General features: G+C 74.0%; 42 protein-coding genes and 2 pseudogenes (1 of these 44 running past the window's edge). 28 read left to right on the top strand and 16 right to left on the bottom strand.

Going from position 1 to position 57,671, the window contains the following annotated elements:
* Positions 1-216 carry the end of a bifunctional DNA primase/polymerase gene (locus tag WA762_RS23890; protein ID WP_335938214.1) on the top strand. The gene continues 246 nt to the left of window position 1, outside the view, so only the last 216 of its 462 coding nucleotides appear in the window; its start codon lies beyond the left edge, outside the window; the stop codon is at positions 214-216.
* Between the two features lie 125 nt (positions 217-341).
* Positions 342-2,162, top strand: a complete 1,821-nt coding sequence (locus WA762_RS23885) for a chitinase (protein ID WP_335938212.1) — start codon at positions 342-344, stop codon at positions 2,160-2,162.
* On the opposite strand, the gene WA762_RS23880 is transcribed toward WA762_RS23885, so the two are convergent.
* Together WA762_RS23880 and gabT are read right to left on the bottom strand one after the other, a co-directional pair.
* Positions 2,147-2,707: a phosphatase PAP2 family protein gene (locus WA762_RS23880; RefSeq protein ID WP_335938211.1), complete on the bottom strand. Its 561-nt coding sequence runs from the start codon at positions 2,705-2,707 to the stop codon at positions 2,147-2,149. The two genes, WA762_RS23885 and WA762_RS23880, sit on opposite strands and share 16 nt — an antisense overlap.
* A 411-nt stretch (positions 2,708-3,118) precedes the next feature.
* Positions 3,119-4,459, bottom strand: coding sequence for a 4-aminobutyrate--2-oxoglutarate transaminase (gabT, locus tag WA762_RS23875; protein WP_335938209.1), 1,341 nt, complete (start codon positions 4,457-4,459; stop codon positions 3,119-3,121).
* Between the two features lie 397 nt (positions 4,460-4,856).
* On the opposite strand from gabT, the gene WA762_RS23870 reads away from it, so the two are divergent.
* From WA762_RS23870 to WA762_RS23825, 10 genes are all read left to right on the top strand, one after another.
* Entirely contained in the window at positions 4,857-7,307 is a 2,451-nt protein-coding gene (locus WA762_RS23870; protein ID WP_335938207.1) for a type IV secretory system conjugative DNA transfer family protein, read from the top strand.
* Between the two features lie 216 nt (positions 7,308-7,523).
* Positions 7,524-9,116 (top strand): PucR family transcriptional regulator, encoded by a 1,593-nt coding sequence (locus WA762_RS23865; RefSeq protein ID WP_335938205.1) that lies wholly within the window; start codon positions 7,524-7,526, stop codon positions 9,114-9,116.
* A 131-nt stretch (positions 9,117-9,247) separates the two neighbouring features.
* Positions 9,248-10,693 carry an aldehyde dehydrogenase family protein gene (locus tag WA762_RS23860; protein ID WP_335938204.1) on the top strand — a complete coding sequence of 482 codons (1,446 nt, stop codon included), beginning with the start codon at positions 9,248-9,250 and terminating at the stop codon, positions 10,691-10,693.
* A 417-nt stretch (positions 10,694-11,110) separates the two neighbouring features.
* Positions 11,111-13,057 (top strand): acyl-CoA dehydrogenase family protein, encoded by a 1,947-nt coding sequence (locus tag WA762_RS23855; RefSeq protein ID WP_335938203.1) that lies wholly within the window; start codon positions 11,111-11,113, stop codon positions 13,055-13,057.
* A gap of 124 nt (positions 13,058-13,181) precedes the next feature.
* Positions 13,182-14,444 (top strand): 1-deoxy-D-xylulose-5-phosphate reductoisomerase, encoded by a 1,263-nt coding sequence (gene dxr, locus WA762_RS23850; RefSeq protein WP_335938202.1) that lies wholly within the window; start codon positions 13,182-13,184, stop codon positions 14,442-14,444.
* A complete protein-coding gene (locus WA762_RS23845) occupies positions 14,441-15,751 on the top strand; it encodes a M50 family metallopeptidase (RefSeq protein WP_335938201.1) in 1,311 nt (436 codons plus the stop codon). Before dxr ends, WA762_RS23845 begins: the two co-directional genes overlap by 4 nt.
* Before the next feature lie 189 nt (positions 15,752-15,940).
* Positions 15,941-17,095: a flavodoxin-dependent (E)-4-hydroxy-3-methylbut-2-enyl-diphosphate synthase gene (gene ispG, locus WA762_RS23840; RefSeq protein ID WP_335938200.1), complete on the top strand. Its 1,155-nt coding sequence runs from the start codon at positions 15,941-15,943 to the stop codon at positions 17,093-17,095.
* A 267-nt stretch (positions 17,096-17,362) separates the two neighbouring features.
* Positions 17,363-18,208 carry a GNAT family N-acetyltransferase gene (locus WA762_RS23835; RefSeq protein ID WP_335938199.1) on the top strand — a complete coding sequence of 282 codons (846 nt, stop codon included), beginning with the start codon at positions 17,363-17,365 and terminating at the stop codon, positions 18,206-18,208.
* Between the two features lie 101 nt (positions 18,209-18,309).
* Positions 18,310-18,936 (top strand): GNAT family N-acetyltransferase, encoded by a 627-nt coding sequence (locus WA762_RS23830; RefSeq protein ID WP_335938198.1) that lies wholly within the window; start codon positions 18,310-18,312, stop codon positions 18,934-18,936.
* Between the two features lie 37 nt (positions 18,937-18,973).
* Positions 18,974-20,674 (top strand): proline--tRNA ligase, encoded by a 1,701-nt coding sequence (locus WA762_RS23825; protein WP_335938197.1) that lies wholly within the window; start codon positions 18,974-18,976, stop codon positions 20,672-20,674.
* A gap of 235 nt (positions 20,675-20,909) precedes the next feature.
* Here the strand turns inward: WA762_RS23825 and WA762_RS23820 are convergent, their stop codons facing one another.
* From WA762_RS23820 to WA762_RS23810, 3 genes are read right to left on the bottom strand one after another with little or no spacing between them, the layout of a single operon-like run.
* Positions 20,910-21,812 (bottom strand): aminoglycoside phosphotransferase family protein, encoded by a 903-nt coding sequence (locus WA762_RS23820; protein ID WP_335938196.1) that lies wholly within the window; start codon positions 21,810-21,812, stop codon positions 20,910-20,912.
* Between the two features lie 29 nt (positions 21,813-21,841).
* On the bottom strand, positions 21,842-22,321 hold the full coding sequence (locus tag WA762_RS23815) for a ferritin-like domain-containing protein (protein WP_335938195.1): 480 nt from the start codon (positions 22,319-22,321) through the stop codon (positions 21,842-21,844).
* The gene (locus tag WA762_RS23810) at positions 22,318-22,842 is read right to left on the bottom strand and encodes a hypothetical protein (protein ID WP_335938194.1); all 525 of its coding nucleotides are present in this window, start codon (positions 22,840-22,842) and stop codon (positions 22,318-22,320) included. The genes WA762_RS23815 and WA762_RS23810 overlap by 4 nt, the downstream gene beginning before the upstream one ends.
* A 175-nt stretch (positions 22,843-23,017) precedes the next feature.
* Between WA762_RS23810 and rimP the strand changes: the two genes are divergently transcribed.
* The 9 genes and pseudogenes from rimP to WA762_RS35745 all read left to right on the top strand — a co-directional run.
* A complete protein-coding gene (rimP, locus tag WA762_RS23805) occupies positions 23,018-23,515 on the top strand; it encodes a ribosome maturation factor RimP (protein ID WP_335938193.1) in 498 nt (165 codons plus the stop codon).
* 2 nt (positions 23,516-23,517) lie between these two features.
* Positions 23,518-24,543, top strand: coding sequence for a transcription termination factor NusA (gene nusA / locus WA762_RS23800; protein ID WP_335938192.1), 1,026 nt, complete (start codon positions 23,518-23,520; stop codon positions 24,541-24,543).
* Positions 24,544-24,744: 201 nt separating this feature from the next.
* The gene (locus tag WA762_RS23795) at positions 24,745-25,023 is read left to right on the top strand and encodes a YlxR family protein (protein ID WP_335938255.1); all 279 of its coding nucleotides are present in this window, start codon (positions 24,745-24,747) and stop codon (positions 25,021-25,023) included.
* Between the two features lie 147 nt (positions 25,024-25,170).
* A complete protein-coding gene (infB, locus tag WA762_RS23790) occupies positions 25,171-28,197 on the top strand; it encodes a translation initiation factor IF-2 (protein ID WP_335938191.1) in 3,027 nt (1,008 codons plus the stop codon).
* A gap of 169 nt (positions 28,198-28,366) precedes the next feature.
* A complete protein-coding gene (locus WA762_RS23785) occupies positions 28,367-28,663 on the top strand; it encodes a DUF503 domain-containing protein (RefSeq protein ID WP_335938190.1) in 297 nt (98 codons plus the stop codon).
* A gap of 79 nt (positions 28,664-28,742) precedes the next feature.
* The gene (rbfA, locus tag WA762_RS23780) at positions 28,743-29,201 is read left to right on the top strand and encodes a 30S ribosome-binding factor RbfA (RefSeq protein ID WP_335938188.1); all 459 of its coding nucleotides are present in this window, start codon (positions 28,743-28,745) and stop codon (positions 29,199-29,201) included.
* Positions 29,198-30,154 carry a tRNA pseudouridine(55) synthase TruB gene (gene truB, locus WA762_RS23775; RefSeq protein WP_335938187.1) on the top strand — a complete coding sequence of 319 codons (957 nt, stop codon included), beginning with the start codon at positions 29,198-29,200 and terminating at the stop codon, positions 30,152-30,154. The genes rbfA and truB overlap by 4 nt, the downstream gene beginning before the upstream one ends.
* 325 nt (positions 30,155-30,479) lie before the next feature.
* Positions 30,480-32,356 (top strand): annotated as a pseudogene (locus WA762_RS23770) (DUF4158 domain-containing protein); the annotation flags it as partial.
* A gap of 1 nt (position 32,357) precedes the next feature.
* Positions 32,358-32,792: pseudogene (locus tag WA762_RS35745) on the top strand (Tn3 family transposase); the annotation flags it as partial.
* A 126-nt stretch (positions 32,793-32,918) separates the two neighbouring features.
* On the opposite strand, the gene WA762_RS23765 reads toward WA762_RS35745, so the two are convergent.
* Positions 32,919-33,821, bottom strand: a complete 903-nt coding sequence (locus WA762_RS23765) for an aminoglycoside phosphotransferase family protein (RefSeq protein ID WP_335938185.1) — start codon at positions 33,819-33,821, stop codon at positions 32,919-32,921.
* 55 nt (positions 33,822-33,876) lie between these two features.
* Positions 33,877-34,617 carry a class I SAM-dependent methyltransferase gene (locus tag WA762_RS23760; RefSeq protein WP_335938184.1) on the bottom strand — a complete coding sequence of 247 codons (741 nt, stop codon included), beginning with the start codon at positions 34,615-34,617 and terminating at the stop codon, positions 33,877-33,879.
* 247 nt (positions 34,618-34,864) lie between these two features.
* On the opposite strand from WA762_RS23760, the gene WA762_RS23755 reads away from it, so the two are divergent.
* The 3 genes from WA762_RS23755 to WA762_RS23745 all read left to right on the top strand — a co-directional run bounded on the left by WA762_RS23755 (position 34,865) and on the right by WA762_RS23745 (position 40,841).
* Positions 34,865-35,536, top strand: coding sequence for a recombinase family protein (locus tag WA762_RS23755; RefSeq protein WP_335938183.1), 672 nt, complete (start codon positions 34,865-34,867; stop codon positions 35,534-35,536).
* A 216-nt stretch (positions 35,537-35,752) separates the two neighbouring features.
* Positions 35,753-39,844 carry a serine protease gene (locus tag WA762_RS23750; protein WP_335938182.1) on the top strand — a complete coding sequence of 1,364 codons (4,092 nt, stop codon included), beginning with the start codon at positions 35,753-35,755 and terminating at the stop codon, positions 39,842-39,844.
* A gap of 43 nt (positions 39,845-39,887) precedes the next feature.
* Positions 39,888-40,841 (top strand): bifunctional riboflavin kinase/FAD synthetase, encoded by a 954-nt coding sequence (locus WA762_RS23745; RefSeq protein WP_335938181.1) that lies wholly within the window; start codon positions 39,888-39,890, stop codon positions 40,839-40,841.
* A gap of 280 nt (positions 40,842-41,121) precedes the next feature.
* Here the strand turns inward: WA762_RS23745 and WA762_RS23740 are convergent, their stop codons facing one another.
* The 8 genes from WA762_RS23740 to eccE form a co-directional block, all read right to left on the bottom strand.
* On the bottom strand, positions 41,122-42,150 hold the full coding sequence (locus WA762_RS23740) for an ABC transporter ATP-binding protein (RefSeq protein ID WP_335938180.1): 1,029 nt from the start codon (positions 42,148-42,150) through the stop codon (positions 41,122-41,124).
* Positions 42,147-43,181 (bottom strand): ABC transporter ATP-binding protein, encoded by a 1,035-nt coding sequence (locus WA762_RS23735; protein ID WP_335938179.1) that lies wholly within the window; start codon positions 43,179-43,181, stop codon positions 42,147-42,149. The genes WA762_RS23740 and WA762_RS23735 overlap by 4 nt, the downstream gene beginning before the upstream one ends.
* Positions 43,178-44,113 carry an ABC transporter permease gene (locus WA762_RS23730; protein WP_335938178.1) on the bottom strand — a complete coding sequence of 312 codons (936 nt, stop codon included), beginning with the start codon at positions 44,111-44,113 and terminating at the stop codon, positions 43,178-43,180. Before WA762_RS23730 ends, WA762_RS23735 begins: the two co-directional genes overlap by 4 nt.
* The gene (locus tag WA762_RS23725) at positions 44,110-45,192 is read right to left on the bottom strand and encodes an ABC transporter permease (RefSeq protein ID WP_335938176.1); all 1,083 of its coding nucleotides are present in this window, start codon (positions 45,190-45,192) and stop codon (positions 44,110-44,112) included. The genes WA762_RS23730 and WA762_RS23725 overlap by 4 nt, the downstream gene beginning before the upstream one ends.
* A gap of 105 nt (positions 45,193-45,297) precedes the next feature.
* Complete coding sequence (locus WA762_RS23720; protein WP_335938174.1) at positions 45,298-47,184, bottom strand: ABC transporter substrate-binding protein; 1,887 nt, start codon at positions 47,182-47,184, stop codon at positions 45,298-45,300.
* 218 nt (positions 47,185-47,402) lie between these two features.
* Complete coding sequence (locus tag WA762_RS23715; protein WP_335938172.1) at positions 47,403-50,444, bottom strand: SCO5717 family growth-regulating ATPase; 3,042 nt, start codon at positions 50,442-50,444, stop codon at positions 47,403-47,405.
* Between the two features lie 550 nt (positions 50,445-50,994).
* Positions 50,995-51,717 carry a hypothetical protein gene (locus tag WA762_RS23710; RefSeq protein WP_335938170.1) on the bottom strand — a complete coding sequence of 241 codons (723 nt, stop codon included), beginning with the start codon at positions 51,715-51,717 and terminating at the stop codon, positions 50,995-50,997.
* The gene (gene eccE, locus WA762_RS23705) at positions 51,717-53,045 is read right to left on the bottom strand and encodes a type VII secretion protein EccE (protein ID WP_335938169.1); all 1,329 of its coding nucleotides are present in this window, start codon (positions 53,043-53,045) and stop codon (positions 51,717-51,719) included. Before eccE ends, WA762_RS23710 begins: the two co-directional genes overlap by 1 nt.
* Before the next feature lie 224 nt (positions 53,046-53,269).
* Here eccE and eccB point away from each other — a divergent pair, with 224 nt between their 5' ends.
* From eccB to WA762_RS23685, 4 genes are all read left to right on the top strand, one after another.
* Positions 53,270-54,811, top strand: a complete 1,542-nt coding sequence (eccB, locus tag WA762_RS23700; protein ID WP_335938167.1) for a type VII secretion protein EccB — start codon at positions 53,270-53,272, stop codon at positions 54,809-54,811.
* 47 nt (positions 54,812-54,858) lie between these two features.
* On the top strand, positions 54,859-56,091 hold the full coding sequence (gene mycP / locus WA762_RS23695; protein ID WP_335938166.1) for a type VII secretion-associated serine protease mycosin: 1,233 nt from the start codon (positions 54,859-54,861) through the stop codon (positions 56,089-56,091).
* A gap of 285 nt (positions 56,092-56,376) precedes the next feature.
* Complete coding sequence (locus WA762_RS23690) at positions 56,377-56,730, top strand: hypothetical protein (protein WP_335938165.1); 354 nt, start codon at positions 56,377-56,379, stop codon at positions 56,728-56,730.
* A gap of 50 nt (positions 56,731-56,780) precedes the next feature.
* The gene (locus tag WA762_RS23685; RefSeq protein WP_335938163.1) at positions 56,781-57,086 is read left to right on the top strand and encodes a WXG100 family type VII secretion target; all 306 of its coding nucleotides are present in this window, start codon (positions 56,781-56,783) and stop codon (positions 57,084-57,086) included.
* Between the two features lie 142 nt (positions 57,087-57,228).
* Here the strand turns inward: WA762_RS23685 and WA762_RS23680 are convergent, their stop codons facing one another.
* Positions 57,229-57,462, bottom strand: coding sequence for a DUF397 domain-containing protein (locus tag WA762_RS23680; RefSeq protein WP_335938161.1), 234 nt, complete (start codon positions 57,460-57,462; stop codon positions 57,229-57,231).
* Positions 57,463-57,671: the final 209 nt, after the last annotated feature.

Here is a 57,671-nt window from a genome sequence, read left to right as displayed (position 1 = left end):
GTGCCGCCGGGCACCGCCGACCGCTGGATCGGCACCGGAGTGCGCGGCGCCGGCCGCGGCACCTGGATCGTCGTGCCGTACCCGGGCGGGGAGCCCGCCGACGGGGTGCGCTGGCTGGTCCCGCCGGACGGCTCGGGAACGCTCAACGACCCGTCCCTGCTGGAACTAGCCCTGCACGAGGCGGCCGCGCTGCGGGCCGAACGGGGCGGGAACTGACGGGCCGGACGCCCTCACGGCGGCGCCCCGGCACGGCCGGGGCGCCGCCAGAGGTCTTGACAACCTGATTGGTCTGGACCATGTTGTGGCGGCCGCACTCAATTCCCCCCAGTACGGAGGCCGTTGTGGAACGCACGGGACCCCCTGCCCGATTCGCCGGACTGCTCGCCGCCTGTTCGGCCGCGCTGCTCGCCGCCGGCTCCCTCGCCGCCGTCGCGCCCCAAGCCGCCGCCGCCGACGCGGAGCTGGCGCGCAACGGCGGCTTCGAGGCGGGCCTGGACGGCTGGAGCTGCACCGGCGGCAGCGGGACAGTCGTCAACGCGCCGGTTCACAGCGGAACTTCGGCGCTGAAGGCGACCCCGGCCGGCAGCGACAACGCCAACTGCTCGCAGACCGTGACGGTCCAGCCGGACTCCACGTACACCCTGAGCGCCTGGGTCCAGGGCGGCTACGTCTACCTCGGCGCGTCCGGCACCGGCACCACCGACGTGTCCACCTGGACCCAGTCGGCGGCGGACTGGAAGCAGCTCACCACCACCTTCAGGACGGGCCCGTCCACCACCTCGGTGACCGTCTACACCCACGGCTGGTACGGCACTCCCGCCTACTACGCCGACGACCTCAGCCTGACCGGCCCCGGCGGCGCCCCCGTCGAACTCCCCGCCGCGCCCACCGGCCTGAAGGCCGGCACGGTCACCTCGTCCTCGGTCGGCCTGTCCTGGACCGCGTCCCCCGGCGCCACCGGCTACAACGTCTACCGGGGCGGCGCCAAGGTCCTCTCGGTCACCGGCCCCTCCGCCACCGTGACCGGGCTGACCGCGTCGACCGCGTACAGCTTCCAGGTCACCGCGACCAACTCCGCGGGCGAGTCCGCCAAGTCCGCCGCCGTCCAGGCGACCACCGCGGCGGGCGGCGGAGGCGGCGGCCGGCTGCCCGCCCACGCGCTCGTCGGCTATCTGCACGCCAGCTTCGCCAACGGCTCCGGCTACACGCGGATGGCGGACGTGCCCGACTCCTGGGACGTCATCGACCTGGCCTTCGGCGAGCCGACCTCGGTCACCTCCGGCGACATCCGCTTCTCGCTCTGCCCGGTCGCCGAGTGCCCGAACGTCGAGTCCGCGGCGGACTTCAAGGCCGCCATCAAGGCCAAGCAGGCCGCGGGCAAGAAGGTGCTGATCTCCATCGGCGGCCAGAACGGCCAGGTGCAGCTCACCACCGCCGCCGCCCGCGACACCTTCGTCTCCTCGGTCAGCAGGATCATCGACGAGTACGGGCTCGACGGCCTCGACATCGACTTCGAGGGCCACTCCCTCTCGCTGAACACCGGCGACACCGACTTCCGGAACCCCACCACCCCGGTCGTCGTCAACCTGATCTCCGCCCTGAAGACCCTCAAGGCCAAGTACGGCGAGAAGTTCGTCCTCACCATGGCCCCCGAGACCTTCTTCGTCCAGCTCGGCTACCAGTACTACGGCTCCGGCCCCTGGGGCGGCCAGGACCCGAGGGCCGGTGCCTACCTCCCGGTCATCCACGCCCTGCGCGACGACCTGACGCTGCTGCACGTCCAGGACTACAACTCCGGCTCCATCATGGGCCTGGACAACCAGTACCACTCGATGGGCGGCGCCGACTTCCACATCGCCATGACCGACATGCTCCTCACCGGGTTCCCGGTGGCCGGGGACCGGACCAAGGTCTTCCCCCCGCTCCGCCCCGACCAGGTCGCCATCGGCCTGCCCGCCTCGACCCAGGCCGGCAACGGCCACACCTCGCCCGCCGAGGTCACCAAGGCGCTCAACTGCCTGACCAGGAAGACCGACTGCGGCTCCTACGCCACCCACGGCACCTGGCCGGACCTGCGCGGGCTGATGACCTGGTCGATCAACTGGGACCGGTTCAACAAGGGGGAGTTCTCGAAGAACTTCGACGCCTACTTCGGCCGCTGACCCGCCCGGCGTCCGGTCCGCCGGACGCCGGGACACAACGGCAGGAGCAGCAGCGCGCACAGCGACCAGGAGCCGAGCACGTCCAGCGGCCAGTGGTAACCGCGCAACACCAGACCGATGCCCGTCCCCGCCGTCAGCGACACGGCGGCGACGGGCATCACCCATGTCCACCGCGCACCCCGCGCGCACCGCACGGCCAGCAGCGCGGCCGCGCCGTACGCCACCGCGGCCGTCGCCGCGTGACCGGAGGGGTAGTAGCCGGTGGCCTCCGTCAACGGGCCCGGGCGGGCGACCGCGTGCTTCAACGGCGCCACCAGCAGCGGCACCGCGGCCATGGCGAGCGCCGCGTACGCCGCCGCGCGCCGCTCCCCGCGCACCAGCGCCCATACGACCGCGCAGCCCAGCACCGGAAGCGCGACCTGCGTGTTGCCCAGATCCGCGAGGAGTTCGGTCAGCGGGGCGGGCCCGTGCCCGACGACGGCCCGGGCGGCCTGTTCGTCCGCCCCGCGCAGCGGACCGCCGGCCGCGACCTGCCAGGTGACCAACGCGAAGAGGGCCAGGAGGCCGGACGCCAGGAGAACGAGAAGAGCCGGCCGTCCGGGAACAGGGGGGGAGGTTCCGGGACGGCCGGCCGGACCGGTGACCCGCGCGCCCCGGGGGGTGTGGGGCGGGCGGTCGTCCGATCGGTGAGGAGTTCCGGAGCCGGAGGCTCCAGTGGTGTGCGCGAAGGCACGACCGGGGCGGTGCTGGGGAAGCAACGGCCCGGCGTCGCCGGCAGTCCCCTGCGGGCGGGGTGTTTCTCTCATCTGGTCAGAACCGTACGGCACGGCCGCGGGGGACCGACAGGCCAAGACGCATCCCGCCATCGGCCCCGCACACGTTCTTCACAGCCCTCACGCGGGCCTCGGACCATCCCCGCGAACGGGGCCCCGGGACCGCTCGCGCGTTCGCATGGATCAGAGGGCGCCGAAACCCTGCTCGATGACGTCGAGCGCCTCGTTCAGCAGGTCCTCGCCGATGACCAGCGGCGGCAGGAAGCGCAGCACGTTGCCGTAGGTGCCGCAGGTGAGCACCAGCACGCCCTCCGCGTGGCACGCCTTGGCGAGCTTCGCGGCGGCCTCCGGGTTCGGGTCCTTGGAACCGGACTTCACCAGCTCGATCGCGATCATCGCGCCGCGGCCGCGGATGTCGCCGATGACGTCGCCGTTCGGGAGCTTCGCCTGCATCTCGGCGAGGCGGCCCTTCATGATCTCCTCGATGCGCTTCGCCCTGCCGTTCAGGTCGAGCTCGCGCATCGTCTCGATGGCGCCGATCGCACCGGCGCAGGCCACCGGGTTGCCGCCGTAGGTGCCGCCGAGGCCGCCGGCGTGCGCGGCGTCCATGATCTCGGCGCGGCCGGTCACGGCGGACAGCGGCAGACCGCCCGCGATGCCCTTGGCGGTGGTGATCAGGTCCGGGACGATGCCCTCGTCCTCGCAGGCGAACCACTGGCCGGTGCGGCAGAAGCCGGACTGGATCTCGTCCGCGACGAAGACGATGCCGTTGTCCTTGGCGAACTGGGCGATCGCCGGGAGGAAGCCCTTGGCCGGCTCGATGAAGCCGCCCTCGCCGAGCACCGGCTCGATGATGATCGCGGCGACGTTCTGGGCGCCGATCTGCTTGTTGATCTGGTCGATGGCCTGCGCGGACGCCTCGGCCCCGGCGTTCTCCGCACCGGTCGGCCAGCGGTAGCCGTACGCCACCGGCACCCGGTGGACCTCGGGCGCGAACGGGCCGAAGCCCTGCTTGTACGGCATGTTCTTGGCGGTCAGCGCCATCGTGAGGTTGGTGCGGCCGTGGTAGCCGTGGTCGAAGACGACGACCGCGGAGCGCTTGGTGTACGCGCGGGCGATCTTGACGGCGTTCTCGACGGCCTCGGCGCCCGAGTTGAACAGCGCGGACTTCTTGGCGTGGTCGCCCGGCGTCAGCTCGGCGAGCCGCTCGCAGACCTCGACGTACCCCTCGTACGGCGTGACCATGAAACAGGTGTGGGTGAAGTCGGCGAGCTGCGCGGACGCGCGGCGCACGACGGCCTCGGCGGAGGCGCCCACCGTGGTGACGGCGATGCCGGAACCGAGGTCGATCAGACGGTTGCCGTCCACGTCCTCGATGATCCCGCCGTCGGCGCGGGCCGCGAACACCGGCAGGGTGGAGCCCACGCCGGCGGCCACCGTCGCGGTGCGACGGGCCTGGAGCTCCACCGACTTGGGGCCGGGGATGGCGGTGACGAGGCGGCGCTCCTGCGGAAGAGAGGTCATGCGGGGCTCCTGTGGGGTGTTTCGGACGCTTCTCTGACTTGCAGGCTAGGCGCGGCGCCAGGGGTCCGGCATGTTCCGTTCGGGAGTGGTGGCCGCGCCCGGTTGTCCGCCGCGGACATAGCAGGGGCGGGGCCGCGCGCCGCACGACGGGCGGAAGGGGCCCTCCCCGCCGCGGTTCCGGGCGGGCGCACGCCCCCGGGCGGACGGGGCGGCGCCCGGGCGCGCGGCCCGCCGGGGAACACCCGCATGGCCGCGGCCCGGGCGCCCCGCCGGGCTCCCCGGCCCCCCGCGCGCCGCGAGCACGCGCCGGACGGCGGGACGGGGGCGAACCCCGCAGGGAGGGCACTAGATTGACCCGGGGCAGCGACGGACCCGGCCGGTCAGGGGGCAACGGTTCATGAGGAACGACGACGTGCACGGTGCGCGGGGCGCGAGCGGTACGGAGCACGGTGACGGCCGCCCCGACGCGTCCCGGCATCCGGTGCCGCGCCCGGCCGGCCCCCCGCCCGCCGCCCCGTCCCCGCCCGCCGGACCGCCCCCGGCCGCCCCGCCGATGCCCGCCGGCCCGCCCGGGACCGGTCCGTCGACCGCCGAGTGGCTGAACACCATCCGCCCGGCCGCCGCGCCGGGCGTCTGGCGCTACGGATACGTGCCGCGCCCCGCCGAGAAGCCGCCCCGGCCCTCCCTGCTCGGCCCCCTCGTCACCCTGGGGCTCTGGCTGCTGGTCTGGGCGCTGCTCGCGGACTTCCGCATCCCGTACGTGAAGGTGCCCCTGGTGGCGATCACGCCGGGGGACTGGTGGGTGTTCCAGACCCTGCGCCCGGACTACGCCCCGGCCGCCGCGTACAGCATGGAGACGCTCTACTACCAGGTGCTGGTGCTGCTCGCCGGGCTGTGGGCCGCCCGGATCGGGCACTGGGCCGGAGTCTTCCGCCACTGGGCGGGACCGGACCCGGAACGGGCCCGGCTGGCGCTCTCGGGGCTCGGCGCCGCGCTCGCGGTGTGGCTGGTCTGGAGCGGCCGGGTGCCGCTGCTGGAGGTCGTCCTGTACCTGGTGCCCCGCGGCTGGCTCCAGGGCGGCGGCAACGCCTACCTGGCGGCCCTGGTCGCCTACGGGATCTACGGCCTGGTGCTCGCCGCCGTCGTATGGCCCATCGCCCGCGCCGGACGCTGGCGGGCCGCGCTCCGCGCCGGGGCGGCCCGCCGCGCGGCCGCGGCGCGGCCCGCGCCCGCGGCGCCGGCGGGCGCCCCCGGGACGGCCCCGGCCGCGGTCACCGCGACCGACGCCGCGCGGTGGCCCGCGCTGCGCGCCGCCGGGCTCACCGACGCGGCGGAGGCGCTCACCGCGGCCGTCCGGGCCGGACGCGTCAACGACGTGGACTGCGCCCGTCTGGACCGCGCCTGGACCCGCGCCCGGTCCCGGCCGGACGGCCCGGCGTCCTTCGGGGAGACGGTGCTGCGCCGGGGCGCCGACGCCTTCCTGCACCCCTCGGGCCGCCGCGACCTCCCGCTCCGCACCGCCCGCCACGACCTGATGACCGGTCAGGTCCGGATCGGCGGCTGCGCCGAGGACGAGCGCAACCCCCGCGCGCGCCGGGGCTCCGGCGTCGCCCTGGACCCCGCCGTGCTGGGCACCTCCCTGCTGGCGGTCGGCCCGCCCGGCGCGGGCAAGACGGCCCGGCTGGTGCGCCCGGTCGTCGAGACCCTGGCCCTCCAGGCGCTGACCGGCCGCGCCGCCGTGCTCGTCGTCGGCGCCGCGGGGACGGACCTGGGCCCCGACGACGCGTACGACGTCGTGGTGAAGATCGGCGACCCCTCGTCCGTCCACGACTTCGACCTGTACGGCGGGTCGACCGACCCCGACGAGGCCGCGGCCACCCTCGCGGAGGGCCTGGCCGGGGACGTGCCCGGCCTGGACAGCCGGCGGGCGGCCCTCGTCCTGGGGCAGCTGCTCGGTCCCCACCGGGCCGCCCACGGGCGCTTCCCGTCCGTGCCGGAACTCCGGGAGCTCCTCGCGGGGGACGAGTCGGCCCTCGGCGAGCTGCGCCGCGCCCTGGAGGCGGGCGGCCACGCCGCCATGCTCCGCGAGCTGGACGCCCGGACCCGGCAGGCGGGCGCCGCGGGCGACCCCGCGCCGGTCCTCGCGGACCGGGTCGCCCTCCTCGACCGGCCCGCGTTCGCCGGGTTCTTCGCCACCGACGCGGACGCCCGGCCCTTCTCCCTCCGCTCCCTCGAACAGCACCCGCTCCGGGCCCGGATCGACCTCCCGGAACGCGCCCACGCCGGGGCGTCCCGGGTGCTGACCCGGCTCGTCCTCGCGCAGTTCGGGGCGATCGCCGCGACCCGCGCCGACCGGTCGCTCTTCGCCTGCCTGGTGCTGGACGACGCGACCCAGGCGGTCACCGCCCAGACCGTGCAGGGGCTGCGGCGGCTCCGCTCGGTCAACGCCGGCGCGGTGCTGGCCCTGCGCACCCTCGACGACGTCCCCGAGGAACTGCACGCGCCGCTGCTGGGCGCGGCCGGCTGCGCAATGATCTTCCCGGGCGTCACCACCTGGGACGGCAAGCGGTTCTCGGAGACCTGGGGCAAGGAATGGGTCTCCGTCCGCGAGGTGGCCCAGCACGGGGTCTTCGCCGACCAGCCGTTCACCCGGGCCATGCACGCGCTGCGCAAGCTCGCCACCGGCAAGGCGGTCACCGTCGACGCCGTCACCGTGCGGCAGGTGGAGCGCGAGCGCTGGTCCGCCTCCGCGCTGGCCTACGAGCTGCCCGCCGGGCACGCGGTCCTCTCCCTGACGACGGTCGGCGGCGAGCACGCGCCACCGCTGCTGGTGCGCCTGGGCGACTGACCGCCCGCGGAACCCCGGAAGGGGCCGCGGGCCAGTCGCCCCGGGGCCCGGACGGCGGCAACCGGTCACCGGTGCGCGGAGCCGCCGCGCCGGGAGCCGTCCCGGGCCCGGAGGGCGGGCGCAGCCGTCGCCGCGGACCCTGCCGCCCTGGCAGAATCGAGGGGAGCCGTTCATACGGGACGGCGAAAAACGACTCCCCGAGGTCCCACGCACCCCATGCCCCCCACCCTCGCCTCGCTCGTCCAGCACTCGGCGCTCAGACTCCGGGTGCGCGCCGGGGCGGACCGGCTCGACCGGCCCGTCCGCTGGGCGCACGCCAGCGAGCTGACCGACCCGGTCCCCTACATGGAGGGCGGCGAGTTCCTGCTCGTCACCGCCACCAACCTGGACGCCGAGAACCCCGAGGCGATGCGGCGGTACGTCCGGCGGCTGGCCGGGGCCGGGGTCGTCGGTCTGGGCTTCGCCGTCGGCGTCCACTACGACGAGGTGCCCCGGGCCCTGGTCGACGCCGCCGAGGAGGCGGGGCTGCCGCTCCTGGAGGTGCCGCGCCCCACCCCGTTCATCGCCATCGCCAAGGCCGTGTCGTCGGCGATCGCCGCCGACCAGTACCAGGCCGTGACGGCCGGGTTCGCGGCCCAGCGCGAGCTGACCAGGGCCGCGCTGTCCGGAGACGGCCCCGGCGAGCTCCTCGGCCGGCTCGCCGCGCACGTCGACGGCTGGGCGGCGCTCTACGACGCCTCCGGCGCGGTCGTCGCCGCGGCCCCCGACTGGGCCGCCCGCCGGGCCGCCCGCCTCACCCCCGACGTGGAGCGGCTGCGGGAGCGCCCCGCCCCCGCCAGCGTGGTCGTCGGCGGCACCGACGACCGGGTCGAGCTCCAGTCCCTGGGCACCGGCCGCCGGGTCCGGGGCGCCCTGGCCGTCGGCACCGGCGCGGCCCTCGGCACCGCCGAGCGGTACGCGGTGCACTCCGCGGTCGCCCTGCTGACCCTGACCACCGCCCGCTCCCGCGCTCTCCAGGGCGCCGAGCAGCGGCTGGGCGCGGCGGTGCTGCGGATGCTGCTGGCCGGGGAGCCCGACCACGCCAGGGCCGTCGCCGGGGAACTGTACGGAGGACTGCTCGACGCCCCGTTCCGGCTGCTCATCGCCGAGGCGGACGCCCCCGGCACCACGGCGGCGCTGGGCGAGGCGATGGAGGCGGCGGCCTTCCGCACCGGCGAGTCGCTGCTGGCCGTCCCGGAGGGCGGCCGGCTCGTCGTCCTCGCCGCGGACGGGGGAGCGGCGGTCGGCGCCTGCGCCGCCTACGCGGCGGCGCAGGAGGCCCGGGAGGCGGGGGAGACGCGCCCCGGGCACGAAGCGGCGGAGGGGGACGACCGGGTGGCCGTCGGCCTGTCCGCCCCGGCCGGCCCGGTCGCCGTGTCCGCCGCGTACCGACAGGCCGAACAGGCCCTCTCGGTGGCCCGCCGCCGGGGCAGGGCGCTGGTGGAGCACGAGGAGCTGGCGGCGGGCTCGGTGCTGCCGCTGCTCGCGGACGACGCGGTGCGCGCCTTCGCGGACGGCCTGCTGCGGGCCCTGCGCGAGCACGACGCCAAGGGCCGCGGCGACCTGGTCGCCTCGCTGCGGGCCTGGCTCTCCCACCACGGCCAGTGGGACGCCGCCGCGGCGGACCTGGGCGTGCACCGCCACACCCTGCGCTACCGGATGCGCCGGGTGGAGGAGATCCTCGGCCGCTCGCTGGACGACCCGGACGTCCGGATGGAGCTGTGGCTGGCCCTGAAGGCCACGAGCACCCCGGCCGCGCCGGGGGAGTGAGCCGGCGCCGCCTCCGACAATCCGGCGCAACTCCGCGGCGCACTGCTCCAGGTCGGACAAACGTCAGGTCCGCCGTTCGGCCCTACCGTGGGGTGCGGCACACCCCACGTCTCCGAAGGGCCGGAACCTCCATGACTTCCACCCACGCCTTCTGGCTCGCCGGCCGCCAGGCCACCGGTGAGAACAGCTTCGACGTCACCAACCCCTGGGACGGCCGTCACGTCGGCACCGTCAGCGTGCCGACCGACGCGCAGACCGAGGAGGCCGTCGCGGCCGCGCACGCCGTGCGCGAGGAGTTCGCCGCGACCCCGGCCCACGTGCGGGCCGCCGCCCTCGACCACGTCGTGCGGCGCCTGGTGGAGCGCACCGAGGAGATCGCCCAGCTGATCTCCGCCGAGAACGGCAAGCCCATCAAGTGGGCCCGCGGCGAGGTCGGCCGCGCCGTCTCGGTGTTCCGGTTCGCCGCCGAGGAGGCCCGCCGGTTCAACGGCGGCGACGCCCAGCGCCTCGACACCGACGCCGGCGGCACCGGCCGCCTCGGCCTGACCCGCCGCTTCCCGCGCGGCCCGGTCCTCGGCATCGCGCCGTTCAACTTCCCGCTGAACCTGAGCGCGCACAAGGTCGCCCCGGCCATCGCCGTCGGCGCCCCGATCATCCTGAAGCCGGCCCCGGCCACCCCGATCTCCTCGCTGATCCTGGGCGAGATCCTGGCCGAGACCGACCTGCCGGCCGGTTCGTGGTCCGTGCTGACCGTCCCCAACGACCGGATGCCGGCCCTGGTCCAGGACGAGCGCCTGCCCGTCATCTCCTTCACCGGCTCCGGCCCGGTCGGCTACTCGATCCTGGAGTCCGTGCCGCGCAAGCACTGCACCCTGGAGCTCGGCGGCAACGCCGCCGCCGTCGTCCTCGGCGACTACGCCTCCGAGGAGGACCTGGACTGGGCCGCGACCCGCATCGCGACCTTCTCCAACTACCAGGGCGGCCAGTCCTGCATCTCGGTGCAGCGGGTCATCGCGGACGCCTCGGTCTACGACCGGCTCGTCCCGAAGATCGTCGCCGCCGTCGAGGCCCAGGTCACCGGCGACCCGTCCGACGACGCCACCGAGGTCGGCCCGCTGGTCAGCGAGGACGCCGCCAAGCGCGTCGAGTCCTGGGTCGACGAGGCCGTGCGGGGCGGCGCCCGGCTGCTCGCCGGCGGCAAGCGGGACGGCGCCAGCTACGCGCCGACCGTCCTCGCGGACCTTCCGCAGGACGCCACCCTCGCCCACGAGGAGGTCTTCGGACCGGTCCTCTCGGTGCAGAAGGTGGACGGCGAGGCCGAGGCGTTCGCCACCGTCAACTCCTCCAAGTACGGCCTCCAGGCCGGCGTGTTCACGCACGACCTGCAGACCGCCTTCCGCGCCCACAGCGCCCTGGAGGTCGGCGGCGTGATCATCGGCGACGTCCCCTCCTACCGCGCCGACCAGATGCCGTACGGCGGCGTCAAGCAGTCCGGCGTCGGCCGCGAGGGCGTCCGCTACGCCATGGAGGACTACACCTACGAGCGAGTCCTGGTCCTCACCGGCCTCGCCCTGTAGGACCCGGAACCGGAACGACACCCGGTCCACCGACACCGCCCGCGCTCATCCGCCTGGACAGCATGACGCGGGCGGCAAGGAGGCGGCCGCAGCCCACTGTGCGGGGGCTGCGGCCGCCTTCGCGCGTTCCCGCCCCCGCGCCCGTCCCCGCGCGCACGGGGCCCGGGCCCCGCACCGGCGCGGCCGTCCCCACGCGTGCGGCCGGGGCTCCCGCGCGCACGGCCGGCGCGTCGTGTCGCCGCGGGGGCGACCAGTGGGGTGGCCCCCGACCCGATCACCCGCCGGGGATGGCGGCGGGGTGCGAAAGCGGGTAGATCAGGACACGTAACACCATTCGGCACGTACGGCAGGCACCCGCGCGCCCCGCCCGGACCGGCCGCGTCCGCCCACCCCACACAGCGGCGAGGTGAGTTCCTCATGTCCGCCCCATCCGCACCGAAGAACACCCCGGCGGTCACCGAGCGCGAGGCGCGCCGGGTGGCCGAGGCCGCCCGCGAACAGGACTGGCGCAAGCCCAGTTTCGCCAAGGAACTCTTCCTCGGGCGGTTCCGGCTCGACCTGATCCATCCGCATCCGCTGCCGTCCCCGGACGACGTCCGGCGCGGCGAGGCGTTCCTGGCCCGGCTGCGCGACTTCTGCGAGACCAGGATCGACAGCGCCCTGATCGAGCGCGAGGCGCGGATCCCCGACGAGGTGATCAACGGCCTCAAGGAGCTCGGCGCCCTCGGGATGAAGATCGAGCCGAAATACGGCGGGCTGGGGCTGACCCAGGTCTACTACAACAAGGCCCTCGCCCTGGTCGGCTCGGTCAGCCCGGCGATCGGCGCGCTGCTCTCCGCCCACCAGTCCATCGGCGTGCCCCAGCCGCTGAAGCTGTTCGGCAGCCAGGAGCAGAAGGACGCCTTCCTGCCCCGGCTGGCCACCACCGACATCTCGGCGTTCCTGCTCACCGAGCCGGACGTCGGCTCCGACCCGGCCCGGCTCGCCACCTCCGCCGTCCCGGACGGCACGGACTACGTCCTCGACGGGGTCAAGCTGTGGACCACCAACGGCGTCATCGCCGACCTGCTCGTGGTGATGGCCCGGGTCCCCGAGTCGGAGGGCCACCGCGGCGGCATCACCGCGTTCGTCGTCGAGGCCGACGCCCCGGGGATCACCGTCGAGCACCGCAACGCCTTCATGGGGCTGCGCGGCATCGAGAACGGCGTCACCCGCTTCCACCGCGTCCGGGTGCCCGCGGCGAACCGCATCGGCCCCGAGGGCGCCGGGCTCAGGATCGCCCTCACCACGCTCAACACCGGGCGGCTCTCGCTGCCCGCCATGTGCGTCGGCGCCGGGAAATGGTGTCTGAAAATCGCCCGCGAGTGGTCGGCGGCCCGCGAGCAGTGGGGCCGGCCGGTCGGCCGGCACGAGGCCGTCGGCGCCAAGATCTCCTACATCGCCGCGACCACCTTCGCCCTGGAGGCGATGGTCGACCTCGCCTCCCAGATGGCCGACGAGAACCGCAACGACATCCGGATCGAGGCGGCCCTCGCCAAGCTGTACGCCTCCGAGGCGGGCTGCCTGATCGCCGACGAACTCGTCCAGATCAGGGGCGGCCGGGGCTTCGAGACCGCCGCGTCACTGGCCGCCCGCGGCGAGCGCGCCGTCCCCGCCGAGCAGCTCCTGCGCGACCTGCGGATCAACCGGATCTTCGAGGGCTCCACCGAGATCATGCACCTGCTGATCGCCCGGGAGGCCGTCGACGCCCACCTCAAGGTCGCCGGGGACCTCATCGACCCGGGCAAGCCCCTCTCCGCCAAGGCCAGGGCGGGCGCGAACGCGGCCGGCTTCTACGCCCGCTGGCTGCCCCGGCTCGTCGCCGGACCGGGACAACTCCCGCGCACGTACGGGGAGTTCACCCACGCCGGGCACCCGGACCTCTCCTCCCACCTGCGGTACGCCGAACGCTGCTCCCGCAAGCTCGCGCGCTCCACCTTCTACGCCATGTCGCGCTGGCAGGGCCGGATGGAGACCAAACAGGGCTTCCTCGGCCGGATCGTCGACATCGGCGCGGAGCTCTTCGCGATGAGCGCCGTCTGCGTCCGGGCCGAGCTGCTGCGCTCCTCCGGCGAGCACGGCCGCGAGGCGTACCGGCTCGCCGACGCCTTCTGCCGGCAGTCCCGGCTCCGGGTCGAGGAGCTCTTCACCCGCCTGTGGTCCAACACCGACGCCCAGGACCGGCGCCTGGCCGACGGCGTCCTGGCGGGGGCGTACACCTGGCTGGAGGAGGGCGTCCTCGACCCCAGCGGCGACGGCCCGTGGATCGCCGACGCCACCCCGGGGCCCAGCGCCCGGGAGAACGTCCGCCGACCGGTCCGCTGAGCGCCGGCCGCGGCCGGCCCCGGCCGGCCCGAGGACCGCGGGGGCGTCTTCCGGACAGCCCGGCCCCGCGGTCCGGCCGGGTCCGGGGGACGCCCTGTCCGGGCGCACAGCCGATGCGGCAAGAATGGGGGGCATGAGCGACAGCCCTGCCCCCCTCGCCGACCCGCACCTCGTCTTCGACGCCGCGGAAGGCCGCCGGGATCTCGTCATCCTCGGCTCCACCGGTTCCGTCGGCACCCAGGCCATCGACCTGGTGCTGCGCAACCCCGACCGCTTCCGCGTCACCGGCCTCGCCGCCGCGGGCGGACGGGTCGGCCTCCTCGCCGAGCAGGCGCACCGGCTGCGGGCGCGTACCGTCGCCGTCTCCGCGCCGGACGCCGTGCCGGCCCTCCGCGAGGCGCTGCGCGAGCGGTACGGGGCGGGCGAGCCGCTCCCCGAGATCCTCGCCGGCCCCGAGGCCGCGTCCGAACTCGCCACCACCGACTGCCACACCGTGCTCAACGGCATCACCGGCTCCATCGGGCTCGCCCCGACGCTCGCCGCCCTCGGCGCGGGCCGCACCCTCGCCCTCGCCAACAAGGAGTCGCTGATCGTCGGCGGCCCGCTGGTCAAGCGGCTGGCCGAGCCCGGCCAGATCATCCCGGTCGACTCCGAGCACGCCGCCCTCTTCCAGGCGCTGGGCGCGGGCACCCGCGCCGACGTGCGCAGACTCGTCGTCACGGCCTCCGGCGGGCCCTTCCGGGGACGCACCCGCGAGGAGCTGGCCGGCGTCACCCGGGAGGAGGCCCTGGCCCACCCGACCTGGGCCATGGGACCGGTCATCACGATCAACTCCGCCACCCTGGTCAACAAGGGCCTGGAGGTCATCGAGGCGCACCTCCTCTACGACATCCCGTTCGACCGGATCGAGGTCGTGGTGCACCCCCAGTCGTATGTGCACTCCATGGTGGAGTTCACCGACGGCTCCACCCTCGCCCAGGCCACGCCCCCCGACATGCGCGGCCCGATCGCCGTCGGCATCGGCTGGCCCCGGCGCATCCCGGACGCCGCCCCCGCCTTCGACTGGTCGAAGGCGTCCAGCTGGGAGTTCTTCCCCCTCGACGACGAGGCGTTCCCCTCGGTGGGACTGGCCCGGCACGTCGGCACGCTGGGCGCCACCGCCCCCGCCGTCTTCAACGCCGCGAACGAGGAATGCGTCGACGCGTTCCTGTCGGGACGGCTGCCCTTCACCGGCATCATGGATACGGTCACCGCGGTGGTGGCCGAGCACGGCGCCCCCGCCACGGGAACTCCGCTCACGGTCGAAGACGTCCTGGAAGCGGAGACCTGGGCCCGGGCCCGGGCCCGTGAACTCTCGGCGAAGGCGACAGCGGAGGCGCGCGCATGAGCATTTCGACGGTCCTGTTGACGATTCTCGGCATCGCCGTCTTCGTCATCGGCCTGCTGTTCTCCATCGCCTGGCACGAACTCGGGCACCTGTCGACCGCGAAGCTCTTCGGCATCCGCGTCCCCCAGTACATGGTCGGCTTCGGACCGACGATCTGGTCCCGGAAGAAGGGCGACACCGAGTACGGGATCAAGGCCATCCCGGCCGGCGGCTACATCCGCATGATCGGCATGTTCCCGCCGGGCCCGGACGGCCGCCTGGAGGCGCGGTCCACCTCCCCGTGGCGCGGCATGATCGAGGACGCCAGGTCGGCCGCCTTCGAGGAGCTCGAACCGGGCGACGAGAAGCGGCTGTTCTACACGCGCAAGCCGTGGAAACGCGTCATCGTGATGTTCGCCGGGCCGTTCATGAACCTGGTCCTCGCCGTCGGGATCTTCCTCGGCGTGGCGATGTCCTTCGGGTTCCAGACCCAGACCACCGAGGTCGCGGGCGTCCAGCAGTGCGTGATCCCGCAGAGCGAGAAGCGCGACACCTGCGAGAAGACCGACGAGGTCTCGCCCGCGCGGGCCGCCGGCCTGGAGAAGGGCGACCGGATCGTCGCCTTCGACGGCCAGAAGGTCGACGACTGGGACACGCTCTCCAGGAAGATCCGCGACACCATCGGCCCCGCCACCCTCACCGTCCAGCGCGACGGGCGGGAGGTGACCCTGCACGCCGTGCTCAAGAAGAACACGGTGGCCGCCAAGGACTCCAAGGGCGAGGTGATTCCCGGCAAGTTCGTCCCCGCCGGCTACCTCGGCTTCGCCGCGCAGACCGAGATCGTGCCGCTCACCTTCGGCGAGTCCGTCGTCCGCATGGGAGACATGATCGAGAACGGCGTCGACTCGATCATCGCCCTCCCGTCCAAGATCCCCGGACTGTGGGACGCGGCCTTCGGCGGCGGCGAGCGGGCGGCCGACTCCCCGGTCGGCGTGGTCGGCGCGGCCAGGATCGGCGGCGAGGTGATGGCCCTGGACGTGCCGGCCCAGAACCAGGTCGCGATGATGCTGTTCCTGCTGGCCGGATTCAATCTCTCGCTGTTCCTCTTCAACATGCTGCCGCTGCTGCCGCTCGACGGCGGGCACATCGCCGGAGCGCTCTGGGAGGCGCTGCGCCGCAACGTGGCCCGGGTCTTCCGGCGGCCCGACCCCGGCCCCTTCGACGTGGCCAAGCTGATGCCGGTCGCCTATGTCGTCGCGGGCGTCTTCATCTGCTTCACGCTGCTGGTGCTGGTGGCCGACGTCGTCAATCCGGTCAAGATCACCTGATGGCCGCCGGCCCCGGCCGGCCCCCGTGCACCCCGGGTGACGGCCCGGCACACGCTGTGTGTCCGGGCCGTTCCGGAACGCGGCGCTCCAGGACGGGGTGTGCTCCCGGGCGTCTCCGGTGCCGTAATCTCGGAGGCCGGAGCCCGCCGAACTCGGGACCACGATCCACACCTTGGGGATGCTCAGCGCATGACTGCGATTTCTCTCGGAATGCCGTCCGTTCCGACCAAGCTCGCCGACCGGAGGGTCAGCCGCCAGATCCAGGTCGGGTCGGTCGCGGTGGGCGGGGACGCGCCGGTGTCGGTGCAGTCGATGACCACGACGCGCACCTCGGACGTGGGCGCGACCCTCCAGCAGATCGCCGAGCTGACGGCGACCGGCTGCCAGATCGTGCGGGTGGCGTGCCCGACGCAGGACGACGCGGACGCCCTGGCGGTCATCGCGCGGAAGTCGCAGATCCCGGTGATCGCGGACATCCACTTCCAGCCGAAGTACGTCTTCGCCGCGATCGACGCGGGCTGCGCGGCGGTGCGGGTGAACCCGGGCAACATCAAGAAGTTCGACGACCAGGTCAAGGAGATCGCGCGGGCGGCCAAGGACGCCGGGACGCCGATCCGGATCGGCGTGAACGCCGGCTCGCTGGACGCGCGCCTGCTCAAGAAGTACGGCAAGGCCACGCCCGAGGCGCTGGTCGAGTCGGCGCTCTGGGAGGCGTCGCTCTTCGAGGAGCACGACTTCCGGGACATCAAGATCTCGGTCAAGCACAACGACCCGGTCGTGATGGTCAACGCCTACCGCCAGCTCGCCGAGCAGTGCGACTACCCGCTGCACCTCGGCGTGACGGAGGCGGGCCCGGCGTTCCAGGGCACGATCAAGTCGGCGGTCGCGTTCGGCGCGCTGCTGTCCGAGGGAATCGGCGACACCATCCGGGTGTCCCTGTCCGCGCCGCCGGCCGAGGAGGTCAAGGTCGGCATCCAGATCCTGGAGTCGATGAACCTGCGGCCCCGCCGGCTGGAGATCGTCTCCTGCCCGTCGTGCGGACGGGCGCAGGTCGACGTGTACAAGCTGGCCGAGGAGGTCACCGCGGGCCTGGAGGGCATGACGGTGCCGCTGCGGGTCGCCGTGATGGGCTGCGTCGTCAACGGACCGGGCGAGGCCCGCGAGGCGGACCTCGGCGTCGCGTCCGGCAACGGCAAGGGACAGATCTTCGTGAAGGGCCAGGTCATCAAGACCGTGCCCGAGTCGAAGATCGTCGAGACGCTGATCGACGAGGCCATGAAGATCGCCGAGCAGATGGAGAAGGACGGCGTCGCCTCGGGCGAGCCCGAGGTCGCCGTCAGCTGACCCCCGCATCTCGCCGCAGCGGCGCCCGCGCGGCACGACGCCCCGCCGCCCGGAGCACCGCGCGGCACGACGCCCCGCCGGACGCCCCGCGCCCCGGCGGGGCGCCGTCGCGCCGGGCCCTGTCCCGGCCCGCGCCATGGCTCGTGCCCCGGCCCGTGCTCCGGGTGCGCTCCGGCCCGCGCCCCGGTCCGCGCCCGCAGGGGCGGCGCGGCACAGCCTCTTTGGGTACAGTGCGGAAATCAGCAGACCCCATGGTGAGGCCCCCTCGTGTTGACGCAGACGACCACCCGGGTCCTCGAACCCAACGACCTCGGCGCCGCCCTCGCCGTACTGGAGAGCGACCCCGTCGCCAACGCCTTCGTGACGTCCCGGGTCCAGGTCGCGGGACTCGACCCCTGGCGCCTCGGCGGCGAGATGTGGGGCTGGTACGCCGGCGGACGGCTGCGCTCGCTGTGCTACTCGGGCGCCAACCTGGTCCCGATCTGCGCCGGCCCCGAGGCCGTCGCGGCCTTCGCCGAGCGCGCCCGCCGGGCCGGCCGCCGCTGCTCCTCGATCGTCGGCCCCGCCGAACCCACCGGTCGGCTGTGGCGCCTGCTCGAACCGGACTGGGGCCCCGCCCGCGAGGTCCGGGCCCACCAGCCGCTCATGGTCACCGAGAGCCCGTCCGCCGAGATCGCCCCCGACCCCCTGGTCCGCCGCATCCGCAAGGACGAGATGGACGTCCTGATGCCCGCCTGCGTGGCGATGTTCACCGAGGAGGTCGGCATCTCCCCGCTCGCGGGCGACGGCGGACTCCTCTACCAGGCGCGCGTCGCCGAACTCATCGGCGCGGGCCGCTCGTTCGCCCGGATCGAGGACGGCAAGGTGGTCTTCAAGGCCGAGATCGGCGCGGCCACCCCCCAGGCGTGCCAGATCCAGGGCGTCTGGGTCGCCCCCGAACACCGGGGACGCGGCCTCTCGGAGACCGGCATGGCGGCCGTCCTGCGGTACGCGCTGGCGGACGTCGCCCCCGTCGTCAGCCTCTACGTGAACGACTTCAACACCCCGGCGCGCCGGGCGTACGCCAGGGTCGGCTTCCGTGAGACCGGCGCGTTCATGAGCGTGCTGTTCTGACCGGCCGCCGCCCGGCGCCCCGGACCGGGCGCCCCGACGGGCCCCGGGGACAGGGCCGTACGGCCGTATCGCCGCCGCACCCGGGCCAGTAGGGTCGGCCCATGGCAGCAGTTCCCGGGGACGGCCCCCGCACCCCCAGCGTCCGGATCGGACCGGTCGACCTCGCCGCCCGCGTCGACGAGGCGCTCGCCGTGCAGGCCGTCGCCTTCGGCCTCGGCCCGGAGGAGGTCCAGGTGCGCCGCCACATCGTGCTCCGGCACCTCGACCACCCGTGCGCCCGCGCCCTCGGCGCCACCACCCCCGACGGCCGGCTCGTCGGCTTCGTCTACGGCATGCCCAACGAACGCGGCCAGTGGTGGTCCACCGTCGTCGAGCCCCACCTGCGCGCCGCCGGCACCGCGCACTGGCTGGACGACGCCTTCGTCATCACCGAACTGCACGTGCTCCCCGCGTTCCAGAACCGCGGCATCGGCCGCGCCCTGATCACCGCCCTCACGGACGCCGCCGACCAGCCCCGCTCCATCCTCTCCGCGATCGACGCCGACAGCCCGGCCCGCGGCCTCTACCGCAGCCTCGGCTACCGCGACCTGGCCCGGCGGGTGCACTTCCCCAGCGCGCCCAAGCCGTACGCGGTGATGGGAGCGCCCCTCCCGCTGCTGCGCCGCGCGGGGCGGTCCGGGGCCGATCGGGGACGAATCGATTTCCGCCCACCCGGGCCGCCCGGCTAACCTCCTGCTCATCACCCTTTCCGAGCAGGAGTTCATCATGGCCCAGGTCCAGCGCATGTCCCGATTGATGATCAAGACACTGCGCGACGACCCGGCCGACGCCGAGACGCTCAACCACAAGCTGCTCGTCCGGGCCGGATACGTTCGTCGCACGGCCGCCGGGATCTGGACCTGGCTGCCGCTCGGCAAGAAGGTCCTGGAGAACGTCACCCGCGTCGTGCGCGAGGAGATGGACGCCATCGGCGGCCAGGAAGTGCTGCTGCCCGCGCTGCTCCCCAAGGAGTCGTACGAGGCCAGCGGCCGCTACGACGAGTACGGCGCCCTGCTGTTCCGGCTCCGGGACCGCAAGGGCGCCGAGTACCTCCTCGGCCCCACCCACGAGGAGATCTTCACCCAGGTCGTCAAGGACCAGATCACGTCCTACAAGGACCTGCCGGTGATCCTCTACCAGATCCAGACCAAGTACCGGGACGAGGCCCGCCCGCGCGCCGGGGTGCTGCGCGGCCGCGAGTTCCAGATGAAGGACTCGTACTCCTTCGACACCACCGACGAGGGCCTGGTCGAGGCGTACCGGCTGCACCGCGCCGCCTACATCCGCATCTTCGAGCGGCTGGGCCTCGACTACCGCATCGTCTCCGCCGTCTCCGGCGCCATGGGCGGCTCCGCCTCCGAGGAGTTCCTGGCCCCCGCCGCGGCCGGTGAGGACACCTTCGTCGACTGCACCTCCTGCGACTACGCGGCCAACTCCGAGGCCGTGACCTTCGAGGCCGCCCCGGCGGACGGCTCCGCGCACGGCCCCGTCGAGGAGCTGGACACCCCCGACACCCCGACCATCGAGACGCTCGCCGCGCACCTGGGCGTGCCCGCCTCCGCCACCCTGAAGAACCTGCTGGTCAAGATCGACGGCGAGATCGTCGCCGTGGGCGTGCCCGGCGACCGCGAGGTGGACCTCGGCAAGCTCGGCGAGCACCTGGCGCCCGCCGTCGTCGAGCTGGTCACCGCGGAGGACTTCGAGGGCCGCCCCGACCTGGTGCGCGGCTACGTCGGACCGCAGGGCCTCGGCAAGGTCCGCTACATCGCGGACCCGCGCGTCGCCCCCGGCACCGCCTGGATCACCGGCGCGAACAAGCCCGGCACCCACGCGAAGAACGTCGTCGCCGGCCGCGACTTCGAGGTCGACGACTACCTGGACGTCGTCGTCGTCGAGGACGGCGACCCCTGCCCCAGGTGCGGCGCCCCCCTCAAGCTGGACCGCGCCATCGAGATCGGCCACATCTTCCAGCTGGGCCGCAAGTACGCGGACGCCTTCCAGCTCGACGTGCTCGGCCAGAACGGCAAGCCGGTCCGGGTCACCATGGGCTCCTACGGCGTCGGCGTCTCCCGTGCCGTCGCCGCGCTCGTCGAGCAGACCGCGGACGAGCAGGGGCTGTGCTGGCCCCGCGAGATCGCCCCGGCCGACGTGCACGTCGTCGCGGCGGGCAAGGCGCTCCAGACGGAGCTGGCCCTCGACGTCTCGGACCGCCTCGCCGCCGCCGGCCTGCGGGTCCTCGTCGACGACCGGGCGGGCGTCTCGCCCGGCGTGAAGTTCACCGACGCCGAGCTGATCGGCGTTCCGAAGATCCTGGTCGCGGGCCGCCGCTCGGCCGAGGGCGTCCTGGAGCTGAAGGACCGCCGCACCGGCGAGCGCGAGGAGCTCACCGCCGACGAGGCGATCGCCCGCCTCGCCGCCCAGGACTGACACACCCGGCACCCGGCACACCGGCGGGCCCCGCGCGACGAGCGGGGCCCGCCGGTGTGCCGTCGTGCCCGGGGAAACGGCGGCGCGGACCGTCCGGCGCGCCCCGGCGGCCCCGGCCCCAAAGAAGCCCCCGGGCCGTGCGCGCCCGCACGGCCCGCGAGAAGGAGCGGCCGGGCCCCCGCCGGCGGCCGCCGCCCGCGCCCCCGCGGACGGCCGACGCCCCCTGGAAAAGCGCCTACAGCCAGCCGGCGAACTCCAGGGACAGCTCGCCCTCCTGGCGGCGGCCCGCCGACAGCGCCCGGGTGCCCGACTCCACCGCCCGGAACAGCGTCCAGCCGCGCAGCCGCTCCCGGTCCACGTCCAGCGCGTCCGCCAGCTTCCTGACCCTGCGCCGGGCCGTCGCCGCGCCGCCGGGGGAGGCGATCAGGTCCTCGACCCGGTCGCGCGCCAGGCGCGCCAGATCGTAGGCCCGCTCGCCCACCAGCGGCTCGGGGCCGACCGTCAGCCAGGGCGCCCGCTCGCCCGCGAGCACCTTGCTCTGCCGGAAGTTGCCGTGCAGCAACAGGAGTTCGGAGGAGCCGGCGAGCAGTTCCCCGCGCGCCGAGAGCGCGGCGGAGACCAGTGGCTCCAGGGCCGGGTCGGCCTCGGCGCAGGCCCGCATCGGCTCCGCCTGGCGCGCGGTCCGCTCGGCGACCGTCTCGAACCCGTGCCCGGCCGGCGGCTCGACCCAGAGCCGGCGCACCGTGCCCGCCGCCTCCAGCAGCGCCTTCGCCTCCGGCAGCGAGCGCAGCGACACCTCGGGGTGCAGCCGTTCCAGCAGCAGCGCTCCCGGCCCGTGACCCAGCAGTCGCACCGCGCCCCAGCCGTTCCAGTGCGCCAGCGCCGCCCGCTCCCGCGCGGGCTCCGCCGGGGGCGGGGCGATCTTCAGCGCCGCCGGGGCGCCGTCGGGACACGTCACCAGCAGGACCAGACCGCTGCGGCCGCCCGGGGCCACGACCCGTTCCGCGGTCAGCTCCCGACCGGTCGAGGTCAGCGCCTCCTCGGCCAGCGCCGGAAGCCGGCCCAGCCAGTCGTCGGCGGCGTGCCCGTACGACTCGCCGAGCGCTCGCACCAGACGCCGCGGCGGTTCGAAACCCATACGTGCTCTGTTCCCTCTCGAAGCGTCTGTCAGTGCGCCGGGCCGGAACCGGCTCCCGCGGCCGTGCCGTTTTTCGTGCCGGCTCCGGCGGCGCGCTCGGCGAGACCCGGGAACGGGACGGCGCCGCCCCGCCAGCGGGCCGCGCGCACCGCGGCCTCGCGCAGCGCGTCCGCCGCCTGGCGCCTGAGCGGCCCCTCGGCCGCCCGCACCAGGTCGGAGTAGACGTCCGCGACCCGGTCCTCCAGCAGCGCGGCCAGCCGGACGGCCGCGGCCGGGTCCGGCACCGCGAACGGCAGGGTGTACGCGGCCCGTGCCGCCACCGGCTCGCCGCCCAGGTCGCGCACGGCCCGCACCAGCGCGTCCCGGCGGGCCCGGTGGGCGTGGTACGCCTCGGCGGCCTCGGCCCGGCGGCCCGCGGCGACCCGGCCGCCGGCCACCCCGTACCCGTACACCGCCGCGTGTTCGGCGGCCAGGGCCGCCTGCGCGGCCTCCCGTGTACCGTCGCTCATGACGAGGCCTCCTCGGCCATCTCGGTCAGCAGATAGGCGTGGGCCGCTCCGGCCGCCGCGATCGACGCGAGCAGCCGGGCCAGCTCCGGCGGGGCCTCCATGAGGGCCGCCAGATGGGTGTCGGCGGCGCGCCGCTCCGCCGCCGCCAGCCCCTTGAGGGCGGTCCGGGCGTCGGTCGCGGCCGACGGGGAGGGCGCGGGCTCCGCCCCGCCGTCCGCCGCCAGCGCCCCGGCGTGCGCCCGTACGGCGTCCCGCAGCGGCGCGAGCCGGGCGGCGGTCGCCGGATGGTCGGCGGTCACCTGTTCGTACCGGCCCAGCAGTCCCCGGGCGGTGCGCGCGGCGCTCGCCCGGAGCCTGCGCTCCGTCCGTGCGGCCAGGGCGAGTTGGGCGGCGGTCGGCGCCCCGTCCCGGCCGGACCCCGCACCGCCCCCGGAACCGTCGCAGCCGGCCAGCACCGCGCCCAGGGCGATCACGCCCGTCGCGGTGAACACACCTCTGCGCGTCGTCCCCGTGCGCCGCACTTGTTCTCCTTCGAGGTTGGCCCTGTTGTGACTGCTTCTGTCCTGAAGTGATCACCGCAGGCGAGCGTACCCGCGCTCACGGGCCGGACGGACGGCAACACCCCTCGGGACCGGATACCCTTTGAGCTGACACGCGAGATCCCACAACAGCACACGCGGCCGAGGAGTCACCCGGATGAGCACCACCCAGAGCGAAAGGCTGCGCGGGCTGCTCGAACCGCTCGTCAGCGCCGAGCGACTGGATCTCGAGGAGATCGAGGTGACCCGGGCGGGCCGCCGCAGGGTGCTGCGGATCATCGTGGATTCCGAAGAGGGCGTGGAGCTCGACGCCTGTGCCGAGCTGAGCCGCGCGATCTCCCAGAAGCTCGACGAGACCGACGCGATGGGCGAGGGCGAGTACGTCCTCGAGGTCAGTTCCCCCGGCGCCGACCGTCCGCTGACGGAGCACCGTCACTACGTACGCGCCACCGGCCGCCTGGCCCGGCTGCGTCTGCACGACGGCGGCGAGCTGGTCGCCCGGATCCTCGCCGTGGACGAGGACGGGCTGGACCTGGAGGTGCCGGGCGTCAAGGGCCGCAGGCCCACCGCCCGCCGGATCGCCTTCGACGAGATCGCCAGGGCCCGGGTGGAGATCGAATTCAACCGCAAGGACAAGAAGGAAGAGGAGGCGTAGCCGTGGACATCGACGTGAAGCTCTTGAAGGGCTTGGCGCAGGACAAGGAGATCCCCTTCGACGTGCTCGTCGAGGCGATCGAGTCGGCCCTCCTCATCGCCTACCACCGGACCGAGGGAAGCCACCGCCGCGCGCGTGTGGAGATCGACGGGCACGGCCATGTGACGGTGTGGGCGACGGAGGACCCGGCCGACCTGGAGCCGGGCCAGGAGCCCAAGGAGTTCGACGACACCCCGTCCGGCTTCGGCCGGATCGCGGCGACCACGGCCAAGCAGGTCATCCTGCAGCGCCTGCGCGACGCCGAGGACGACCGCACGTTCGGGGAGTACGCGGGCCACGAGGGCGACGTCGTCAGCGGCGTCGTCCAGCAGGGCAAGGACCCGAAGAACGTCCTGGTCGACATCGGCAAGCTGGAGGCCATCCTGCCGGTGCAGGAGCAGGTGCCGGGCGAGGAGTACCCGCACGGCCTGCGTCTGCGCAGCTATGTCGTCCGGGTCGCCAAGGGCGTGCGCGGCCCCTCGGTGACGCTGTCGCGCACCCACCCCAACCTGGTGAAGAAGCTCTTCGCGCTGGAGGTCCCGGAGATCGCCGACGGCTCCGTCGAGATCTGCGCGATCGCCCGCGAGGCCGGCCACCGCACCAAGATCGCGGTCCGCTCGACCCGCTCCGGGCTCAACGCCAAGGGCGCCTGCATCGGCCCGATGGGCGGCCGGGTGCGCAACGTCATGGCCGAGCTGCACGACGAGAAGATCGACATCGTGGACTGGTCGGACGACCCGGCCGAGATGGTCGCCAACGCCCTGTCACCCGCGCGGGTGAGCAAGGTGGAGGTGGTCGACCTGGCCGCCCGGTCCGCCCGGGTCACCGTCCCGGACTACCAGCTGTCGCTCGCGATCGGCAAGGAGGGGCAGAACGCCCGCCTCGCCGCGCGGCTCACCGGCTGGCGCATCGACATCCGCCCGGACACGGAGACCGACGCCGAGCGCGACGGCGCCGACCGGGCCCGCCGCCGCCCCGAGCGCGGCTGAGCGCCGCCGGAACGGCCGGGCCCGTCCCGGCGGCGGTTCCGGGGGAGCCGGCCACCGCCGGAGGGCCCGCGGGACGGCGCCCGGAGGCATTCACCCGCGGGTCGCGGGAATATCTCCGGGCAGCACACCGCTGTTGAGAACAACATGCGTTCGATTCTTGCCCCGAAGGGGTGAGGTCGCTGCGGGGAGGTAGACTTGAGCGTGTCTGGCCGGACGCATGCCCGCGCATGCCCTGAGCGAACCTGTGTGGGATGCCGGGAGCGGGCGGCCAAGCACGAACTGCTGCGCATCGTCGCGGACGGAGACGCCTGCGTCCCCGATCCTCGCGGTACGCTGCCCGGCCGGGGTGCGTATGTACACCCCGTCCCCGCCTGTCTGGACCTGGCGGTCCGCCGCCGGGCGTTCCCCCGGGCCTTCAAGGCCAAGGGGCCGTTCGACACCACCGCGCTGCGGGGGTTCGTCGAACGGGCGACACCGTAAGAAATGAACGGCACGGGACCCCGTGCGGTCAGGTACCTCGCGAGTCGGAAGTAGGTCGAGATTGCGATGAGCACTCGATGAGTACGCGATGAGTACGCCCATGAAGTAGCGACGGTCCGGCGGTAACCCGGACCTAAAAGGAGCGAAGTGGCTAAGGTCCGGGTATACGAACTCGCCAAGGAGTTCGGTGTGGAGAGCAAGGTCGTCATGGCCAAGCTCCAGGAACTCGGTGAATTCGTCCGTTCGGCGTCCTCGACGATCGAGGCGCCGGTTGTACGCAAGTTGACTGACGCGTTGCAGGGGCCCGGCGGAGGCGCCGGCAAGCCCGCTGCCAAGCCGGGTGCGCCCCGCAAGGCGACGCCCGCTAAGCCCTCGGCGCCCTCCCCGGCCGCCGCGGCACGTCCGGCTGCCCCGAAGCCCGGCGCCCCGGCTCCCAAGCCGGCCGCCGCTCAGGGCGGCGCCCCCGCGGCACCCTCCGCGCCGACGCCCGGGCCGCGCCCCGGCCCGCGTCCCGGCCCGAAGCCCGCGCCGGTGACCCCGGTCCCGGCCGCCGAGTTCTCGGCCCCGGCCCAGCAGGCCGCGCCGCAGCAGCAGGCGCCGCGTCCCGCCGGCGCCACCCCCGGCCCGCGCCCCGGCGCCCGTCCGGGCCAGCGCGACGGCGGCGGCCGCGGCGAGCGTCCGGGCCGTCCCGGCGGCCAGGGGGCCCCGCGCCCCGGCGCCCGTCCGGCCGGTCCGCGCCCGGGCAACAACCCCTTCACGTCCGGCGGCTCGACGGGCATGGCCCGTCCGCAGGCGCCCCGGCCCGGCGGCGCCCCGCGTCCCGGCCCCGGTCAGGACCGTCCCGCCCCGCGCCCGCAGGGCGGCCCCGGCGGCGCTCCGCGTCCCCAGGCTCCGGGCGGCGCCCGTCCGACCCCGGGCAGCATGCCCCGTCCGCAGGCGCCCCGTCCGGGCGGCCCCGGCGGCAACCGCCCGAACCCGGGCATGATGCCGCAGCGTCCCGCCGCGGGTCCGCGTCCCGGCCCCGGCGGCCGTGGTCCGGGTGGCGGCGGCGGTCGTCCCGGCGGCGGCGGCGGTCGTCCCGGCTTCGCCGGCCGTCCGGCCGGTCCCGGCGGCGGTGGCGGCGGCTTCGGCGGCCGTCCCGGCGGCGGTGGCGGCGGTGGCGGCGCGGGCCGTCCCGGTGGCGGCGGCGGCTTCGGCGGTCGTCCCGGCTTCGGCGGCCGTCCCGGCGGCCCCGGTGGCCGCGGCGGCACGCAGGGCGCCTTCGGCCGTCCCGGCGGTCCGGCGCGTCGTGGCCGCAAGTCGAAGCGGCAGAGGCGCCAGGAGTACGAGGCCATGCAGGCCCCGTCGGTGGGCGGCGTCATGCTGCCCCGCGGCAACGGACAGTCCGTCCGCCTGTCGCGCGGCGCCTCCCTCACCGACTTCGCGGAGAAGATCAACGCCAACCCGGCGTCGCTCGTCGCCGTGATGATGAACCTCGGCGAGATGGTCACGGCCACGCAGTCCGTCTCCGACGAGACGCTCCAGCTGCTCGCCGACGAGATGAACTACGTCCTGGAGATCGTCAGCCCGGAGGAGGAGGACCGCGAGCTGCTCGAGTCCTTCGACATCGAGTTCGGCGAGGACGAGGGCGGCGAAGAGGCGCTCACCCCGCGCCCGCCGGTCGTGACCGTCATGGGTCACGTCGACCACGGAAAGACCCGGCTGCTGGACGCGATCCGCAAGACGAACGTCGTCGCGGGCGAGGCCGGCGGCATCACGCAGCACATCGGTGCGTACCAGGTCTCCGCCGAGGTCAACGGCGAGGACCGCCGGATCACCTTCATCGACACCCCGGGTCACGAGGCGTTCACCGCCATGCGTGCCCGCGGTGCGAAGTCCACCGACATCGCGATCCTCGTGGTCGCGGCGAACGACGGTGTGATGCCCCAGACGATCGAGGCGCTGAACCACGCCAAGGCGGCCGACGTGCCGATCGTGGTCGCGGTCAACAAGATCGACGTCGAGGGCGCCGACCCGACCAAGGTGCGCGGCCAGCTCACCGAGTTCGGTCTGGTGGCCGAGGAGTACGGCGGCGACACGATGTTCGTCGACATCTCCGCCAAGCAGGGGCTGCACATCGACGAGCTGCTGGAGGCCGTGGTCCTGACCGCGGACGCCTCGCTCGACCTGCGGGCCAACCCGGAGCAGGACGCGCAGGGCATCGCGATCGAGGCCCACCTCGACCGCGGGCGCGGCGCCGTCGCGACCGTCCTCGTCCAGCGCGGTACCCTCCGCGTCGGCGACACGATGGTCGTCGGTGACGCCTACGGCCGCGTGCGCGCCATGCTCGACGACAAGGGCGAGAACGTCGAGGAGGCGGGTCCGTCGACCCCGGTCCTCGTGCTCGGTCTCACCAACGTCCCGGGCGCCGGCGACAACTTCCTGGTGGTCGACGAGGACCGTACGGCCCGCCAGATCGCCGAGAAGCGCGCCGCCCGCGAGCGCAACGCCAACTTCGCCCGCAAGGGCGTCCGGTTCTCCCTGGAGAACCTCGACGAGGCGCTCAAGGCCGGTCTGGTCCAGGAACTCAACCTCATCATCAAGGGCGACGCGTCCGGTTCGGTGGAGGCCCTGGAGTCCTCGCTGCTCCAGCTCGACGTCGGCGACGAGGTCGACATCCGGGTCCTGCACCGCGGTGTGGGTGCGGTCACCGAGTCGGACATCGACCTGGCGACCGGCTCCGACGCCATCGTCATCGGCTTCAACGTGCGCGCCGCCGGGCGTGCGCAGCAGATGGCCGAGCGCGAGGGCGTGGACGTCCGCTACTACTCGGTCATCTACCAGGCGATCGAGGAGATCGAGGCGGCCCTCAAGGGCATGCTCAAGCCGGAGTACGAAGAGGTCGAGCTCGGCACGGCGGAGATCCGCGAGATCTTCCGCTCGTCCAAGCTGGGCAACATCGCCGGTGTGCTCGTCCGGTCCGGCGAGGTCAAGCGCAACACCAAGGCGCGCCTGCTGCGCGATGGCAAGGTCATCGCGGAGAACCTCACCATCACCGGTCTGCGCCGCTTCAAGGACGACGTCACCGAGATCCGCGAAGGCTTCGAGGGCGGTATCAACCTCGGCAACTTCAACGACATCAAGATCGACGACGTCATCGCGACGTACGAGATGCGCGAGAAGCCGCGGGGCTGACCCGCGGCGGGTCCCCGGGGGACGTCCCCCGGGGCTCTCCGCAGCGGTCGGGGCCGGTCGACGGAGCGTATTTCCGTCGATCGGCCCCGGCCGTTCCGTGTACGGTTCTGGTGTCCCTGCCAAGTGATGGCGGGGCGCGAACCCGAACCGGCGGGACATCCGGACATTCATGTATGTGGGGACTCTGTCCTTCGATCTGCTTCTCGGCGACGTACGGTCGTTGAAGGAGAAGCGCTCCGTCGTCCGCCCCATCGTCGCCGAACTCCAGCGCAAGTACGCGGTGAGCGCGGCGGAAGTGGGCGGTCAGGATCTCCACCGCAGGGCCGAGATCGGCCTCGCCGTGGTCTCCGGGGACACCCGGCACCTCACAGATGTCCTGGACCGGTGCGAGCGGCTGGTGGCCGCCCGGCCGGAAGTGGAGCTGCTGTCCGTACGACGACGGCTGCACAGCGACGAAGACGATTGAGTTGAGAGGGAAGGGCGGCGAGGGGTGGTCTGCGCCACCCCTCGGAAGCCTGTCCCGAAGGTGAGAAGGAGACGGACCAGTGGCCGACAACGCGCGGGCGAAAAAGCTGGCGGACCTCATCCAGGAGGTGGTCGCCCAGAAACTGCAGCGCGGTATCAAGGACCCCCGTCTGGGCACGCACGTGACCATCACGGACACCCGGGTCACCGGTGACCTGCGGGAGGCCACGGTCTTCTACACGGTCTACGGGGACGACGAGGAGCGGGCGAGCGCGGCGGCGGGGCTGGAGAGCGCCAAGGGCGTGCTGCGTTCCGCGGTCGGCGCGGCGGCGGGGACGAAGTTCACGCCCACGCTGACGTTCGTGGCGGACGCCCTTCCGGAGAACGCCCGGACCATCGAGGACCTCCTCGACCGGGCACGGGCCTCGGACGCGCGGGTCCGCGAGGCGTCCTCGGGCGCCACGTACGCCGGCGGCGCCGACCCGTACCGCAAGGCGGACGCGGACAAGGACGAGGACGAGGACACCGCCTCCGAATGACGACGCAGAACAAGACGCCCGGCACGGGGAGCGGGAGCGCGCCCGCCCCGGGCCGGGGCGGCGCCGGGCGGCCCGAGGACGGGCTGGTCATCGTCGACAAGCCGGCCGGTTTCACCTCGCACGACGTCGTCGCCAAGATGCGCGGCATCGCCCGGACCCGGCGGGTCGGCCACGCCGGCACGCTCGACCCGATGGCGACCGGCGTCCTCGTGCTCGGCGTGGAACGCGCCACCAAGCTCCTCGGCCACCTCGCGCTGACCGAGAAGGAGTACCTCGGCACGATCCGGCTCGGCCAGAACACCGTCACGGACGACGCCGAGGGCGAGATCACCTCGTCCACCGACGCCTCCGGAGTGGGCCGGGACGCCGTCGACGCCGGGGTCGCGGCCCTGACCGGCCCGATCATGCAGGTGCCGTCCAAGGTCAGCGCCATCAAGATCGACGGCAAGCGGTCCTACGCCCGGGTGCGCGGCGGCGAGGAGTTCGAGATCCCGGCCCGGCCGGTGACGATCTCGTCCTTCCGCGTCTACGACGTGCGCGAGGAGACCGCCGAGGACGGCACCCCCGTGCTCGACCTGGTCGTCTCCGTCGTCTGCTCCTCCGGCACCTACGTCCGGGCGCTCGCCCGCGACCTCGGCGCCGGGCTCGGCGTCGGCGGGCATCTGACCGCGCTGCGGCGCACCCGGGTCGGACCGTACGGGATCGACATGGCGCGGACGCTCGACCAGCACCAGCAGGAGCTGACCGTGATGCCGGTGGCCGAGGCCGCCGCCTCCGCGTTCCCGCGCTGGGACGTCGACGAGAAGCGCGCCCGGCTGCTGCTGAACGGGGTGCGGCTGGACATGCCCGCCCTCCCGCCGGGGCCGGTAGGGGTCTTCGGGCCCGACGGGCGCTTTCTGCTCCTCGTGGAGGAGCAGAAGGGCAAGTCCAAGAGCCTCGCCGTCTTCGCCTGACCCGGCGGCCCCGGCCCGGCACCGCCGCCGGGGCCCGGGGCGGCGGTTCTCCGTCGCCGTCGGCCTTCGGCGCCCGGCGGCCCTCCGTCGTCGTGCGGGGGCCGCCGGGCCCGTTTCATGAGCGGTCGCCCCTCACCGGACGATCGCCTTCCGCGCGGGGCCGTCTTCCGCGGGCGGTCGCCCTTCACGGATGCCGGGTGTCAGTAGTTGAGGTACAGGAAATCCCGGTGAGATTGATCATGGTCGGCTAGCACACCGAGCCGGGTGCTGCTGGGGTTCACGGAAAGCCCGCCGCGTGGGCGTCGGCGCTGGCAACGTCCGGGCTGTGCCGGTGGAGTTTCTGACTGATGAGCAGGCCGAGGCGTACGGGACGTTCACCGAGGCGCCCACGCGCCCGGAGCTGGAGCGGTTCTTCTTCCTCGACGATGACGACCGCGATCTGATCGCGCTGCGGCGTACGGATGTGCACCGACTGGGGATGGCGTTGCAGGTCTGCACGGTCCGCTACGTCGGCCGGTTTCTGGGTGAGGACCCGCTCGCGGTGCCGTGGGAGGCCGTGGAGTACCTGGCCGGGCAGCTCGGCATTGAGGACGCCTCCTGTGTGAAGCGGTACCCGGAGCGCCGGTCGACGGTGTACGAGCACGCGGCGGAGATCCAGAAGCGGTTCAAGTACCGGGACTTCAACGACCGCAGGTGGGGCAGGGAGTTCCGCAGTTTTCTGTACGGGCGGGCGTGGACGCACGCCGAGGGGCCGGTGGCGCTGTTCAACCACGCGGTGACGTGGCTCGCCGGCACCGGGTGCTGCTGCCGGGTGTCTCGGTGCTGGCCCGGCAGGTGTCGGAGGCCCGTACGGCGGCGGAGCGGCGCCTGTACGAGGCGGTGGCGCGGGCCGCGGACCGGGCCGATCCCGCGCTCGCGCCGGCGCTGGCGGTGCTGCTGGATGTGCCGGAGGGCAAGCGGGTCTCGGAGCTGGAGCGGCTGCGCACCCCGCCGGTGAAGACGACCGGCACGGCGATGGTGCGGGCCATGGAGCGGGTGGAGGAGATCTCCGCCTTTGGCCTGGGGCGGGTGAACCTCTCCCGGGTGCCGGTGAACCGGCTGTCGACGCTGGCCCGGTACGGGCAGCTGAGCAAGGCACAGACGATCGAGCGGGCACCGGAGCCGCGCCGGACCGCCCTGCTGACGGCGGTGGTGCGTCAGCTGGAGGCGCATGCGGTCGACGACGCGTTGGACCTGTTCGCACTGCTGATGGCGACCCGGCTGATCAGCCCCGCCCGCCGGGCGTCGGACCGGGATCGCCTCGCGATGCTGCCTCAGCTGGAGAAGGCGGCCCGCGTCCTGGCGAAGGCGTCGAAGATCCTGACGGAGGAGCTGGACCTGGTCGCCGAGGCGAGCACGGACCTGGACGTCGCCGCGCTGTGGGCGGCGGTGGAGGAGGCCGTGCCGCGTACGGCGGTGGCCGGGGCGGTGGCGACCGTCGAAGCCCTGGTGCCGCAGGACGACGGGTCCGCGGAGGCGGCGATGCGGGAGAAGCTGGCCCTGCGCTACAACACCGTGCGCCCGTTCCTCTCCCTGCTGGGCGAGTCGGACTCGCTGGACGCTGCCCCAACCGGGCGGCGCATCCTCAAGGCCGTACGCCGTCTGCCCGCGCTCTCGCGCCGCCGGGTGAAGGACAGGCCATTGCTGCCCCGCGAGGTCGATGCCGAGCTGGTGCCGGCGATGTGGAAGCGAGCGGTGTTCTCCAACTCGAGGTTGCCGCAGGGCGCGGTCGACCGCGACGCGTACGTGGTGTGCGTGCTGGAGCAGTTGCACCGCACCCTGAACCGGCGCGACGTGTTCGCCGCCCCGTCCAACCGGTGGGCGGACCCGCGGGTCCGGCTGCTGGACGGGCCGCGGTGGGAGGCCATGAAGGCGGACGTGCTGGCGGGCCTGAGCCTGTCCGACGACGTCGGCGAGCACCTGGCCCAGCTCACCCGGGGGCTGGATGCCGCGTGGCGGCAGATGGCGGACCGACTTGCCGAGGCCAGGGACGAGGCGAAGGTGGAGATCGTCGTCCCGGAGGGCGGCGGCCGGGCCAAGTTGTCGGTGGACAAGTTGGGTGCGGTGGGCGAGCCGGAGTCGCTGACCTGGCTGAGGACCACCACGGAGGCGATGCTCCCCAGGATCGACCTGCCGGACCTGCTGTTCGAGGTCCACTCCTGGAGGCCGGATCGACAAGACCATGCACCTGCTCACCCTGGTCGACCCGGTCGACGACACCTACCGGCGGCTGATGAACCGGCAGCTCACCGTCCAGGAGTCCCGCCACCGCCTCGCCCGCGCGATCTGCCACGGAGGCCGGGGCCAGATCCGCCAGGCGTACCGCGACGGGCAGGAGGACCAGTTGGCCAGTCTGGGACTCGTCCTCAACGCCGTGGTCCTGTGGAACACCCGCTACCTCGACGCCGCCGTCGCCCAGCTCCGCGCCGAAGGCCACGACATCAAGGACGAGGACGTCGCCCGGCTCTCCCCGCTCAAGGACCGGCATATCAACTTCCTGGGCCGCTACCTGTTCAACATCAAGGCAAGCGGCCCCGGCCAGGGCCTGCGTCCCTTTCGGGACCCGGACGCTATCAAGGACGACGAGGACGAGGACTGATCGCGCGCACCCGACCCGTTGGGCGGTTCGTCTGTTCGTCTCCACGGGGAAGGCATCGTGAGCGACGCGAGAGCGACGTCGCGGCAGTTCCGGCAGCGAGTATCTATGAGGATCGTCGCTGCCTGTCTACATCAAACCGCCTCTCAGAACACGATCGAGTGCTGCCCGGCCTGCGGGTCCCCATGTCGGCTTGCCGCCAGGAAGGCCCTGGTCTCCGTTCTGGCCCATCAGCATGAGAAACAGGCTCTTCAGGGCGGCCAGCCCGCGGGCCCGCCGGATCGTCCCCTCGTCTGCCTGCGCGTATGCGTCGAAGAAGCGTGAGGTGGCGCCTGCGGGAAGGATGACCCATGCGGCGGCGAGGTCCCACGCCGGATCACCGGCGAACATGGCATCGAAGTCGATCACGCCTGAGAGCGTCCCGTCCGAGACGACGACGTTCGCAGGATGCAGGTCGCCGTGCACCCACAGCGGCGGGCCCTCCCACTCGGGCGCCGCGACGGCGTCGTCCCAGACGGCCCGGACCTCGTCGGCGAGGTCGTCGGGGACGACGGCATGGAAGAAGTGGTCGAAGCCGTCCGTGCACTTCTTTGGGTGGTCGCCGCGGTCCTCACTGATTGGCGCGTCTTCGGGCGCCTCCACGTGGAGCGCGGTGAGGAAGGCCGCCAATGTGTCGGCCGCGTGGTCGCCGCGGCTGATGGAGGTGCAGTCCAGTGGCTCGCCGGGAACCCACGTCATGATGGTCCAGGGCTTCGGGAAGCGCGCGGACGGTTCGCCGATCCGTACGGGGTTGGGGACCGGGAGCGGCAGGCGCGGGGCCAGGACGGGCAGCCACCGGCACTCCTTGCGCAGGAGGTCCGGGGCACCTTCTGTACGCGGCATGCGCACGGCCAACCCGTCCCCAAGGCGCCACATTTGGTTGCCCCACCCGCCCACCACCTCGCGGATGGCCAGCCCCGCGAGGTCAGGATGCTGCTCCCGCAGCAGGTCACGGACCAGGTCCGCGGTGATCTCGATCTCGACGTCGCTCATGCGACGCCACAGTACCGGCGCGCCGGTACAGGATCCGCTGGTGATCCGCGACCGGTCAGCCGCCCGAAGTGGTGGCCGACGGCGGCACCTCGACGACGAAGAACAGGAAGTTGGGACTGGTCGAAAGGCCCTGGAAGCTGTCTGGGAACAGCTCACGGGCGGCCGGGTCGGGCTGCGGCTCGCTGAGGACGCAAAGACGGAAGCCGGCGGTGGTGAAGGCATCGGTCATCGCGTGCAACGGCCTGCGCCAGAACTCCATCGGGACGGACTGTCCGTTGAGTGTCCAGTCGAAGGTGTAGCTGGTGGTCGCGTGGCAGTCGGGCCGGGGATCCCGGTGCGCGTAGGCCACGAAGGGGTGGCCCACCGACGCGATCAGCCGGCCGCCGGGCCGCAGCACCCGCCGGAACTCGGCCAGCGTCGGCCCCCAGTCCTCCAGGTAGTGCAGGACCAGTGACGCGACCGCGTCGTCGAACACCCCGTCATCGAACGGCAGCGGGTCGCGCAGGTCGACCACGTGCAGGGCCACGTCGTCGCCGAGTCGCCGCCTCGCCAGCGCTAGCATCCCGGCACTGGAGTCGATGCCGGTGACGACGGCGCCGCGCTCGCGCAGCGCGGCGGACAGCGGGCCCGAGCCGCAGCCGGCGTCCAGTATCCGACGGCCGGTCACGTCCCCTGCGAGGGCCAGCATCGCCGGCCGCTCGTAGTAAGCGTTCACGAGGCTGTTGTCGGACTCCGCGGAGAACATCTCGGCGAAGCTGTCGTAGTCGTTGGCCTGGTTCCGATCCGCGGACTTCATCGTCGCAGCTTAGTAGTCACATGATCCGCCGGGCAGGCCCCACACCCAACAGCCACTCAACCTTCGCCGCGCGAGATCACACGCGTCCGGCCGCCGCCTGACCGCCCCTCGCTCCTTCAAAAAACCTTCGTTTTCTGAAGATCACTCTGCGGGACCGCCAGGAGCCCACAGAGCCTTTAAAAACCCCTTCAAAAACCTGGGCCGTTCAACAACCTCAGACCACCCTTTTCTGACATGATCCGGGGCCATGAGTGACCTCCCGGAGCCGTCCGGCTATCCCGAACTCCTCGTCGCCGAGCCGCTCGTCCGCACAGAGATCAAGATCGGGTACGCGCGGGTGTCGAGCGGCGGGCAGAAGCTCGACCGTCAGATCGACGCCCTCACCACCGCCGGATGCCGGAAGATCTTCGCGGACAAGAAGTCCGGCAAGACCGCGTTCCGCCCGGAGCTGAAAGCGTGCCACGCCTTCCTCGACGCCGGCGACACCCTCGTGGTCCCCTCGCTCGACCGCTACGGCCGCAGCCTCCAGGACCTCATCAACATGGTCGCCGAACTCCGCGACCGGGGCATCGGCTTCACCTCGCTGCACGAGAACCTCGACACCACCACCCCCGGCGGACGGCTCGTCTTCCACGTCTTCGCCGCCCTCGCCGAGTTCATCCGCGAACTCATCGTGCAAGGCACCCGCGAGGGCCTGGCCGCCGCCCGCGCCCGCGGCCGGGTCGGCGGACGCCCCACCGTCGCCACGGAGGAAGTCATCAAGGCCGCCCGCGACCTGCTGCCCGACCCTGACCGCTCCATCACCTCGATCGCGAAGCTCCTCGGCGTCTCCCCGGGCACCCTCTACAACCACATCCCCGACCTGCGCGAACTGCGCGCCGGCGCCGTCCCCCGGCAGCTCGAAGCTCGTACGAGGTAGGCAAACCCCAGCAAGATCGTTCTCACCGGGATTTCCTGTACGCCAACTACTCACACCCGGATGCATCGCTGTTCGCGGACGACCAACCCGTTCCGTCCACCGGGCGCACCGGATTCACCCCGACGAGCGGGCGCGCGGGGTGAACCGGGGGTGTCCCGGGGGCGCTTTCGTCCCGAGTGGCCCGCGCCCCGATCGCCGCCGACCTAACGTCGGGGCATGGGAAGCGGGGACCGGACAGCGCTGGTACGGATCTGTGATCCGGCCGGCCGGCCGCGGGGGACCGGCTTCGTCGCCGACGACCGGGGCACGGTGGTGACCGGCCACGAGGTGGTCGACGGTCACTCCCGGCTGGTCCTGCACGGCGCGGACGGCCGGACCCGCGGCGTCGGCGCCGGGGACGTCACCGCGCTGCCCGAACGCGGCCTCGCCCTGCTGCGCACCGGGGGGCTCCCCGCGCTGGGCGCGGAGCCCGTCCCGATCGCGGCCCGGGGCCGGATCGCCCCCGGCGCCTGTGTGACGATCGCCGCCCACGGCCGACGCGAGGCGCGGATCCTCGGCGTCTGCCCGGTGACGTACGCGGCGCACGGACGCCTCCACCGGATCGAGGGCGCGCTGGAGCTGGCGCTGGGCACGGGCGGCGCGGACGCGCTGCGGCTCGGCGGCGCGGCGGCGGGCGGGCCGGTCGTCGACCCGGACAGCGGGGCGGTCATCGCCGTGCTGGGCACCGCTCTGCGGGCGGGGCACCCCGCCGCGGCCCTCGCGGTGCCGCTCGGCGGGGCGGGCGCCGACGGCCCGCTCGGCGAGCTGCTGCGGCGCAACGCCACGGCTGTGCCCGGGTACGGCCGCGATCTGAACCTCGCGGGGGTGCTGCAGCTGACGGCGACCTCGCTGGACGCGGCGGGCGGGCCCGTCGCCTGTCCCGATCCGGTGGAACGCCCGCGGATCACGGCGGAGTTCGCCCACTTCACGTTCCCCGCCGGGCCGCCCTCCGCGACCCCGGACGGCCCCGCCGTGGTCCTGGGGCTGGCCGGGCCGCCGGGCTCCGGCCGCACCACCGAACTGGCCGCCCTCGCCGCCCGCCGGGCGCGCGGGACGGTCCCGGCGCCCACGGTCTGGCTGCGCGGCGCCGATCTGCTGGCCGACGACGCCTCGCTCGCCGACGCGATGGCCCGGGTGCTGGGCCGGGCCGGGCGGATCGTGTCCGCCGCCGGTGCGCGGGGCGACATGGCGACGGCCGTCCCCGACCGGGTGGCACGGCTGGCCTCGGGGAACGGGAACCCGCTGCTGGTCCTGCTGGACGGGCCCGAGGAGATGCCTCCCGCCCTGGCCCACGACCTGGCCCGGTGGGCCGGGAACACGGCGGAATGGCTGCGGGCGCACGACGTACGGCTGGTGATCGCCTGCACGCCCGAGCACTGGGAGACGGCCAGCGCGCTCTTCCCGCCAGGCGCCCTGCACCGTCCCGCCGGAGCGCACGGGCGGCCGCCGTACGCGGTACGGCTCGGCGACCTCACCGCGGACCAGGCGGCCCGCGCCCGGGAACGCTACGCCGTCCCGGCGGACGCGCTGGCCCCCGGCCACGACCGGCACCCGCTCACCCTGCGCCTCATGGCGGAGGTGCGCGCGGCGCTGCCGCCGGACGCCGGGGGGCGGCCCGGCACGGACGACGTCTTCGGCGCCCATCTGGACCTGACGTGCCTGCGGGTCGCGGCCCGGGTCGCGACCCTGACGGACCCGGTTCCCGGGGGCGCCGCGCTCCGCCGCCTGGCGGCCCGGGCGGCCGGCCGGGTCCACGAGGCGGCACGGCGCTGCCTGGGCCCCGGACAGGGCGGGCTGGACCGGGCGGCGTTCGAGGAGATCTTCCCGTGGCGCACCGGCTGGGCGTCGGCGGTCCTCACCGAGGGCCTGATCGTCCCGGCGGGCGCGGGCTACCGCTTCGCCCACGAGGAGCTGGGGGACTGGGTGCAGGGCGTCCACCTGGACCTGGACACGGCCCTGCACGCACTGGTCCACCGGCCATGCGCCGAACCGGGCACCGCGCGGGAGCGCGCGGCCGTGCCGGGGACGGAAGCGGGGCCGGGAGCGGAAGCGAGGGTGGGGAAGGGAACGAAGACGGGGACGGAAGCGGGAGCGGCGGAGGCCGTCCGGGGGAGGGCTGGGCCCGGGAGGTCCCGGATTCCCCGGCCGGGGCGGGAGCGCAACCGGCGCGACGCCGGCCCCGCGGCCTGTGGGCGGGACGCGGCGCCGCAGGCGTCCGGGCGGTCCGGGGCGTCCCCCGCGACGCCGGTCGCCTCGGCGGCCGGGCCGCTGCCCGGTTCGCCCGGTGCGGCGGAGGAGGCGTCGACCGGCGTTCCGGAGGCGACGCGCGCCGAGACGCTCGCGGGGACGCGGGCGGGAACGCACGCGGGGACGGAGATGAGACCGGGGACGAGGACGGGGACGGAGACGAGCCCGGGGACGAGCCCGGGGACGGGGACGGGGACGAGCCCGGGGACGGGGACGGGGACGGAGACGAGCCCGGATACGCGGCCCGGCGCGGTCGCGGCCGGTCCGGCGCCCCGGCCCCGGGGGCTGCCCGTGCCGCGCCACCGGGCCGGCCCGGTCGTCCAGGCCCTGCTGCTCCTGGAACGTCGGCACGGCCCCGCCGCACTGGCGCGGCGGCTGACCGGCCTCGTCGAGGCCCTGGACCGGTCGGCGGGCGGCCCGGCGACCGCGGCGGTGGACGCGGCCCGCCACGACGCCCGTTGGTGGGCCGCCCATCTGCTCTCCCGCACCCTGCTCGGGGTGTCCGACGCCCGGCCTTGCCTCGGGGTGCTGCGGCCGCTCGCCGGTCTCGTCGTCCGGCACGCCGCCCCGGGCGGGCCCGGCCCGTACCCGGCGTTCGGCCCGTGCTTCTGGCTGCGGCTGCGGCTGCCCGAAGCGGACCGGATCGACCTGCTGCGCCGCCTGGTCCCCGCCGACGCACACCGCGGGTCCGGTTCGTCCGGCGGCAGCGACGACGGCGGCGAGGGCGGGGAGAGCGGCGGGCGCTACCTCGACGCCGTGGCACGCCGCCTCGTCGCCCGCCCCCGGACCGTGCAGCCGCTGCTCTGCGCCTGGTTCGCCGACGAGCGCCCGTCGGCCGCCGGGGAGACCGGCGCCCCGTGCCCGACCGCGGCCGCCGCCGGGGCGCTGCTCCACACCCATCGGGGTCTCGCCGTCGACGACCTGATTGAGGCCCTGGCGGCGACCGCCCACCCCCGGGCCGCGGAGCTGCTCGCCCGGCTGGCCGAGGACGAGCCGTCCGCGTTGTGCCGGGCCGTCGACCGCTGGGCCCGCGACGAGGACCGCCCCGGGCGCCGCGCCGCCGCGACCGCGTACGCCCTGCCGACGGCCGCGCACGCCACCCTGGAGGAGGACCGGGCGCTGCTGCGCGGGGCCGCGGAGGCCCTGCTGGCGCGGCCCGACGACACCGCCTCGCACGGGCCCGCGCTCGCCCTCCTCGTCCAGGACCCGCTGACCCGGGACCGCCGCCTGCCGCAGGCGCTGCGGGCCTTCCTCGCGGACGAGCCGCCCCTCCCCGTGGAGGTCCTCGTCGCCGCCCTGCCCACCCACCCGGAACAGGTCCTGGCCGCGCTCCGGGAACGCCTCGCCCGGCCCGGCGAGGAGGCGGGGGAGACGCTGCGGGCGCTCGCCGGGGCCGACGCCCCCGCGCTGGCCCTGCACGCCGCCGGACTCGTGCGGACGTACCTCGACAGCCACCCCGACGACACCGTGCACGCGGCCGCCTACGTCGACCGGCGGCTGGAACACGGACCGGCCGCCCGCGCCCTGCTGCCGCCCCTGATGGCCGGGCTGCTGCGGCGGCGGCCCGTGCCCCCGGCGGTGCGCGGCTCCCTCGCCGGGGTGCTCGCCGCACCCGGCAGCCCCGCGTCCGGTCCGCTCAGGGGCGAGCTGCTGGAGACCCTGCTCGGCTTCGAGCAGGACGCCGGGCGCGACCCGGCCGTGCCCGAAGCCCTGCTGCGCGCCGCCGCCGCCTTCGCGGACGAGCGCGCCCCGGTCCGCACCCGCGCCCTCGTCCACCGCGCCGCAACGCTGCTGGCCCGGACCCCCGGGGGCCCGGCCCGGCTGGACGTTCTGCTGGCCGCGCTGGCCCGTGAGACACCCCGGTTCGCGGCCCTGGTCGCCGGGTGGCGGGCGGACGCTCCACGGGAGTGGGCGGCGCTCATCGGCCCCGGGACAGGACGGGCGCCGACCGGGTCCGAGGACCCCAAGCAGATGCCGATGCGGGGCGCAGGGCGTGAGCATGGCAGTCTTAGACCTGCGTAACAGGCAATCTCACGTACACGGGTTCGGGCGAGGAGCGGTCACAGTGCAGCGCTGGCGTGGCTTGGAGGACATCCCCGAGGACTGGGGACGCAGCGTCGTCACCATCGGCTCCTACGACGGGGTGCACCGCGGGCACCAGCTGATCATCGGGCGCGCCGTGGAGCGGGCGCGCGAGCTGGGCGTGCCCTCGGTCGTCGTCACCTTCGACCCGCACCCCAGCGAGGTCGTGCGCCCCGGCAGCCATCCTCCGCTGCTGGCCCCGCACCACCGGCGCGCCGAGCTGATGGCCGCGCTCGGGGTGGACGCGGTGCTGGTCCTGCCGTTCACCACCGAGTTCTCGAAGCTGGCCCCGGCCGACTTCATCGTGAAGGTGCTCGTCGACAAGCTGCACGCCCGTCTGGTCATCGAGGGCCCCAACTTCCGCTTCGGCCACAAGGCGGCCGGCGATGTGGCGCTGCTCACCGAGTTCGGCGCGACCTACGACTACGGCGTCGAGGTCATCGACCTGTACGTGAGCGGGGCAGCGGGCGACGGCGAGCCGTTCTCCTCCACGCTCACCCGGCGCCTGATCGCCCGGGGCGACGTCGCGGGGGCCGCCGAGATCCTGGGCCGCCCGCACCGGGTCGAGGGCATCGTGGTCCGCGGCGCGCAGCGGGGCCGCGACCTCGGCTTCCCCACGGCCAACCTGGAGACCCTGCCGCACACCGCGATTCCCGCCGACGGCGTCTACGCGGGCTGGCTCGACGTGGACGGCGAGGCGATGCCCGCCGCGATCTCCGTCGGCACCAACCCGCAGTTCGACGGCACGGAGCGGACGGTGGAGGCGTACGCGATCGACCGTGTCGGCCTCGACCTGTACGGGCTGCACGTCTCGGTGGACTTCCTCGCCTATGTGCGCGGGATGCGGAAGTTCGACTCGGTCGACGAGCTGCTCGTGGCGATGGCCGACGACGTGAAGCAGTGCCGGGAGCTGATCGCCGCCCACGAGCGCGGCTGAGCCCCTCGGCGCCCGGCCGCGCCCGGGAAGCCCCGGGAGGCTCCGGGCGCACCTCGGCCGCGTACGGCCCGGGCGCCCACGGTCCCGGCCGCGTACGGACAGGGACCGGGCCGTCGGAACGTTCCCGGCCCCCAGGCCCCCGGTCCCCAGGCCCCCAGCCTCCGACACCGGGCCTCCGGCCCCGGGCTCCCAGCCTCCGGCCCCTGGCTTCCGGCCTCCGGCCTCCGGCCCTGAGCCTCCGGGACCGTCGTCGGGCCCCCGCCCGGCCCCCGTCGTCGGGTCAGGTCCCTGCCTGCCGCCTCGCGGCGGCCCCGCCGGTCGCGTTCGCCCAGTGGCAGGCCACCTGCGTGTGCCCGCCGCCCGCGAGGACCGGCAGGTCCTCCGTACGGCACGCCTCCGCGACCCCCGCCCGTTCCGCCTCGCCGGAGGCCAGCACCTGGCAGCGGGCGTGGAAGCGGCAGCCCGACGGCACCCGGGACGGGTCCGGCGGCTCGCCGGTCAGCACCACCGGTTCGGTCCCGGACTCGGGCAGCACCGACAGCAGCGCCCGGGTGTAGGGATGCCGGGGAGCGGTGAGGATCTGCTCCACGTCGCCCGTCTCCACGATCCGCCCCAGGTACATCACCGCGACCCGGTCCGCGATGTTCCACGCCAGCCCGAGGTCGTGCGTGACCACCAGGGCGGACAGGCCCAGCTCGTCCCGCAGCCGCAGCAGCAGGGCCAGGATCTCGCCGCGCACCGAGGCGTCCAGCGAGGCCACCGGCTCGTCGGCCACGATGAGCTCCGGCTCCAGGACCAGCGCGCCCGCGATCACGACCCGCTGGCGCTGACCGCCGGACAGCTCGTGCGGATAGCGCAGGAAGAACCGCTCGGGAGGCCGCAGCCCCGCCCGGGACAGCGCCCCGGCGACGGCCGCCCGTTCGTCGCCCGCGTACCCGTGGATGCGCAGGCCCTCGGCGACGGCGTCGTACACCGTGTGCCTCGGGTTGAGCGAGCCGCTCGGGTCCTGGAGCACCAGCTGCACCCGCTTGCGGTACGCCTTCAGCGCCCGGCTCGTGTAGTCGAGCGGCCGCCCGCCGAAGGTCACCCGGCCGGACGTCGGGGGCACCAGGCCCAGCAGCGAACGCGCCAGCGTCGTCTTGCCGCAGCCCGACTCCCCGACCAGCGCGACGATCTCGCCGGGGCGGATGTCCAGGTCGACGCCGTCCACGGCGCGCGCCGTGGCGGCCCCGCGACGGCCGGGGAAGGTGACCTTCAGCTCCTGGGCGCTGAGCAGCGCCGTGGTGGTGGTCGCCGTGGTGGTGGTCATGCTGTGCTCCTCGTCTCCTCGGCGTCCGTGCGCGCCGTCGCCCGCGCCCCGGCGTCCACCAGCGCGCAGGCGGCCCGCCGCCCCGGTCCCGACTCCCGCAGCCGCTGGTCCTCGGTGGCGCAGGAGTCCAGCGCGACGGGACAGCGCGGGTGGAAGGTGCAGCCGCCCGGCAGCGCCGACGGGTCCGGCGGATCGCCGGGCAGCCCTCGGGGCGCGAACCGGGAGGCCGGGTCGCCGATGCGCGGAAAGGCGCCGGACAGGGCCCTGCCGTACGGATGGTGCGCGTCGCGGTGGACCTCGGACGCCGGGCCCTCCTCCACGACCCGGCCCGCGTACATCACCGCGAGCCGGTCGCAGGTGTCCGAGAGCACCGCCAGGTCATGGCTGATCATGATCAGACCGAGGTCCTGCTCGGACACCAGCCGCTCGATCAGCCGCAGGATCTGGGCCTGGATCATCACGTCCAGAGCCGTGGTCGGCTCGTCCGCGACGACCAGGTCCGGGTCGCAGGCGAGCGCCATCGCGATCATCACGCGCTGCCGCTGGCCGCCCGACAGCTCGTGCGGGTACGCGTCCGCGCGGGCGGCCGGCAGACCCACCTGCTCCAGGAGCTCACCGGCCCGCTTCGCGGCGGCCGCCCGGGTCGCCCCGCCGTGCAGCAGGATCGGCTCCGCGATCTGGTCCCCGACGCGGTGCACCGCGTTCAGCGAGTGCATCGCGCCCTGGAACACGATCGACGCCCCGGCCCAGCGCACCGCCCGCACCCGGCCCCACTTCATGGTGAGGACGTCCTCGCCGTTCAGCAGGATCTCGCCGGTGACCTCGGTCCCGGCGGGCAGCAGGCGCAGCAGCGCGAGCGCCAGCGTCGACTTCCCGCAGCCGGACTCGCCGGCGATGCCGAGCTTCTGCCCGGCCGCGACGGTGAGGTCCACCCCGCGGACGGCCCGCGCCCCGCCGGGATAGGTGACGGTGAGGTTGCGGACGTCCAGGAGCGGCGCCCCGTGGTCGACCGTGGCACTCGGCGTACTCAACGGGACACCCCCAGCTTGGGATTGAGCACGGACTCGACGGCGCGTCCGCACAGGGTGAAGGCGAGGGCCACCACGGCGACGGCGATGCCGGGCGGGGCCAGGTACCACCAGTGGCCCGCGCTCACCGCGCCCGCCTCGCGGGCGTCCTGGAGCATGCCGCCCCAGGAGGTGATCGTCGGGTCGCTCAGGCCGAGGAAGGCCAGGGTGGCCTCGGTGAGGATGGCGTTGGAGATGACCAGCGTGGTCTGCGCGAGCACCAGCGGCATCACGTTCGGCAGCACGTGCCGGAGCATGATGTGCCCGTGGCCGCCGCCGAGCGCCCGGGCCCGTTCGATGTACGGGCGGGACTCCACGGCCAGGGTCTGGGCGCGCACCAGCCGGGCCGTGGTCGGCCAGGTGGTGACGCCGATCGCGATGATGACCGTCCACATCGAGCGGTCCATCACGGTGGCGAGCGCGATGGCCAGGACCAGGGTCGGCATCACCAGGAACCAGTCGGTGACCCGCATCAGGACCGTGGTGTACCAGCCCTTGAAGTGCCCCGCGACGATGCCGACGAGCGTGCCGATGGCGACGCACAGGAACGCCGCCAGCAGACCGACCGTCAGCGAGACCCGCGCCCCCCACACCAGCAGCGCCAGCACACTGCGCCCGAACTGATCGGTACCCAGCGGGAATTCGCCGCTCGGGGACTCCAGGGCGCTGCCGCTCGCGTCGGTGACGCTCTGCGAGCCGGCCCCGACGATCTGCGGCGCGAACACCGCGATCAGCGCGATCACGACCAGCGCGCCCAGCCCCCACAGGCCTCCCCGGTGGGTGCGGTACGCGCGCCAGAACCGGGCGGCGGACTGTCGCATGCGCGCTCTGGCCAGCGCGCGCGGGTTCCCCGCGGCGGGGCTCTCGGCGGGCGTGGGCATGGTGTCGGTCGTCATCGGCCCACCCGGGGATCGAGCAGCGGATACAGCACGTCGGCCAGGGTGTTCGCCAGGATCACCGCGGTGGCGAAGACGAAGAACAGCGCCTGGACGAGAGGGAGGTCGGGCACGCTGAGTGCCTGGTAGAAAAGACCGCCGAGACCCGGCCAGGAGAACACCGTCTCGACCAGGATCTGTCCGGCGACCACGTGCCCCAGGTTCACGAACATCAGGGCGAAGGTCGGCAGCATGGCGTTGGGCACGGCGTGCCTGCGGCGCACGTCGTCGTCCCGCAGCCCCTTCGCGCGGGCCGTCGTCAGATAGTCGCCGCCCATCTCGTCCAGCAGCGAGGAGCGCATCACCAGAAGCGTCTGCGCGTAGCCGACCGCGACCAGGGTGATCACCGGCAGGACCAGGTGGTGGGCCACGTCGAGGAGGTGGCCGAACCCGCTCCCGCCGCCCGACTCCATGCCGCCGGTCGGGAACATCCCGGGGATCGGCCCGATGCCGACCGAGAAGACGATGATCAGGAGCAGTCCCAGCCAGAACGACGGAACCGAGTAGAGGGTGAGCGCGAACGCGGTGTTGAAGCGGTCGCCGCGGGAACCGTTGCGCCAGGCGCTGCGGGTGCCCAGCCAGATGCCGAGCGCCGTGTAGAGGACGTACGCCGTGCCGGTGAGCAGCAGCGTCGCCGGAAGCGCCTCGGTGATCTTGTCGACGACGGGTGCGTGGAACTGGAAGGAGGTGCCGAAGTCGCCCGTCAGCGCGTCGCCGACATAGTCGGTGAACTGCTTCCAGAGCGGCTGGTCGAGCCCGAACTGGTGCCGGAGCGACTGGAGCTGTTCGGCGGAGACCGGACGGCCGCCGGTCATCTGCTTGACCGGGTCGCTGGGCAGCAGCCGGAAGAGGAAGAAGCTGGTGACGAGGACGGCGAAGAGCGAGACGATCGCGCCCGCGATCCTGGCCGCGACGTACTGGAGGTAGGCCCTGAGATTGCGCGCCCGTGGGCCGCGGGCCGCCGACGGGCCGGCCGGGGCCGGGCCTTCGGTGTCCGCGTCCGCGACCTGCACGAGCGCCGGAGTGCTGTCAGCTGTCATGGGGAACTCTCGTTACTCGTGCCGCACCGGGACCGGGCCGGCGGCGGGGCGGGCCGGCGGGCGGCCGCCGGGACCGCCCGCCGCGCCTCGCGACCGTCCGGGTGATTACTCGCGGTCGTCCGCCGTGGTGCGCCGCCGCTTCGCGAGCAGCAGACCGCCGCCGGCGAGCACCACGACCACCGCGGCGACACCGATCACGACGCCGGTGGAGCCGGAACCGGAGCCGGAACCGCCCGCCCCCGACGCGCCGTCGCCGTCCGCCGGAACGGCCGACCACCAACTCCAGTACCCGTCCTGGCCGTAGATGTTGCCGGCCGCCTCGGGCATGGTGGTGATCGACTTGATCTGGTCGGTGCGGTACGCCTCGACCGCGTTCGGGTACGCGATGACGTTTATGTACCCGGAGTCGTAGAGCCAGGACTCCATCTGCTTGACGAGGTCCGCGCGCTTGGCCGGGTCGTACTCGGCGAGCTGCTTCCTGTAGAGCTCGTCATACGTCTTGTCGCAGATGAAGTTGTCGGTGGTGGCGCTGTCCTTGGCCTTCAGGGGCAGCGCCGCACAGGTGTGGATGCCGAGGACGAAGTCCGGGTCCGGGTTGACGGACCAGCCGTCGAAGGCGAGGTCGTACTCACCGGCGTACCAGGGCACCGAGACGTCGTCGCGGCAGTCGACCTTGAGACCGATGCCGAGCTTGCCCCACCACTCCTTGAGGTACTTGCCGATCGCCTTGTCGTTCGGGTCCGTGGCGTGGCACAGGATGCGCAGGTCGAGCGGCTTGCCGTCCTTGCCGACGCGCTTGTCGCCCTTGAGGGGGTAGCCCGCCTCGTCGAGCAGCTTCGCGGCCCTGGCCGGGTCGTGGGCCAGGCTCTGCTCGGCCGAGGGCTGCCAGAAGTAGTCCGAGAAGCGCGGCGGGATGTAGCCCTGGCCCTCGACGGCGTGGCCCTGGAAGACCTTGTCGACGATGGTCTTGCGGTCGATGGCGAGGAAGAGCGCCTGGCGGACCTTCTGGTCGAGCAGGGCCTTGTCGCCGTCGCCGAACTTCTCCCGGTCCCTGGTCTGCGCGCCGGGGTTGACGGCCAGCGCGAAGAAACGGCGACCGGGGCCCTCGTTGACCTTGATGTTCTTCTCGCCCTTGAGGGACGCGGCCTGAGCGGGCGTCAGGGCGGGGGAGCCGGCGACGAAGGAGACCTCGCCCTTGCGCAGCGCCGCGACCGCCGCGTCCTGGTCCTTGTACGTCTTGAAGACCAGCTCGTCGAACTTCGGCTTCCCGCGCCAGTAGTCCTTGTTGGCCTTGAGCTTCACATACTGGTCGACCTTGTAGTCGGTCAGGATGAACGGCCCGTTGCCGACGACCGGGAAGGCCGTGTCGTTGTTGAACTTGGAGAAGTCGCCGACCTTCTCCCAGACGTGCTTCGGGACGATCGGCACGTCGAGCGCGGCCATGGTGGCCTGCGGCTCCTTCAGCTCCACGACCAGCTGGGTGGGGCTGGGCGCCGTCACCTTCCTGAAGTTGGTGACGAAGCTGCCGTTGGCCTGCGCGGCGCCGTCGTCGGTCATCATCTTGTTGAACGTCCACGCCGCGTCCTCGGCGGTGACCGGCTGCCCGTCCGACCACTTGGAGCCGGAACGGATGGTGTACGTCCAGGTCAGCTTGTCCGCGGAGGGCTCCCACTTGGTGGCGAGAGCGGGGATCGGGTGGTTGTCCTTGACGTCGTAGTTCGTCAGGAAGTCGTACATGAGCCGGCTGACGCTGGTGCTGAGCAGCTTCTGCGCCAGGAACGGGCTCAGGGAGTCGACGCTCTGCGCGACGGCGACGGTCAGCGTCGACGAGCCGCTCTCGGCGGCCTGCGCCTGTTGCGGCGCGACGCCGAGCGGCGCGCCCGGGACGACGACGGAAGCGGCGGCCAGTGCCAGTGCGGCGGCGCCGGAGGCCAGCAGCACGCGCCGACGGGGGCGCGGCCGGTTGGGGCGTAGTGGAACTCTTTCGACCATGGTCAGGGACCTCGCGTCTGCACTCGCACGGGGAAGGCGGGTTGAGCTCTGCTGCGCCGAGGGTTACGGGACGGCCCTCAGCCGGTGAAGCGAAGGTTTATCAGCGGTGGTCGAGCCGCGTCAACGGTCGTCGAAATGCCGTGTGGTCTGCGGGAATACGAGGAGGACCCGCACCGTGGCGACGATGCGGGTCCTCATTGGTTCAGACCTCTGCTGCCTTACTGCTGAGGCGCTGACGGCGGCTGCTGGCCGCCCGGGGGCGGCACGGGGGTCTGGGCCGGCGGGGCCCCCTGACCCGGCTGACCAGGCTGGTTCGGCTGACCGGGGGCGCCCGGCGCGCCGGGCTGCTGGTGGGCCTGCGGGGGCGGCCCGGCCGGACTCGCCGGAGACTGCGCCTGGGACGGCGGCGACTGCTGCCAGCCGTACTGCTGCGCCCCGGGCCCCGGGTACGGGGGATACGGCTGCTGGGGCTGCTGACCGCCGTACGGCGGCATGGGCTGCTGCTGCGGGTACGGCTGTTGCTGCTGGGACTGGTGCGGCGGCTGGGGCTGCTGCTGGGGCGGATACTGCTGCGCGCCGGGCATCGGCGGGGCGTACTGCGGCGGGGGCGTGGAGCCGCTCGCCGTCCAGAGCCCCTGCTGCTGCTGGGCGCGGGTGAAGTCCTCCGCGACCATCGCGGAGAGCGTGAAGTACGCGTCGCGGGTCTTGGGGCGCATCATGTCGAGGTCGACCTCCGCGCCGGCCGCGAGGTGCTCGTCGAACGGCACGACGACGACGCCGCGGCAGCGGGTCTCGAAGTGCTGCACGATGTCCTCGACCTTGATCATTTTGCCGGTCTCGCGGACCCCCGAGATGACGGTGATGGAGCGCTGGACGAGCTCCGCGTACCCGTGCGCCGACAGCCAGTCCAGCGTGGTGGACGCGCTGGACGCGCCGTCCACCGACGGCGTCGAGATGATGATCAGCTGGTCCGCGAGGTCCAGCACTCCGCGCATCGCGCTGTAGAGCAGGCCGGTGCCCGAGTCGGTGAGGATGATCGGGTACTGCCGGCCCAGCACGTCGATCGCGCGCCGGTAGTCCTCGTCGTTGAACGTCGTGGAGACCGCCGGGTCCACGTCGTTGGCGATGATCTCCAGGCCGGAGGGCGCCTGCGAGGTGAAGCGGCGGATGTCCATGTACGAGTTGAGGTACGGGATCGCCTGGACCAGGTCGCGGATGGTGGCCCCGGTCTCCCGGCGCACCCGGCGGCCGAGGGTGCCCGCGTCCGGATTGGCGTCGATGGCGAGGATCTTGTCCTGCCGCTCGGTCGCCAGGGTCGCGCCGAGGGCGGTGGTCGTCGTGGTCTTGCCGACGCCGCCCTTGAGGCTGATGACCGCGATCCGGTAGCAGGACAGCACCGGGGTGCGGATGAGTTCGAGCTTGCGCTGCCGCTCGGCCTCCTCCTTCTTGCCGCCCAGCCGGAACCGGGACACGGCCGACGGCGCGCGGCTGCTCTTCGCCTTCTGCTTGCCCCGGACCAGCCGGTCCGAGGAGAGCTCCACGGCCGCCGTGTACCCGAGCGGGGCGCCGGGCACGGAACGCTCGCGCTGGTCGTGGGTGATCGGGGACGGCCAGGCGGCGCCCGTGCGCGGGTCGACGGGGCCGCCCTGGGACTGCTCCTGCCCGGGCGGCATCGGCGGCTGCGGCTGCGGCTGCGATTGCTGTGCGGACGGGGGCTGCTGGGGCTGCTGTGCCGACTGGGGTTGCTGGGGCTGCTGTGCGGACGGGGGTTGCTGGGGCTGCCGCGTCGGCTGAGGCTGGGCGGGCTGGTGCGGAACGGCCTGCGGGGGCAGCGGGACGCCCTGCTGCCCGGGCCACGGCGACGGCTGGGAGGCCTGCGGCGGCAGCGATGCCTGCGGAGGCTGAGCAGCCTGGGGTCCATGGGGCGCCTGCGGAGGCTGGGCGGCCTGCGACGCCTCGGGCGGCAGCGCCTGGGGCACCTGCGGCTGCTGCGGGAAGCCGTATCCGCCCTGAGCGGGGGGCTGCTGCGGGAAGCCGTACCCGCCCTGCGCGGGGGGCTGCTGACCGGGCGACGGGTACGCCGGGGGAGCGGACTGCTGCGGGAACCCGTAGCCGGCCTGGGGCGACTGCGGGCCGCCGGCCTGCGGGAAGCCGTATCCGCCGGGGCCCTGCGCGGCCGGGCCCGAAGCAGGCCACTGCGGGGCCGGCTGCGGCGCGGCGGGCGGGGCGGCGGCGGGCTGGAAGGCGGGCGGCAGCGGCGGCAGACCGCCCTGGGGGGCCGCCGGGGACCATCCGCCCGGTGCGCCGGGCGCGGCCGCGGCGTCCTGGGATGCGACGGGCGGGGCGTCCTCGGGCACCGCGTCCTGGACGGCGTCCGCGTTCGCGGCGGCGGCCGGCACCTCGGCGACGCCGCCGGTCGCGGCCTCCCCGGCGCCGTCGCTCGCGTCCCCGGCCGCCGGTACGCCATCGGCGGCAGCGGCACCGACGGCCGCAGCGGCGGCAGCAGTGGCGTCGGGGGAGGCCGTCACGGCGTCGACCGGTTCTTCGGCGGGCGCGTCCGAGGTCCGCGCGGAGTCCGCGAGGAAACCGGAAGCCCCGGTACCGTCCGTCCCGGCGGCGTCCGACGGGGAACCGGCGACCGCGTCGCCCGAGCCCGAGCCGTCGGCGGCGACCGCGTCAGGGGCCGGTCCCGAACCGTCCCCGTCCTCGCTCCCGTCCCCGCTCCCGTCCGCGCCCGTCGACGCCTCCCGGCGCTCGGCGATCTCCCGCTTCAGCGCGGCGGGCGAGAACCGCATGGTCGCGCCGCTCTCCACGTCACCGCCGCCGAACGGGCCCGCCGCGCCGTCCCGGCCGGCCGCGGCCGGGGCCGCCCCGTCGCCCGTGCCGTTCCCCGCCGCAGCGTTCCCCGCCGCGGCGGCGGACGGGTCGTCACCCATCGCGGAAGGAGCCGGTCCGGTTCCCTGCGCCGGGTCCGGTACGGGCGGAACCGGGCCCGGTACGGGCGGCGTCGGGGCCCAGCCGCGCTCGAAACCGCTGCCCGCCGGCGGCGGAGGCACCGACAGCGGCGCCCCGGTGGGCGGCGGGGGCGCCAGATGCGCACCGGCGCCGCCCGACGAATCCCCCGTCGAGTTCTGCGTGTACCAGGCGGGCGGGGTGTAATCGATGGTGAACTCACCCGTCATCTCGGCGGGTTCCGCGTCGGACGACTCGTCGACGGGCTTGTCCCAGCCCCCGCGGATCTCGCCGCGATCGCCGTTCACTTTGCCTCCTGGTGTGGTCGAGCACCCTTGTGCCTTGATGGGTGGGGGCGACCGTTTCTGACCTGCCGAGCGCCCGGCTCTCCCCCCGGGGCGCGCATCGCCTGCCCGCAGGTTCGTCTGCCGCGCCCGCACCCACCCTAATCGTCATGGGGGGCGCTCCGGCAGGCCGTACGGCACCGCAAGAGCTGTCCCGTACGTCACGAACGCACGCACAAGCAGACCGGGAACAGCGCAAAGTGAAGAGCGAAGCCGCCAAAACCGCACAACTGCTGACGGAACGACGAACTTTCCGTACCCGCCGGTCCGTTCGGAGGTCCTCCGCGCCGAACGAGCCAGGGGCGCGCGGCACGCGCCTGGCACGGGCCCTGGTACAGGCCTTCGCGCGGCCCCCGCACGGGCCTTCGCGCGGCTCCGGTACGGGCCTTCGCACGGCTCCGGTACGGGCCTTTCGCGCGAGGCCGACGGTCCGGGCGGCGGAGAGGCCGCGGCGCGCGCCGGCGCGCGGCCAGGCCCCGCCAGTCCGCCGGCCCCGCCAGTCCGTCCGGCCCCGTCAGTCCATCCGGCGCGCGCCGCCGAGCAGTCCGGTCTCCGCGTCCGTCGCCTGCGTCATGACGAACTGCCGGTCGCCGCCCGCGCACCAGAGGGTGACCCCGTCCGCCAGGGTGGACAGCGCCTGCGTCTCGGCGGCCGGGAGGTGCAGGATCCGCCCGATCCGGGCGGCCTCGTCGGGCGACACCCGCTGCACGCCGACCAGGGCCGACTTCTCCATCAGCCGCGGGGCCACCGGGCTCAGATACGGCAGCAGCGTCAGCACCGACTGCCACGGCGCGGACACCACCCGCCCGCGCGGCGGGCGCATGCCGCAGTCCCGGACCACGACCACCGGCGACCCCGCCGAGGGCCCCTGCGGCGGCACCCGTCCGACATCGTGCAGGGTCACGCACGGCTGGCCGCCGCCCGCCGCGTGCGCCAGCCCCGTCCACGCCGGTGCGCGCCCCGTCTCCACGACGATCCGCGCGCCCGTCGCCGCGGCCCGCAGCGCCAGCACCTGCGCCGTCCACAGCCCGCCGATCAGCGTCACGTCGTACGGCGTCGGCCGGTTGACGCCGAGCACGGCGGGACGGCCCTGCGCGTCCACCCCGATCACCATGCCGTCGTCCCCGACCGGCAGGGCCAGCGACGCCAACTGATCGACGGTGACCGACTGCCGTTCGCGGCGCGGACCGATCAGACCGAAACCGAGCCGGGCGCGACCACCCGTGAGCGTGGACATCAGCGGGTACCTCCGAGCGGCAGTGTGGCGAGCACCCCGGGCAGCTGCTCGCGGTCGAGCCGGACCAGCGAGGTCCTGACGCCGCGCGCGGCGCGTTCCAACTCATGGCGCGCGCCCAGCAGTTCCTCGTCGCTGCGCCCGGTGATCCGGATGTGCCCGGCGACCGACACGCCCTGCCGCTCGCCGCGCCCCAGCGTCAGGCTGAACGTCGTGGCCAGCGCCGGCATGGAGGTGAGCAGGGCGACCAGCTGCGGCATCGACGCACCGCCCGCGCCGAACTGCGGCCAGCGGGCCACCCAGTACGTGGTGTGCCACCGGTCGTCGCACCGCCAGGTCCGGGAGGTCTCCTCGGTGCGCCGCGCCGGCGTCCCGTTCCGGCCCGCCTGCGCCATGGCCGAGGCGCTGGCGCACACCGACGTCGCGAGCGCGGAGGTCAGCTCCTGCTCGGTCAGCACGGTGGCGCGGAAACCGGCCCCGGCCAGCCTGCTGGACAACTGGTCGGCCGCGCGCACCACGCACTTCTGCGCCCCGGTCACCCCGCCGCCGCGCGCCCGCACGGCCTCCGGGCAGAGCTCCGGGTCCAGCTTCAGCGCGATCCAGGTGATCCGCACGGCGGGCGACCCCGTCTGGGCCTGCAGCGGCGTGTAGTTGCGGACCGCGACGGACTGCGGCGGCAGATGCGGGGCGGACGCCGGCTGGGTGTGCTGCACGATCTGCGCCGACTCCAGCCGGATGCCGTCCACCTCGAGCACGTCCCGGACCAGCTCCAGCGGCAGCGGGCGCGCGGACCGGTCCCGCTGGAGCGCCGAGACGTCCGACTCCACCTGGAGGACGGCGGTGACGAACGTGCCGTCGCCGATCATGCCCACCGGCCGCCGGTCGCGGTCGCTGAAGGAGTACGTGCGCAACGCCGGATCGCACTCCACGACCGGCGCCAGCCCCGGCTCGGCGCCCGCGGGCGGGGCCAGCGAGGCGGCCCGCCGCGAACGCGCCCGCAGGGCGAGGACGGTGCCCAGCCACTCCGGCAGCGAACGGCGGTGTCTGCGCACCACGGCCAGCGGGATCAGCAGCGCGGCCACCGCGGCGGCCGGCACCAGCAGCAGCGGCTCGATCACCCACGCGGTGAGCAGCACCGCCGCCGCGATCTCCAGCAGTACGAACTGTTGCAATCGGAATGAACCGAACTGTCCCGCAGGCCCGTTGACCCGGGCGGCGGCCGATTCGCGGGAGCGTCGCGCGGGGCCGCGGGGGGCCGGCGGCTCACCGGCCGGGGGAGCGGCGGCGTGTGTGTTCCCGGCCGGACGCGCCGGTGCAGCGGAAGCCGTCATTCCGGCATTCCCCCCGTTCATCAGTCCCCAACTCCACCCGTATTCCGCCTGTCCCGCGCGGGTCCTCGGCGGCTGGATCACCCTACCCGCCCCACCGCGACCGGCGGCCAGCAGGCATAGTAGGGGGCCGGTCCGGCACCGAGGTCCGGCATCGCGGGCCCGGCACGGGGGTTGGGGATGCGACCGCGGGCGCCGCGTGGGGAGACACGGGAGAAAAGCGACTCATGGCATCACGGCGGGACGAGCTGAACGCGTACACCTTCGCGAAGAAGCGCACGGTGGCGGCTTTCCTCCAACCTTCGGCCCACGGGTCCGACGAGGGCGCGCCCCGGCCGCTGCGCGCGGTCCTGCCGAGCGTGGTCGTCGGCGCGCTGGTCGTCGCGGGTTTCGGCGCCTTCGGCATGTTCAAGCCCGCCGCGCCCAAGGACTGGGACAAGCCCGGCGCCAAGGTGATCGTCGGCAAGAAGTCCACCACCCGCTACGTCGTCCTCACGACCGGCAAGGGCAAGCAGAAGAAGACCCTGCTGCACCCGGTGCTCAACCTGGCCTCGGCCCGGCTGCTCCTCAACCCGCAGGACTACGACGTCATCCAGGTCGCGGACGAGGTCCTGGACGCGGGCAAGCCCCCGCGCGGCCCCATCCTCGGCATCCCGTACGCCCCCGACCGGCTGCCCGAGGCCAAGGACGCCGGGACCGCCAAGCGGTGGGCGGTGTGCGTCCAGCCCGGCGGCAAGGGCAACTCGGTGCAGAAGGCCACCTTCGTCCTCGGCGCGCGCGACAACGACCGGACCGAGGGGCGCGACAGGCTCCGCGGCGGCCAGGTGCTGTACGTCCAGGGCCAGGACGCGGCCCGTTACCTCGTCGACGCGAGCGGCACCAAGTACCGCATCGACGAGACCGCCGCCGACAAGGGGCACCTGACCAACGCCCTGGTCGGCAGCCGCCGGCCGCAGCCCGTGACCGACGACTGGCTGGCCACCCTGCACGAGGGCAGCCCGATCGTCTTCCCCCGGATCCCCGGCGAGGTCGGCGCCCCGGCCCATGTCGAGGGGCAGCTGTCCGACGAGGAGAACAAGGTCGGCATGGTGCTCAGGACCAAGACCGGCGAGGGCACCCGCCACTACGTCGTCCTCGACGGAAAGGTGCAGCCCGTCTCGGAGTTCACCGCCTGGCTGCTGATCAACTCCCCGCAGACGGCCGGGCTCGACCTGGAGAGCGAGGCCCGCCCCGTCGGCCTGCAGACCTTCGTGCCGGACGCCGCCGCCTTCGCCGGGCAGGCCGCGCACTGGCCCGCCCGCAAGGCCGTCCAGGTCAACTCCGCCGACGGCGGCCGCGACACCGTCTGCAACGTGCTGCGCGAGGTCGACGCCTCCGGCCGCACGACCCTGAGCACCTGGGCCGGCACGTCCTACCCGGCCACCATCGGCGCCGGCGGCACCAGCACCTACGTCACCCCCGGCAGCGGCCTGCTCTACACCCAGGTGCAGGGCCGCCAGACCCGGCCCGACGGTTCGCTGTTCCTCGTCACCGACACCGGTCTGCGGTACGCGGTCCAGTCGAACGGCGACAGCGACGCCCGGCGTTCCGAGATCGGCGCCGGCGGCGAGCAGAAGCAGTCGGACGGCCGCCCCGAGCCCAGCCAGGCGCAGAGCAGGCTCGGCTACGAGAAGGTGACGCCCGTGCTGGTGCCGATCGCCTGGTCGGACTTCCTGTCCAAGGGGCCCCGCCTCGACACCAACAGCGCGCGCCAGCCCCAGGGTTCATGACGGACCGCGCACCGCACGCACCGAGCAGCCCGGGGGAGAGGGAAGAGATGTCGTACCGCAGGACGGCGCCGACGGCCGCGCTGGCCGTCGCACTGACCGCCGCGTCACTGACCGCCACGGCCGCGCCCGCGGCGTACGCGGAGGGCGTCGAGGGCCCCGGCGGCATGGGGATAGACGGCGGCGGCGAATGCACCTTCCCCATGAAGCGGCAGTACGAGGGCCGCCCCTGGTCCCTGCAGCGCGTCCTGCTGGACGAACTGTGGCAGGACACCAAGGGGAAGGGCATACGCGTCGCCGTCATCGACACCGGCGTGGACAAGGCCAACCCGCAGCTCGGGCCCGCCGTCGACGCCTCCGCGGGCGCCGACCTGCTCAAGGGCGGCAAGAGCGACGGCACGGTCGACGAGGTGGGCCACGGCACCAAGGTCGCCGGGATCATCGCCGCCCGCCCCCGCAAGGGCACCGGATTCGTCGGGCTCGCCCCCGAGGCCACCATCATCCCGATCCGCCAGAACGACGAGAAGAACAGCGGCAAGGACACCACCATGGCCACCGCGATCGACCACGCGATCGCCAAGAAGGCCGACGTCATCAACATCTCCCAGGACACCACGAAACCCCTCGCGGAGGACTCCGCGCTGGGCAGGGCGGTGGCCAGGGCGCTCGCCGCCGACATCGTCGTGGTCGCCTCCGCGGGCAACGACGGCATGGACGGGAAGCTGCGACGCACCTACCCCGCGGCGTTCCCCGGGGTCCTCGCCGTCGCCTCCTCCGACCGCAACAACGAACGCGCCCCGTTCTCCCAGTCCGGCGACTTCGTCGGGGTCGCCGCACCGGGCGTCGACATCGTCTCCACGGTCCCCGGCAACGGCCAGTGCACCGACAACGGCACCAGCTTCTCCGCCCCCTACGTCGCCGGGGTCGCCGCCCTGATGCGCGCCAAGTACCCCACGTGGACGGCCGCCCAGGTCGTCGCCCGGATCGAGCAGACCGCCGAGCGCTCCGTCACCGGACACGACCCCTTCGTCGGCTGGGGCGTGGTCGACCCGGTGCGCGCCCTGTCCGGCGACGCCGCCCCGCAGGACGCCCCCCACCCCGACCCGGCGCCGCCCAGGGCCCCGGCGCCCGAGCCCGCGCACTTCTCCCTGGCGGAGACCCCGCGCGAACGCGACGAGCGGTACGCCACCTACGCCCTGGCCCTGGCGGCGGTGCTGGTCAGCGTGATCGCCGGGACCGCCACCGTCGTACGGGACGTCCGCCGCAGGCGCGCCCCGCGGTGACCGCCGACGGTGGCGTCCCGCGGTCGCGGCCCCGCCCGGCGGGGCGGCGGCCCTTCCCCGGAACCCCGGTTGGGGAGAGCGGACGAATTGACTAGGGTAGGACCGGACTTCACGTGTGTGACGGGGGAACGAGAAGTGGCCGAGTCCGATTTCGGAGCGCGGAAAAGCCGACGGTGCGCCGCCCGGCCCCGCGCTCTCCCCACTCCTTTGCCGGAGCACACGGGGACAGGAAGGGCCCGCCGCGATCCGCGGACGGGCCAGGGAACTGAGAGATAGGACCTCCGGATGACCAACCCCGCAGGTGGTTTCGGACTTGCCGACGATCCCATCACCCAGGCGAAGAACAAGATCGTCGAAACGGGTCGGGCCGTGTCCCGGCAGTCGCGTGAGCTGGCCGACATCCTCGCCACGGTGGGCGCCGGGTGGACCGGTGTGGGCGCCTCGGGATTCACCTCCGCACAGCTGATGATCAATGAGGACCACGACCAGATCCGTCGTCTCCTCAACGTCCTGCACAACGCGGTGGAGAGCACCAAGAACCTCAGCAACGCCAACGACGAGGAGGTCCGCGCGGCCTTCAACCGGGTCAAGGAGGGCGCGCCCGCCGCCGGCAACACCTCCGGCCTGAACGGCGTCTGAGCCGCCGCGCACCCCACTTCCACACACGTCGAGCACCGAGGAGAAGAACCATGGGCCATGACCCGAACACCAAGGTCAGGTACGAGAGCGTCCAGGAGATCGCGAACCGCGTCCGCACGGTCTCGCAGAACATCGTCAACGACCTGACGGAGATGGACGCCGCGCTCAAGGTCGTCACCGACACCTGGGACGGCGAGGCGCACAGCGAGTACGTCGCCCTGCAGAGGAAGTACAAGTCCCGGGCGGAGCACATGAGGGACCGCCTGGCGGAGGTGGCGAAGATCATCGAGTCCGGCAAGGACAGCTACCGCGCCACCGACCTCCGCGCCTCCCGCGGCTTCACCGAGGCTTTCTGACGCATCGTCACTCAGCCTTTCCCGGGGACGGCGGAGGGGCGCGACCGGACCCCGGTCGCGCCCCTCCGTCCGTCGGGCCGACACCCGTCCGGCACCGGCCCGGCGGGCCCGTGCCGGACGGCCGCGCCCCTCGCCGCGCCGCCTACTCGAGGTCGAACTCGCCGTCCCGCGCACCCAGGACGAAGGCCCGCCACTCGGCCTCCGTGTACCGCAGCACGGTGTCGGGGTCCAGCGACGACCGCATCGCCACCGCGCCGCCCGGCAGGTGCGCGATCTCGACGCGCTCCTCGGCCTCCTCGGTGCCGGGCGCACTCAGCCATTCCACGCCCGAGATGTCGAGTGCGTACAGCTCGTCCTTTTCCTGCTGAGTACCCATCAGCTGCCTTTCCTCTTCACGACGGAACGTGTTCTTCGCCCCGCGCAGACTATCCCCCGCCAGGACGGCCTGAGGCCTGCGATGGACAGCCTCGGCGGGCGAGTGCTAAGCCGTGTCGCCGGCCCGTCGTCCGCCGCCCGATGCGCGGGGTGGGGGGGGGGGGCCCCCCCCCCCCCCCCCCCCCCCCCCCCCCCCCGCCCCCGCCCGCC

It is taken from the genome of Streptomyces tyrfis (assembly GCF_037034285.1).
Lineage (GTDB): Bacteria > Actinomycetota > Actinomycetes > Streptomycetales > Streptomycetaceae > Streptomyces.
This window is presented reverse-complemented; position numbering and strand designations above follow the sequence as displayed.

Excerpts from the sequence above, each read along its gene's own strand:
- WA762_RS23825 (WP_335938197.1), top strand. The coding sequence starts at position 18,974 with ATGGCCCAGGTCCAGCGCATGTCCCGATTGATGATCAAGACACTGCGC.
- mycP (WP_335938166.1), top strand. The coding sequence starts at position 54,859 with ATGTCGTACCGCAGGACGGCGCCGACGGCCGCGCTGGCCGTCGCACTG.
- WA762_RS23865 (WP_335938205.1), top strand. The coding sequence starts at position 7,524 with ATGCCCCCCACCCTCGCCTCGCTCGTCCAGCACTCGGCGCTCAGACTC.
- WA762_RS23725 (WP_335938176.1), bottom strand. The coding sequence starts at position 45,192 with ATGACAGCTGACAGCACTCCGGCGCTCGTGCAGGTCGCGGACGCGGAC.
- rimP (WP_335938193.1), top strand. The coding sequence starts at position 23,018 with ATGAGCACCACCCAGAGCGAAAGGCTGCGCGGGCTGCTCGAACCGCTC.
- WA762_RS23755 (WP_335938183.1), top strand. The coding sequence starts at position 34,865 with ATGAGTGACCTCCCGGAGCCGTCCGGCTATCCCGAACTCCTCGTCGCC.
- WA762_RS23870 (WP_335938207.1), top strand. The coding sequence starts at position 4,857 with ATGAGGAACGACGACGTGCACGGTGCGCGGGGCGCGAGCGGTACGGAG.
- WA762_RS23845 (WP_335938201.1), top strand. The coding sequence starts at position 14,441 with ATGAGCATTTCGACGGTCCTGTTGACGATTCTCGGCATCGCCGTCTTC.
- WA762_RS23750 (WP_335938182.1), top strand. The coding sequence starts at position 35,753 with ATGGGAAGCGGGGACCGGACAGCGCTGGTACGGATCTGTGATCCGGCC.
- dxr (WP_335938202.1), top strand. The coding sequence starts at position 13,182 with ATGGGGGGCATGAGCGACAGCCCTGCCCCCCTCGCCGACCCGCACCTC.
- WA762_RS23785 (WP_335938190.1), top strand. The coding sequence starts at position 28,367 with ATGTATGTGGGGACTCTGTCCTTCGATCTGCTTCTCGGCGACGTACGG.
- WA762_RS23685 (WP_335938163.1), top strand. The coding sequence starts at position 56,781 with ATGGGCCATGACCCGAACACCAAGGTCAGGTACGAGAGCGTCCAGGAG.
- truB (WP_335938187.1), top strand. The coding sequence starts at position 29,198 with ATGACGACGCAGAACAAGACGCCCGGCACGGGGAGCGGGAGCGCGCCC.
- WA762_RS23815 (WP_335938195.1), bottom strand. The coding sequence starts at position 22,321 with ATGAGCGACGGTACACGGGAGGCCGCGCAGGCGGCCCTGGCCGCCGAA.
- WA762_RS23720 (WP_335938174.1), bottom strand. The coding sequence starts at position 47,184 with ATGGTCGAAAGAGTTCCACTACGCCCCAACCGGCCGCGCCCCCGTCGG.
- WA762_RS23760 (WP_335938184.1), bottom strand. The coding sequence starts at position 34,617 with ATGAAGTCCGCGGATCGGAACCAGGCCAACGACTACGACAGCTTCGCC.
- WA762_RS23740 (WP_335938180.1), bottom strand. The coding sequence starts at position 42,150 with ATGACCACCACCACGGCGACCACCACCACGGCGCTGCTCAGCGCCCAG.
- WA762_RS23830 (WP_335938198.1), top strand. The coding sequence starts at position 18,310 with ATGGCAGCAGTTCCCGGGGACGGCCCCCGCACCCCCAGCGTCCGGATC.
- gabT (WP_335938209.1), bottom strand. The coding sequence starts at position 4,459 with ATGACCTCTCTTCCGCAGGAGCGCCGCCTCGTCACCGCCATCCCCGGC.
- ispG (WP_335938200.1), top strand. The coding sequence starts at position 15,941 with ATGACTGCGATTTCTCTCGGAATGCCGTCCGTTCCGACCAAGCTCGCC.
- WA762_RS23690 (WP_335938165.1), top strand. The coding sequence starts at position 56,377 with ATGACCAACCCCGCAGGTGGTTTCGGACTTGCCGACGATCCCATCACC.
- eccE (WP_335938169.1), bottom strand. The coding sequence starts at position 53,045 with ATGACGGCTTCCGCTGCACCGGCGCGTCCGGCCGGGAACACACACGCC.
- WA762_RS23765 (WP_335938185.1), bottom strand. The coding sequence starts at position 33,821 with ATGAGCGACGTCGAGATCGAGATCACCGCGGACCTGGTCCGTGACCTG.
- WA762_RS23860 (WP_335938204.1), top strand. The coding sequence starts at position 9,248 with ATGACTTCCACCCACGCCTTCTGGCTCGCCGGCCGCCAGGCCACCGGT.
- eccB (WP_335938167.1), top strand. The coding sequence starts at position 53,270 with ATGGCATCACGGCGGGACGAGCTGAACGCGTACACCTTCGCGAAGAAG.
- WA762_RS23710 (WP_335938170.1), bottom strand. The coding sequence starts at position 51,717 with ATGTCCACGCTCACGGGTGGTCGCGCCCGGCTCGGTTTCGGTCTGATC.
- WA762_RS23820 (WP_335938196.1), bottom strand. The coding sequence starts at position 21,812 with ATGGGTTTCGAACCGCCGCGGCGTCTGGTGCGAGCGCTCGGCGAGTCG.
- WA762_RS23730 (WP_335938178.1), bottom strand. The coding sequence starts at position 44,113 with ATGACGACCGACACCATGCCCACGCCCGCCGAGAGCCCCGCCGCGGGG.
- WA762_RS23680 (WP_335938161.1), bottom strand. The coding sequence starts at position 57,462 with ATGGGTACTCAGCAGGAAAAGGACGAGCTGTACGCACTCGACATCTCG.
- WA762_RS23855 (WP_335938203.1), top strand. The coding sequence starts at position 11,111 with ATGTCCGCCCCATCCGCACCGAAGAACACCCCGGCGGTCACCGAGCGC.